Origin of the sequence: Staphylococcus simiae, from assembly GCF_017357005.1 — a bacterium.
In the GTDB taxonomy this organism is placed as follows: Bacteria; Bacillota; Bacilli; order Staphylococcales; family Staphylococcaceae; genus Staphylococcus; species Staphylococcus simiae_A.
On sequence record NZ_CP071589.1, the window covers coordinates 2,076,173 to 2,133,843 of the forward strand.

Here is a 57,671-nt window from a genome sequence, read left to right on the forward strand (position 1 = left end):
TAATGTATACGCTTACATAATTCAAGCACTTATTTCTAGATGGTTTACTTTTATCTAACTGTAATTGAGTATCACAATTTTTTTACTTATCTTACCAACCGAATTTATTATAGAGCCATAAAGATACTTGATGAGAGCTTTAATACGTTACACTTCAAACTCAAGAACCATTATAATTTTCAGATTAAAAAAAACACTTTCCAAAAGGAAAGTGTTAGCAGTGAGCCATAGAGGATTCGAACCTCTGACCCTCTGATTAAAAGTCAGATGCTCTACCAACTGAGCTAATGGCTCTAATGGCTGGGCTAGCTGGATTCGAACCAACGAGTGACGGAGTCAAAGTCCGTTGCCTTACCGCTTGGCTATAGCCCAATTATAGATGGTGGAGGGGGGCAGATTCGAACTGCCGAACCCGAAGGAGCGGATTTACAGTCCGCCGCGTTTAGCCACTTCGCTACCCCTCCGACATATTAAATTAATCAAAATGGTGGAGAATGACGGGTTCGAACCGCCGACCCTCTGCTTGTAAGGCAGATGCTCTCCCAGCTGAGCTAATTCTCCAAAATAATGACTCCTACGGGACTCGAACCCGTGTTACCGCCGTGAAAGGGCGGTGTCTTAACCGCTTGACCAAGGAGCCATGGCTCCACAGGTAGGACTCGAACCTACGACCGATCGGTTAACAGCCGATAGCTCTACCACTGAGCTACTGTGGAATAATAATAAATATTTGCCTGGCAACGTCCTACTCTAGCGGAACGTAAGTCCGACTACCATCGGCGCTAAGGAGCTTAACTTCTGTGTTCGGCATGGGAACAGGTGTGACCTCCTTGCCATAGTCACCAGACAAATAAGAATGTAAGTTATACACTCAAAACTAGATAGTAAGTAAAAATGATTGTGCTTCGCAAAACATTTAATTGATTAAGTCTTCGATCGATTAGTATTCGTCAGCTCCACATGTCACCATGCTTCCACCTCGAACCTATTAACCTCATCATCTTTGAGGGATCTTATAACCGAAGTTGGGAAATCTCATCTTGAGGGGGGCTTCATGCTTAGATGCTTTCAGCACTTATCCCGTCCATACATAGCTACCCAGCTATGCCGTTGGCACGACAACTGGTACACCAGAGGTATGTCCATCCCGGTCCTCTCGTACTAAGGACAGCTCCTCTCAAATTTCCTACGCCCACGACGGATAGGGACCGAACTGTCTCACGACGTTCTGAACCCAGCTCGCGTACCGCTTTAATGGGCGAACAGCCCAACCCTTGGGACCGACTACAGCCCCAGGATGCGATGAGCCGACATCGAGGTGCCAAACCTCCCCGTCGATGTGAACTCTTGGGGGAGATAAGCCTGTTATCCCCGGGGTAGCTTTTATCCGTTGAGCGATGGCCCTTCCATGCGGAACCACCGGATCACTAAGTCCGTCTTTCGACCCTGCTCGACTTGTAGGTCTCGCAGTCAAGCTCCCTTATGCCTTTACACTCTATGAATGATTTCCAACCATTCTGAGGGAACCTTTGAGCGCCTCCGTTACCTTTTAGGAGGCGACCGCCCCAGTCAAACTGCCCGCCTGACACTGTCTCCCACCACGATAAGTGGTGCGGGTTAGAAAGCCAACACAGCTAGGGTAGTATCCCACCAGCGCCTCCACGTAAGCTAGCGCTCACGTTTCAAAGGCTCCTACCTATCCTGTACAAGCTGTGCCGAATTTCAATATCAGGCTACAGTAAAGCTCCACGGGGTCTTTCCGTCCTGTCGCGGGTAACCTGCATCTTCACAGGTACTATGATTTCACCGAGTCTCTCGTTGAGACAGTGCCCAAATCGTTACGCCTTTCGTGCGGGTCGGAACTTACCCGACAAGGAATTTCGCTACCTTAGGACCGTTATAGTTACGGCCGCCGTTTACTGGGGCTTCGATTCGTAGCTTCGCAGAAGCTAACCACTCCTCTTAACCTTCCAGCACCGGGCAGGCGTCAGCCCCTATACATCACCTTACGGTTTAGCAGAGACCTGTGTTTTTGATAAACAGTCGCTTGGGCCTATTCACTGCGGCTCTTCTGGGCGTTAACCCTAAAGAGCACCCCTTCTCCCGAAGTTACGGGGTCATTTTGCCGAGTTCCTTAACGAGAGTTCGCTCGCTCACCTTAGAATTCTCATCTTGACTACCTGTGTCGGTTTGCGGTACGGGCACCTATTTTCTATCTAGAGGCTTTTCTCGGCAGTGTGAAATCAACGACTCGAAGACACAATGTCTTCTCCCCATCACAGCTCAGCCTTCACGAGTACCGGATTTGCCTAGTACTCAGCCTTACTGCTTAGACGTGCAATCCAATCGCACGCTTCGCCTATCCTACTGCGTCCCCCCATCGATTAAAACGATTATAGGTGGTACAGGAATATCAACCTGTTATCCATCGCCTACGCCTGTCGGCCTCAGCTTAGGACCCGACTAACCCAGAGCGGACGAGCCTTCCTCTGGAAACCTTAGTCAATCGGTGGACGGGATTCTCACCCGTCTTTCGCTACTCACACCGGCATTCTCACTTCTAAGCGCTCCACATGTCCTTGCGATCATGCTTCACCGCCCTTAGAACGCTCTCCTACCATTGTCCAAAGGACAATCCACAGCTTCGGTAATATGTTTAGCCCCGGTACATTTTCGGCGCAGTGTCACTCGACTAGTGAGCTATTACGCACTCTTTAAATGATGGCTGCTTCTAAGCCAACATCCTAGTTGTCTGGGCAACGCCACATCCTTTTCCACTTAACATATATTTTGGGACCTTAGCTGGTGGTCTGGGCTGTTTCCCTTTCGAACACGGACCTTATCACCCATGTTCTGACTCCCAAGTTAAATTAATTGGCATTCGGAGTTTGTCTGAATTCGGTAACCCGAGAAGGGCCCCTCGTCCAAACAGTGCTCTACCTCCAATAATCATCACTTGAGGCTAGCCCTAAAGCTATTTCGGAGAGAACCAGCTATCTCCAGGTTCGATTGGAATTTCTCCGCTACCCTCAGTTCATCCGCTCACTTTTCAACGTAAGTCGGTTCGGTCCTCCATTCAGTGTTACCTGAACTTCAACCTGACCAAGGGTAGATCACCTGGTTTCGGGTCTACGACCAAATACTAAACGCCCTATTCAGACTCGCTTTCGCTACGGCTCCACATTTACTGCTTAACCTTGCATCAAATCGTAACTCGCCGGTTCATTCTACAAAAGGCACGCCATCACCCATTAACGGGCTCTGACTACTTGTAAGCACACGGTTTCAGGTTCTATTTCACTCCCCTTCCGGGGTGCTTTTCACCTTTCCCTCACGGTACTGGTTCACTATCGGTCACTAGAGAGTATTTAGCCTTGGGAGATGGTCCTCCCAGATTCCGACGGAATTTCACGTGCTCCGTCGTACTCAGGATCCACTCAAGAGAGACAATATTTTCAACTACAGGATTGTTACCTTCTTTGATTCATCTTTCCAGATGATTCGTCTAATATCGTCCTTTGTAACTCCGTACAGAGTGTCCTACAACCCCAACAAGCAAGCTTGTTGGTTTGGGCTCTTCCCGTTTCGCTCGCCGCTACTCAGGGAATCGATTTTTCTTTCTCTTCCTCCGGGTACTAAGATGTTTCAGTTCTCCGGGTGTGCCTTCTGATATGCTATGTATTCACATATCGATAACATGACATAACTCATGCTGGGTTTCCCCATTCGGAAATCTCTGGATCAACGCTTACTTACAGCTACCCAAAGCATATCGTCGTTAGTAACGTCCTTCATCGGCTTCTAGTGCCAAGGCATCCACCGTGCGCCCTTAATAACTTAATCTATGTTTCCACCATTTTGCTAATCCAACGTTAAACATCTTCTTAAACAAAATAAAATTGAAACGCGTTATTAATCTTGTGAGTGTTCTTTCGAACACTAGCGATTATTTCTTATGAATTCAAGCTTATTTAAAACTCTTTATTCACTCGGTTTTGCTTGGTAAAATCTATTTTTACTTACTTATCTAGTTTTCAATGTACAAATGAATGTTAATAAACATTCAAAACTGAATACAATATGTCTACGTTATTCCGCATCTTCTAAAAAGATGTTCCGAATATATCCTTAGAAAGGAGGTGATCCAGCCGCACCTTCCGATACGGCTACCTTGTTACGACTTCACCCCAATCATTTGTCCCACCTTCGACGGCTAGCTCCTAAAAGGTTACTCCACCGGCTTCGGGTGTTACAAACTCTCGTGGTGTGACGGGCGGTGTGTACAAGACCCGGGAACGTATTCACCGTAGCATGCTGATCTACGATTACTAGCGATTCCAGCTTCATGTAGTCGAGTTGCAGACTACAATCCGAACTGAGAACAACTTTATGGGATTTGCTTGACCTCGCGGTTTCGCTGCCCTTTGTATTGTCCATTGTAGCACGTGTGTAGCCCAAATCATAAGGGGCATGATGATTTGACGTCATCCCCACCTTCCTCCGGTTTGTCACCGGCAGTCAACTTAGAGTGCCCAACTTAATGATGGCAACTAAGCTTAAGGGTTGCGCTCGTTGCGGGACTTAACCCAACATCTCACGACACGAGCTGACGACAACCATGCACCACCTGTCACTTTGTCCCCCGAAGGGGAAGGCTCTATCTCTAGAGTTGTCAAAGGATGTCAAGATTTGGTAAGGTTCTTCGCGTTGCTTCGAATTAAACCACATGCTCCACCGCTTGTGCGGGTCCCCGTCAATTCCTTTGAGTTTCAACCTTGCGGTCGTACTCCCCAGGCGGAGTGCTTAATGCGTTAGCTGCAGCACTAAGGGGCGGAAACCCCCTAACACTTAGCACTCATCGTTTACGGCGTGGACTACCAGGGTATCTAATCCTGTTTGATCCCCACGCTTTCGCACATCAGCGTCAGTTACAGACCAGAAAGTCGCCTTCGCCACTGGTGTTCCTCCATATCTCTGCGCATTTCACCGCTACACATGGAATTCCACTTTCCTCTTCTGCACTCAAGTTTTCCAGTTTCCAATGACCCTCCACGGTTGAGCCGTGGGCTTTCACATCAGACTTAAAAAACCGCCTACGCGCGCTTTACGCCCAATAATTCCGGATAACGCTTGCCACCTACGTATTACCGCGGCTGCTGGCACGTAGTTAGCCGTGGCTTTCTGATTAGGTACCGTCAAGATGTGCACAGTTACTTACACATATGTTCTTCCCTAATAACAGAGTTTTACGATCCGAAGACCTTCATCACTCACGCGGCGTTGCTCCGTCAGGCTTTCGCCCATTGCGGAAGATTCCCTACTGCTGCCTCCCGTAGGAGTCTGGACCGTGTCTCAGTTCCAGTGTGGCCGATCACCCTCTCAGGTCGGCTATGCATCGTTGCCTTGGTAAGCCGTTACCTTACCAACTAGCTAATGCAGCGCGGATCCATCTATAAGTGATAGCAAGACCATCTTTCACTATTGAACCATGCGGTTCAATATATTATCCGGTATTAGCTCCGGTTTCCCGAAGTTATCCCAGTCTTATAGGTAGGTTATCCACGTGTTACTCACCCGTCCGCCGCTAACATCAGAGAAGCCAGCTTCTCATCTGTTCGCTCGACTTGCATGTATTAGGCACGCCGCCAGCGTTCATCCTGAGCCAGGATCAAACTCTCCATAAAAATTTATGATGTTTGATTAGCTCATAATACTAAATAATGTTTGTAACTTAATGTTACGTTTTTGGAATTAACGTTGACATATTGTTATTCAGTTTTCAATGTTCATTATTTTTTCAATCTCTCATATTGTATAACTTTCATTTCCGAAAGTCAATAACTTTTTTCGAGATTACTTTTATTAGTTTATATTGTTTGTTGAAAGAATTCAATAGTAAGTTTTACACTTTTGATTTTCTTTCTTGTGAAACAACTTGTCGTTTTGACGACTTTTATATATTATCAACTTTAATTATTAAAGTCAATAACTTTTGTGAAAAGATTTAATTTGTTTCTAGTTACTTTCCTGTCACAAGAATATATTCTACCAGCTTTATAATTCATTACAATAGAAAAACGTACAAAAATAAAGTAATTTTTGTACGTTTAGTTTATATTATTACTATTTATTAGTAGCAGCAATAACTTTTTGCGCTATTGATTGATATATCTTACCTAAATTATCATCTGGTTGATAAATAGATGGTGAGAAGTCTTTAGGGTTCCATGATGGTTGCTCTAAAGGTAGTTCTCCTAAAAGTTGAGTTTGTAATTCATCTGCTAATTTAGTTCCCCCACCTTTACCAAATACATACTCTTTATTACCTGTTTCTTTACTTTCAAAATAACTCATATTTTCTATAACACCTAATATTGAGTGTTCAGTATGTTTAGCCATCGCTCCTGCTCTTGCAGCAACAAAAGCAGCAGTTGGATGAGGTGTTGTAACTATTATTTCTTTACTAGAAGGCAACATAGTATGTACATCCAATGCTACATCTCCTGTGCCTGGTGGTAAATCTAAAATAAGATAATCAATATCTCCCCATTTAACTTCAGTAAAGAAGTTCGTTAACATTTTACCTAGCATAGGGCCTCTCCATATTACTGGGGCATTTTCTTCAACAAAGAAGGCCATTGAAATCACTTTAACTCCGTGACGTTCAACAGGTATTACTTCTTTGCCTTTTATACCTGGTTTCTCATCTATTCCCATCATATCAGGAACACTAAATCCATAAATATCAGCATCAACTAATCCAACTTTCTTCCCTTCTCTAGCTAAAGAAACTGCTAAATTAACTGCAACTGTAGATTTACCTACGCCACCTTTACCTGATGCCACAGCAATAAATTCAACTGGATTATTTTGAGACAATATACCTTCGATTGTTTTAGGTTTATTTTCTTCTTTCGGCTTAAACTTATTCACTGTTTCTTCTGATAATTCCTCAAAACGTATGCCTACAGTTTTAGCACCGTTTTCTTTCAATTTCTCTACAACTGCCATTTGTAAATCGAGTTGTGGTGCTCCACCTAATTGGGCCATTGCTAATTTAACACTAACATGTTCTTTTTCTTCTTTAATTGAAACTTCAACTATTCCATTAGTTTCTTTTAAAGGAACATCTATAATAGGATCTTTTATCTCTCCTACTAATTCCTTAACTTGATCTACCGTTAACAAAGTAAATCCCCCTTAAATAATTTAATATATCTACATAACAACAAATGTCATAGCTTTACGTAGTCTTTCCTATAAATTATAAAGCTTTTCAATCAATAAAAAAAGAAGTTAGCCTATAAATCATTGACTAACTTCTTTCTATTATACTTTTCGTCTATTTTTTGCTAGTTCTCTCGGTTCTTTTATAAATAATGCGAAACCAAAAGCAATGATAACAAGTACTGACACGAAAGCAAATGAAATATCTACACCTATAGCTACAGATTGTTGTTTGATCGCACTTGCACTTAAATGCTCATTTGTTGTTGGTGCGAACATTTTTGCTCCAAAACTCATAAGTGTAACCATTAACGCTGTACCTAAAGATCCAGCCATAACTCGAGCAAAGTTCATAATTGCTGTTCCGTGAGATATATCATCATTTTTCAGTGAATTTATGCCAGTCGTATTTATAGGCATCATTAATAATGAGACTGAAAACATTCTTATAGCATAAACAATAATTAAATATGTGTACGACGTATCTGTATGCAAAAAGCTCAACATGATAGTTGTAGTGATTAACAACGTGAAACCAGTATAAATTAGTGGTCTAGGTCCATAAGTATCATAAAATTTACCAGTATAGATTGACATAATACCATTAATAATAGCACCAGGCATAATTACTAACCCAGATAACATAGCTGATAATCCTAAGCCATTTTGGACATATAATGGAATCAGCAATGCCGGTCCAACCATTGACATCATAATAATCATTGAACTTATAGTACAAAAACTAAATGTTTTATCTTTAAAAACACGCAAATTCAATAATGCATTACTTATATTAAACTGTCTTTTTACAAATATTAATATAATAATCAAACTAATGATTAATGACACAATGACAAATGGACTTGTAAAGCCTAAATCACCAGCAGTACTAAATGCATATAGCATTATACCAAAACCAAATGTTGAATAAACCACTGATCTTTTATCTAACTTAGTATATTTAATTTCATTGTAACTAGAGATAAATATCCAACCAAAAATAAATGCAATTAATGCAATACCAACAATTATAATAAATGGTACTCTCCAACTTGCATGATCAATAATTAATCCAGTTACAGTAGGTCCTAATGCTGGAGCAAATTGTATCACTAGTCCAGCTAAGCCCATTGCAAAACCACGTTGTTCCTTACTAAATAATGTAAATAATGTAAATTGCATTAAAGGCATTAATACTCCTGCCCCAATAGCTTGAATCACTCTCGCTAACATTAATATTGCAAAATTTGGCGCTAAAGCTGCAACTATGGAACCAATTAAAAATGTCCCCATCGCTGCTAAATATAAAGGTCTAGTTCTTATTCTATCCATAAAATATGCAGTTAACGGAATCATTACACCATTAACTAACATAAAACCTGTAATTAACCATTGGGAAGTATTTTCACTAATATTCAATTCTCTAATAATACTCGGCAATGCAGTATTTAATAATGTTTGGTTTAATATAGCAACAAAGGCACTTATCAACATAACAGCTACTATAAAGTTACGTCTTCTTATAGATATTTCAATATTATTCATTTGCAACCTCCTTTTAGAAATATAAATAATTTCTTCACCACTATTACTTACCCTAAAATTGTTAATAAAAAGAAGTCAGAATCTAGAATGATTCAAACTTCTTTCTCTATTCTTTATTATTTAAATTTTTACTATCAGGATAAAATTGTAATTTACATACATATAGGAAACCGATAATGACCATAATTACCCAAAAATCTATGTTAATGTATACGTAGTTTAAATGTATGATGAAGTAAAATAAAGTGGTAATTACTGCATATGATATTAAATGAAACGTTGCACCATTAAAATAAGGATTAGAAGGTAACATTGTCCTGAAATAATCCATCAAATGCTCTACAGCAACAATAATAAAATAACCAAAAAGAATATAACTGCCATAATATATTAAGTTATCATAGCCACTTTTATTATAAGAAAATCTTCCTAAATCATAATAGATCAATATTCTACTCAAACCATACAAACCGAATCCTAAAAACATTAAAAATATAGCACCTGATATAATAAAAATAAAGAGGACAATCAGTGTAGTTAACAAATTATAAAACCTATGTTTTAAAGAATTCATAACTATTGTCCTCCTTTTATTACTTATACATATTTATGCTATCTACTTTGTTAGCCATTAAATACTTTCTACTTTAACAACATTACATCAAATTTTATTTAATTTCTATCTATTTGATTCGACTGTTTGATTTTTATAAATAGTAAGCCAAACAATCATTAAAATTATAAATATAACTGACGCGGCACCTAATACATTATGAAGATTCGCTCCAAACCAACCTACTTTCAATGCATATAAATAACCCATTATTGTTGATCCTATCGATGAGCCTAAGTTTTTAGTTAAAGCATAAAAAGACATCATCTTTTTCATTTGAATCGGGCTAGTTTCTTCTTGAACAATAACACTATCTTTAGTATAGATAAATCCAAAACTACAACCTGCTAATATTACCGCAAATGCAATAATGATTGGTGATTTCAAACCTATTGCTATGATAATGCTTGTGATAAGTATCAATGAAAACGCACTTAAGTATAGTGTTTTTCTTGAAAACACCTTTTCTAAGCGATACAAATTAAAGTTTAAAATTATCCAAGATAACGATAACGGAAAGATAACTAATCCACTTTGTAAAGGAGATAGCTTTAAATGTTCTTGTAAATAAACAGGAATATATAAATTGAATCCCATTAAAGCCAATGCAGTTAACATATCTGTAACAAAAACAAGTGAAATGGTTCTGTTAAATTCTACTACTGGTAAAAATGGTTGTGTTATTTTTTTCTCTACCTTAAATAATGTAACTGCTACCATGACAGCTAATACAAATGATATTACATTTAAATATAAATGTTGTTGGTTTAACAAACTAAACATAATTAATGCTATAAAAATATAAAATAATGTTAAACCTTTACTGTCAAACTTAACTTTATCTGCAGTTTTTTCATTTGGAAAATGGAAAGTGAAAATCACTAATATAATTGCAATCACTGCAATAGGTATATTTATAAAGAATAACCAATGCCATGTAGCAAATTCTAAAATTCCTCCACCTAATAATGGTCCAACTATACTCGAAATCCCCCATACACTTCCAACTATTCCCATAATTTTATAACGTAATGGTATTTCAAACGCTAATTTCGGAACGATTTGTGATAATGACATCATCACACCAGCACCAAAACCTTGTATTACTCTTGCAATAACTAACATATGGAAATTAATACTTAAACCTGACATTAAACTACCTATACTGAATAATAGTATCCCAATAATTGCGATATATATTATTTTAAAGCGGTTTAATAACTCACCTACTATAGGATTAGCTATGACTAATGCTATAAAATAAGCTGTAAATATTAATGATATCAATTTCCCAGCATGCAAATCTTGTTTAATAGTAGGCATGGCTAGTGAAATAATTGATGTTTCAATAGCAGCCATAAACATAATTAAAATTAATGCAAATACTGTGATGATAGATTTTAATTTCATTTAATTCCTCCTTATTGTTCACAAATTAAGATTATTAAGATTTCAGAATAAAAGGCACCCTATATTTAATATTGTGCATTTCTCAGCAACTGCTTAGACTATACACAGTGTTAGCAACTCAACATTTTATAATCCTAGTTAGTCTTACCCGGATGCATAGCGACCGTTATAGAAAAATTTAAAAAGATAATCCTAGGACCAAAAAAAGCATTTTACACTTAAAATTAAGCATTTAGCATTAACTGTCTGGTTTTAAAATGTTGATAAAACAACGTTTTATCATCCTAGTCAGTCTTGTCGAGGTGGGATTACGACATAAACTTTATAAAACATATGTTTCTCACCTATCTCTATACTTTTATAACTTTTTCATTTTATGCCTTTAACTTTTGATTTACAATAATCCATTAGAATGATATTCAATTAAAAAAAGCGGGGTTTATTCCCCACTCTTAGTAGTATTACATAAAATATAAAATTCCAATTAGGTGTAGTAATGAAGCTATAACTATAAAAACATGCCATATCATATGAAAATATCTTCTATTTTTTTGAGCATAAAACCAAGCACCAATTGTGTAAGATAAGCCACCTAAAAATATAAATAAAATAAATATCCAAGACGTTCTAATAAATATAATAGGAAGTAAAATCACTCCAACCCATCCCATTACTAAATAAACAATTAAACTTAGTTTGTGATTGACATTTACAGCTATGGATTTATATAAAATGCCCCAAATAGTTGTTGCCCATAATAATATAAACACTGTCCAACCTATCCAACCACCTACAACAATTAATAATATTGGCGTATAAGTTCCAGAGATGGCAACATAAATCATACTATGATCTATAATTCTCAAAATATATTTATGAGGTGTGTCATTTTGCATGGAATGGTAGACAGTAGACGATATGAACATCAAAAATATAGCGATAATATAAATAGACATACTAACCGAACCTAATGTACCAAATTCCAAATAACTATGTACAGCTGCATATGGCAGAATCAATAACGTTGCGAATGCAGCTAAACCATGTGATGCAGCATTACCAATTTCTTCTCCAAAAGATAACGGAATGATATCCTTAAATGATTCTGTGAAAGTTTTATTGTTATTTTGTGACACTTTGGACATCATAACCACCGCCTATACTATATTAGTTTCATTCGTTTCAAATCTTCAGTAGCAGTTTCTACACTGTCTTTACCTTCTTTATTTTTCAATGGAGAAAACTCTTCAGTTCTTGGAACTTGTAACGTTACAAAACTAGTCGCATATTTGAAAATATCGAAATAGAATAATTCAAATTTTAAAGTTGGTTGTTTAACTACACCAAAATTTTCATCTAGTTGATTTAATTGTTTAATTGCTAAATGATATGGTAATTGACGTTCTACAGCATTTTTTATGAAACCAACTTTAAATGCATGAATACCAATATTAGCGTTATTAAATTGATTAGCGACCTCAGTATCCAATTCAGAATACTCTAGTACAGTATCTTTACTATCGACATTTACCAAGCGACCAACACTTTCTCCTGGCTTAGGTTGAATCGTTTTAGACGTGATATCTCTATCATATTCAACAGTAAATCCTGCGAATAATGGATCTAATACTTTAACTAGCACATTATCAATATTATTTAAGAAAATATATTTAATGTTTTTATCGATGATTAAATCTAAGTTTCCAGATTTCTGTAATGATTTAAACACACCACCATTACCATTTGGCGTTTCCATGATACGGCCTTGTTCATTTAATACAAGTTGTCCTTGTTCACTCAAAGCAACAATATTATCCTGCATAAAGAAATGGATAGCTTCTTTGTCATAACCAAAATAATTATGGTCTTTGAAATATGCTAACGTTTCTTCATGGTTGATATCACTAGTCATAATAAACCATTCTATAGTATGACCAGTTTGTTGTTGTAATGTAATCAGTTGTCTTGCTTGTAATTCAAACAGACTTGTTCCTTCTATTTCAAATGAACCTTTAGGACCTTTATAACCTAAACGTGTTCCTTGTCCACCAGCCATTAATAACACTGCAAATTGCCCATTTTTAATAGCATCTAAGCCCATTTGTTCTAGTCGTGTAATTTCTTCAGCGCTAAATTGATCTTTAATATCATATTTAACTTCTGTTACTGACGACACGTCATCAATTGTTTTCTTATTAACATACAAATCTTGATAAAGTTCATTAATAAATTCTAAATCTAATGTAGCTAATTTTTCTTCCAATGCTTCTTTTTCATTTGTACTCATTAATTTTTCATATTCGTATAAATGGTCTTGATTATATTTAGCTAATTGATTTTTGTTTAGCATAATTTGCCTCCTACATAGCCCGAAATCCATTTTTATTTCTTTTTAAAATAATTTAATATTCCAGTAGTTCATTATATCATCTATATATGTCTGAAATAAAACATAAACTGCACCTATAGTTAAAGCAGTAGCCAATGACAAATCTACTAATCCACCTGTCTTGAAGGTTATTGGCGATTTAATATCGAATGGTAAAGGATAAAATAACTTCACACCCTTAGGAGTAAGCATATCCAGTATGATGTGTGAGGCTAATCCTGCAATAACCGCAACCATGTAATAAATAGGTGTATGTATAAGATGAAGTAAACATGCGATTAATATAATGAACAGAATCGAGTGGGTAAATGTCCGATGTCCGATAAATAAGCGGATAAAAAAACTAATCACTTTAAAGCGACGTCCAATCTTACTTTGAGTATGACAAATGTCCGGCAGCAAGCTTGCTATCGTTGCAATAATGATTATAGTAACTGAAGAAAATAAATCAGTATGAAAATATTGTGTCGTAAGTGCCCCTACTAATACACCACAAGATGCATGTGTTTTACCTGTCATCATCATTCTCCTTTATTAATGTTATTATTTTAGCACAATCCACATAAAAATACGAACATATTTTCGGTTCAGTTCATTAGTATGACACATTTTAAAAAAGTATCACATAAATACTTGAAAACGATTACATTTTAGTTTATGATGAATTTACAAAATATTTAAAGGATGTGTTTGAATAATGGCAATGACAGTAAAAAAAGATAATAATGAAGTGCGTATTCAATGGAGAGTTGCTGATATCAAAATTCCTACAAGTGACATCAAAAAAATTTCACAAGATCAAGATATTCATGCAGTACCTGAATTAGATAGCAAAGATGTTTCTCGAATTGGTTCGACATTTGGTAAAACAAATCGCGTTATTATCGATACTGATAACCACGAATACATTATTTATACTCAAAATGATCAAAAAGTTTACAATGAATTAACAAAATAAATTGTATTAAAAAAAATCAGTCATGGTTGAGGGCTCCATGACTGATTTTTTTATGTTTTTCATTGTATATGCTGAATCAACAACTCTATTTAAAGCGTTAATCTTAAATTTTATAATAATAAATGAGCAATTAATGAAATAATAGGTAAAGTAATGATTGTTCTAATTAAGAAAATCATAAATAACTTACCAATGCTAACAGGTATTTTAGAACCTAGTATTACACCGCCTACTTCTGATAAATAAATAAGTTGAGAAATACTTAGTGCGCCAATTATAAACCTTGTTAACTCATTATGCACACTTTCAATTAAAATAGATGGTAAGAACATATCTGCAAAACCGATAAGAATCGTTTGTGATGCTTCCACCGCTTCTGGAACTTGCATTAGTTCAAGTATCGGTACAAATGGTTTACCTAATATAACAAAAAATGGTGTATAGTTTGCAATAATTGTAGCAATTGTTCCAATACTCATTACTACCGGTAAAATAACAAACCACATATCTATAACTGTCTTAAATCCAGCTTTAAAGAAGTCAACAAAACCTGGCGCTTTAATACCCACTTCAGTTGCCATATCAAATCCGTGACTAATTGCTGTTTTTCCTTCAGGTAAACTTTCAGTTCTAGCATGTTCTGGAACATCTTTGGCGTATTCATCAGGTATTTTATTTAATGGCCAAATTCTAGGCATAATCACCGCTGCAACTAAACAGGACACAATGACCGAGAGATAAAATGCAAAAAATTGATTTTGCATACGTACAGTTTCTGCCACAACAATTGCAAAAGTGATTGATACAACACTAAATGTTGTTGAAATTACTGTAGCTTCACGTTTTGAATAAAAACCTTCCTCATATTGTCTACTCGTAATCAACACGCCAACTGTTCCATCTCCAATAAAGGAAGCTAAATTATCAACTGTTGAACGTCCAGGTAATGTAAATAGTGGTCTCATAATAGGCCTGAAAATAGGTCCTAACATTTCTAACAACCCATATTCCATTAATAGCGGTAAGAATAGCGCCGCAAAAAAGAATACTGCTAGTAATGTCGGAAGCAAACTCGTAAATAATAATCCACCCGTATCTTCAGAATATATTAATTTAGGTCCAATCTGTAGATAAGTCATCCATACAAAAATAACTGCTAAGATACGTAAAATTAACCAACCAATTCTAACGTTAAAAGCGTTATTTAATAAACTTTGTGGTTTTAATTTATTTCTATATATTGTGGAGCAAAAAATTGTTAGAATTCCAGATAATGTAATAATAATAACAATTAAAATTGGCATTACATCTCCAAGGGCATCTTTTAATAAACTTGCTAAAAACGCCACAGGTAATGTAGTTTGTTTCTGTCCATCTTCAGTAACAGTGATAGGTACTAGGAATAAAATAATACCTATTAAAGACATAATGATAAATTTTAGTCTGCCCTTCACTATCTCTTTCTTAGAATAGCTTTCCATATTATCAATCCATTTCTATTTATTTCGATATCGCTTAATGTTCTTCTATTAAAATTCATATATGATTAGAGTTAAACCTAAAATGATTATCTATGCATAATTATGAATAATTACAGTATATAAATATACGCTAAAATATAGGTATTTTCAATACAATAACTGGAAAAAGAACAATACGTACGACAGAATTAACTTTCGAAAGATTTATGTCCTAGTACTACTTTGGTAAGACTGATTAGTATAATTAAATATTAATTCAGCAATATTTTAATCTAGACAGATTCTGCCAATAACAACATATTCAGTTTAGAACTCTTCTTGTTAAAGATTAAAATTTTAAATGTATCATTAGTCAAATGTATATACCGCGTGATAGTTTCATGATTGAACAACAAACGAGTTACATTAATTATTAAACTGTAGCAGCTACATCAGCATTTTGATATCCAAACCTTATTTCATTCTTTTTAATAAAATTAAGAAGTATGGTGCACCAATGATCGCAATAACAACACCAACTGGTATATCTAATGGTGGATGTATACCTCTTGCCAAACCATCACTAAAAGTCAATAATAGTGCCCCTATTAAACCTGACATTATAATAACGTGTAAACTTTTATGACCAATAATTTGACGAGCAATATGTGGCGCAATTAAACCTAGAAATGTGATACCACCAACTACTGCAATAGAAGCTCCTGCTAACATAACAGATAATACTAAAAGTATCATTTTGGTCATTTTCACCTTTGCTCCAACAGCTGTTGCAATATCATTACCTAAATTCAATACATCTAATTGATGACTTAACAACATAATTAATGGTATCGTAACCCCAAACCACGGTAAAACCGTATAGACACTTGTCATGTCACGACCATATAAACTACCAGTCAACCATATTAATGCTACATTAGCTTGTAAAGGATTTCTGATTAATAAAAATTGAACAATGGCTGTACATATTGCGCCTACTGCTAAACCAATTAATGCTAGTTTCGACCCTTTAATATTAAATTTGGCAATAAGCATCGCTAAAAAAATACTAATACATAGCGCACCAACAAATGATCCTAAAGGTAGTAAATATAAAGGTGCTCCTGGAAATAGCATAATGATAATTACCGCTGCTAAACTTGCACCTTTAGTAATACCAATAACATCCGGAGAGGCTAAATCATTACGTATGACTGACTGAATAATTGCACCCGCGATTGCTAAACTACTCCCAATAATTAATCCAAGCAAAGTTCTTGGGACTCTAATTTGATTTAAAATAAAATTATTCTGTGCTATGAATCCATTTACAATTTCTGATGGTTTTATGATAACTGCACCAATACAGAGACTAAAAAATATACTACCTATTAATAAGATTATTACGATTCCATAGCGTTTAGTTAACTGAGGTATCGTCATAGCTGTTTCACCCCTCTAATTGTTAGGATTAAGAAATACATCGCTCCAACAAATGATGTTACAATCCCTACTGGTGATTCATATGGATATGTGATCAAGCGACTTAAAACATCAGAAATGAGTAATAAATTAGCTCCTAAAATAAAAGTGAGAGGGACCATAATAGCGTAGTTATGACTAACATATCCTTTAACAATGTGAGGAATAATTAATCCAATGAAACCAATTGGACCAGCTATTGCTACGGACGATCCTGTTAACATAATGACTATTAGTCCTATCAATAATCTAATTCGATTTGTATGTTGTCCCAGGCTACGAGCAATATCATCACCTAATTCTAAAATAGATAATTGGCGACCTATGATTAAAGCCAATATCGTAGCAATCATGATGACTGGTAGTACTTGCAAAACTTGATTCCATTGCATACTTGCTAAAGAGCCTACTAGCCAAAACATCACTTCTTGGTTTGAATTTTCGTTTAAAATAATAATCCCTTCAGTCATACTCATATAAAATAAATGTACTGACATACCAGCTAAGGCAATTTTAACTGGTGTTATACCTTTCGTAGAGCCTGATAAAATGTAAACTGTTAATCCGCCTAAAAATGCGCCAATCATCGCCAATAATGTTGAGAAATAACTTAATGAAGGAAGCAAGACAGTGATTAATACAATAACAAATGACGCTCCTGAAGTGACACCGAATATTTTTGGTGATGCTAATGGATTTCTAGTCATCGCTTGCATTAATAAACCAGATACTGCAAATGCGCCTCCAATAACTATGGCAGCCACCATTCTAGGTAATCGTACATCTCTTAATAATAAAATCGTGTCTGAATCAACATGACCTGATAAAAAATGTGTAATATCTTTAAATTTAATCGCTGAACCCACCACTGTATTTAAATACATAAAAACAACAAGAAGACACACGCTCACAATAAATATAAGTGACGTGTGTTTTCTTGTTTGTTCTTTATCAGTGGTATGGCCAATACATGTTTTGTTAGCCATTATGTCCCACCTTACTTATCGTCGTGTTTTTCACGTGCTTTTTTAGAAATTTCAACTAATTGTTTAGCAACTTCTTCAGATGAAATTAAACCTCTTGCTCTTGACCATAAATCGCGGCTAACAACATATACACGATTTTCTTTAACAGCGTCTAATTTTTTCCATACTGGATTTCCTTTAATTTTCTTGAATGCTGGTTCTGTGCTGGCAGTGTTATCAGTCATAATAAACATACGTCCTGGATTTATTTCTGCTAAACGTTCAGTGTCTAATTGTACATAAGGTCCTTTTAAGTATTTACTTAACCCTTTTGTCACTTTGTCATTCAAAGCATTTTTCATACCTAAATCAGATAATAATTGTCCTAAATAAGAATCATTAGGGTGTGCCAATAGTCCTGAAGGCGATACTACAGCCGCTAAGAAATCAATATTTTTATCAAATTTGATTTCTTTTTTATATTTTTCCATTATCTTTTTATGTTCAGCTAAGCGTTCTTCGCCTAATTTTTCTTTACCTAATGCTTTGGCAATAATTTTAAAAGATTCTAAGTTTTGATTATAATCACCATCAAAACTTCTTAAGACGATTGTCGGTGCAATTTTACTTAATTCTTTATATTGTCCTTTAGTTCTGTTACTATCAGCAATAATTAAATCAGGCTTTAATTCTGCAATTTTTTCTAAACTTGGTTGTTTACGCATACCTACAGAAGTATAGTTACCTACTTTTTCACGTAATGGTTTAATCATGCGATCTTTAATATTGTCATCTGCGATACCTATTGGTTTAACACCTAATGCTACTAATGCATCAACAAAAGAATATTCCAATGCCACAATACGTTTTGGATCTTTAGGTACCATTGTTGTACCACTTACGTGTTTAATTTCAATGCCATCTTTACTATCTTTGTTATCCGCTTTTTTACTTGAGTCACTATTATTACCACAAGCAGCAGTGAGCAATAACACCATCACTAATCCTAAAACACTTAAAAACTTCAAGCTTTTCATTATTCCACTCCTTATTACGTATAAACTTACACTATTATTTTATATTTAAATTTTTATACGTCAATACAATATTATATATTTTTTATTTAATTTCATAAAATATTAACAATTAGTGTGGAGAGGTTAATATGATTTCAGTAATGTTACTTACTCGCAAATCTGTAATTCGGCATTAAAAAAACCCAAGTTGAACGAATTCAACTTGAGCTTATGATTAAATATTTATCTTATACTATTGTCCTGATGCATCGTCTTAATCTGACATCCATGTTTAGTTAAAAATTTCTTACCGTTATATTTAAAATAAAGAATGATGTTTGTGTCCTATCATTTCATTCTACGTAACAAGATTAAGAAGTATGGTGCGCCAATAACAGCAATAACAACGCCAACTGGTATATCTAATGGCGGATGTATGCCACGTGCCAAACCGTCACTAAATGTTAATAATATGGCTCCAATTAGACCAGACATCACAATAACATGTATTGTTTTATTACCAATGAGTTGTCTTGCGATATGAGGCGCAATAAGCCCTAAGAAACTAATACCACCTACAACTGAAATTGAAGCACCTGCTAAGATAACTGCTAAAATTAATAGCACCATTTTAAGGATTTTAACTTTAGCGCCTAAAGCTGTTGCAACTGCATCTCCTAAATTTAATACGTCAAGTTGATAGCTAAACAACATAATTGCAGGAACAGTAACTAAGAACCATGGCAATATCGTGATAACGTTAGATATATCATGTCCATATAAGCTACCTGTTAACCATACTAATGCCTTATTAGCATCAAGAGGATTTCTAATTAATAGAAATTGAACAATAGCTGTACAAATGGCCCCAATAGCTAAACCTATCAGCGCTAATTTCGAACCTTTAACATTAAATTTTGAAATTAAAAATGATAAAAACACACTCACAGCTAGTGCGCCAATAAATGAGCCAATTGGTAATACATACAATGGTGCTGCTGGAAAAACCATGATTATAATAACTGCTGCTAAACTTGCACCTTTTGAAATACCAATCACATCAGGTGACGCTAGTGGATTTCTAATAACGCCTTGAATAATTGCTCCGGAAATAGCGAGACTGCTCCCAATTATAAGACCTAATAATGTTCTTGGTATACGATATTCATTTAAAATAAAATCATCTTGTGAAAATATACCTTGTAAAGCATCAAGAGGATTAATAAAGACAGAACCCACACATAAACTAATAAAAATACTTACTATTAAAAGGACAACAACGATACTATAACGACGTGCGACTTTCATGGTCATCATATTCGTTTCACCCCTCTAATCGTAATGTATAAGAAATAAAGCGCACCGACAAATGAAGTTACAATTCCAACCGGCGACTCATATGGATAAGTAATTAAACGACTCAATACGTCAGATAATAATAATAAATCTGCACCAATTATAAAAGTAAGTGGAATCATTACTAGATAATTATTATTTACATAGCGTTTAACAATATGTGGAACAATCAGTCCAACAAAGCCAATAGGTCCTGCTATTGATACAGACATACCTGTTAAAATAATAACTAAGATACCTATAATAATTCGTACTGAATTAATATTTTGACCTAATCCTTTAGCAATGTCATCTCCTAATTCCATGATTGTTAATTGTCTTCCAATAGCAATTGCTACAATCATCGCAATGATGATCCAGGGTAGTATCATTAATATTTCATTCCATTTCATGCTAGCTAGTGATCCAACTAGCCAAAACATGACTTGTTCGTTTGAATTTTCATTTAAAATGATAATCCCTTCCGTCATACTACTAAAGAATAAATGAATTGCCATACCTGCGAGTGCTAACTTTATTGGTGTCATACCTTGTGTAGCACCTGATAAGGTATATACTGTTAAGCCCCCTACAAAAGCCCCAATAACACCAAATAATAGCGAATAATATTCTAATGAGGGTATCAGTACTGTCACTAATACGATGACAAACGAAGCACCGGAACTCACACCAAATATTTTTGGTGATGCAAGAGGATTTCTTGTCATAGCTTGCATTAACAGACCTGAAACTGCTAATGCGCCTCCAATAACGATACCTGCTATCATTCTTGGCATACGCACGTTATGAAGTAAAAATGTTGGCTTATTATCTATATGTCCTGCTGCATAATGTAATATATCGTCAAAAGTTATTTTAGATGAACCAATCGCTATATTAAAATATATACAAATAAAAAGAAGGCACATACTCACAACGTATGTGAGTATTGTGCGCTTTCTCCTTTTTTGTCCTATAACGGATTGGCTATTAATGTCATTAGTAGCCATTAAGTTCCACCTTACTATTATTTATTGTTAGATAATTGTGCAAGTTCTTTTGCCATTTGTTCTGAAGAAATTAAACCACGAGATCTTGCCCAAACATCACGATCTACAACATCAACATCGTTATGTTTAACAGCATTTAATTTTTTCCAAGTTGCATCTTTTTCTAATTTCTTAAATTCTGGAACATTTTTGCTTGCACCATCTGTCATGATAATGATACGTCCTGGATCTACATCAGCTAATCGTTCAGGGTCTAATTGTAAATAAGGTCCTTTCAAGTATTTACTTAAACCTTTAGTTACATCATCTGTTAAAGCATTTTTAAATCCTAATTCTTCTTTTAAGAATTGACCTACATATGAATTATCAGGATGTGCTAATACACCAGATTTAGCTACAACTGCTGGTAATACTGTTTTACTTCTATCAAATTTAATTTCATCTTTATATTTCTTAATTAGTTTATCGTGTTCTGCTAGACGTTTGTCACCTTGTTTTTCTTTACCTAATGCTTTAGCAATTGTTTTGAAAGAATCAATGTTTTGATTATAGTCGCCATCAAAGCTCTTAAGTGAAATTGTTGGTGCTATTTTATTTAAATCTTTATTGATACCTTTATGTCTACCGCTATCAGCAATAATCAAATCTGGTTTCAACTTACTAATTTCTTCTAAGTTTGGTTGTTTACGTGTACCAACAGAAGTATAGTCACCAATTTTTTCTCTTACTGGTTTAATGATACGTTTTTTCTTACCATCATCTGCGATACCAACTGGTTTAACATCTAACGCTGCTAATGCATCTGCAAATGAATACTCTAATACTACGATACGTTTAGCATTTTTTGGAACTTTAGTTGTTCCATTTTGATCTTTTATTTCTATAGTATCTTTACCCTTTGTATCAGCTTGCTTATTTGAGTTGTCTGATTTACCACATGCTGCTACTAAAAATAAAGCGACTATTAATCCCAATATACTTAATGTTTTTAGGCTTCTCATCGTCCCACTCCTTATTATGTATAACTTGTAATTTTTATTCTATTGATAATAATTATCATTGTCAAGTAGCGTTCTATATTTTTTTGATTAAATATATTAAATTTATTTTCTTTATATGTATGGTTTTGTAATAGTAATAAATATGTTTAACATTAATCATTCTGTCGAATTTAGTTTGTATCTACTTTTAACTACAAAAAAACTATATAACAAAATTTAAACCTCAGTTAATAAAGTTTATCTATTTTGTCATATAGCTTATATTTTAACTACGTTATTTAGTTGCTTATCTGCATTATCATTTACTATGTTATAACACATCAACATTGTTTATTGTTTCATTCTCACCATCTAAATTTCAGTACTTTAAAACTGCTCAACTTTACTAGGTATTTGTGCATCAAAATAGTCAACGATAGTCTCAATGTTATCATCTATTTCATAAACCTTTTGATTATGTTGCATATGCATTGCGTGTGACAATGCTTCGTAATTTAAACGAAATTGTAAAACATCTCCAACACGATATTGCGCTTGGCCATTTAAATTAATCATTAAATGATCACTAGAAGCCCCTAATATTTCTAAATTATCTTGTACTGGATGTATATGTTCTATTTTCGTATCTAAGTAACCAACATCAACAATTGCTTGTAATATAGCCTCGTTGTTGGTGGTATTGATTCTTGGCTTAATTTCTAAAATTTCCGCTTCTAATGTTATTGCATCTTGATATAGCATCGCAATAGCTTTATCTGATGTAGTATCGACACCTCTAAATAGTGTTTCTCCTATTCTTAAATCATTGATTTTACCTAAATCATTATATAGTAATTGAGGGATCATACTAGAGTTGCCACCAGAAATTATTTTCAAACGAAAACCTAATTGTCTTTCTACTGAAGTTACATATTGATTCATTAAAAATATGTCATCTTCAGTAGGCGCCTGTGATTTAAAACACATAAAATTAAATGCCAAACCAATAAAATGAATATGAGGTAATTGAATAATTTCTGTTATAAATTGAATAACATCATAAGTAAGTACACCTTCTCTATGATCTTTCCAATCTACCATTAATATGACTTTATGTTTTTTGCCTAAATCTCCAGCTAGATCATTAATGCTTTGGATTGTTGTCATTTCGGTTTGAATACTAGTGTCAACATAGTTCACCATCGTTTCAATATCTTGTTGTGATGGTGCTCGAAGCAATGTAAACGATAAGTCCGGGTCATTGATATGAACAATATTGTTGACTCTAGATTCTGCAAAGTGTGTGATTCCTAAGCTTTTCAAACTAGTGATAATATTTTTATCACCAGCAATACATTTAATTACTGGTGTAAATTGCATATTTTTATTTTCAAAAATTGCTTTTAGTACTCTGGCGTTATATTTAATTTTAGAAGTATTTATATTTAATTGTGCCATTCAGTACTACACCTCTTTTGCTATTGGATTATCTAATTCTATATTTAAATATATCTTTACTCTATTCTCCATACGCATATTTAATAATGCTTTTACTGTTATCGTCGGTCCAAATAAGACATCTTTTAATGCTTGTGCATGGTCTAATTGTGGATCAATCGCATGATTGACTTTAGTTCTTACGATATCAAATAATTCCGCTTCATTGACACCTTCATATTGGGTAAAGTGATGAATTAATTCAGCAAGTTGATTTTGTATTACTGCATGTTGAAATTTGGCTATAACTTCTTCTATAGACTGTGCTAATAAACTTTGATTTGTTATATCCATATTAGCTATTCGAGATTGTAAGGTGTCCAAATCTATACGTGAACCACCTAAATCACGTATTAAAAATGACATATCATAATTAGGTCCTAAATGAACTACAGTATTTTGCATATGTGCTTCGAGTGCAATACCATAACGTTGAATAAAAGCGATTAATGGTGTCACCAATATTTCTGTATAGTGCGCGATGAATGTTTTAATTCCATTGGCATCTATTTTATGATTTAACCATTCTAAATAGCTGTCTACTACAGTTTTATGATCTACAGGATTAATATTGACTAAACTTGCACTGACTACTGTCACACCAAATCCTTTTATTTCAGGTTTTTGTCTAATGATGCATGCCAGTTGTCTTGCTTTATCATCATCAATATCTGCATACTCTCCAAACGGTTCCATAGCAACTTGTAACTTAGGATATTGGTTTAACATATCTTGCAAGACATAACTTAATTTAGGTCCATCCACAGTTGTGACGGTTGATACTGTTCTAACCGCACTAGTAGCTTGAACATTTACTGGCAATTTTACATGAAATGGCTTATTGATTAATGACATCGTTCTAAACGATAATGTTGCTTTCGATTTCACAATAAATGGTGTCGGAATTAATATTTTTTGTTCAATCCAATGATTAAATGCCTCATTAATTGTATAGTCATATTGCCATGGATGTACCAATATGGCTTTATAATTTTTGTAATTTAATCCTAAACTTTTCATGAATATACGAATTTGATTATCAAATTCTGGTAACACTAGATGCATGATAAAATCATCATCATGATTCATAGCAGTAGTGACGATGTGATGTTGTTCAATCATCATAATATGTAGTGGTATCGTCTTTTCAAATTCAGGCGCATACAATGACAATTCATTCATAGTTAAAGGTAGTTTCGTCTTAGTTAATGGATGAGTTGGATGGCCTTCTGTCACTATACTTTCCGAATACATTAAATCATCTACACCATCATAATGAGACGTATGTTGTAACCATGTAATAAAATTGATATCTTGTGGTAAACGTGAGAATTTCAGACTTTGTTTAATAAGTGACTGCCTATGTGTCAGTTGTTTATAAGACTCAATTAAACCATCACGACTATGTATCAACTCTTCCCACAGTTGTTCAGAAATAGTAATGTCAAAATATCTATTTAATATGTCAAGTAGTGATTCTAATGATGTAATATTGATAACTTTATTACCACAACTATAAATAACCTCTCCTGTGAATACATATCGCTGTAGTGCGCTCTTTCTCGCTACACTAACTGTTAAAATGTGACAATGATATTGTATTTGCAGTTGGTCATCGTAATGATGAATCAAAGTTTGATCGTTGTATATTTGCTCCTTAACAATTGCATTTAGTACTCTATATTGAATATTTTTATCTGCATGTTCCCACTCATGATTAACCATGATTTTCTGCCTCCAACTTTAACTTTCTATTTATAATGAAAAATATAACGACAATAGTTATCGTACTTATTCCCATAATTGTGAATGTTTCAACTATACCAAAGATATCGGCACAAAAGCTCATTAATAAACTTCCTAAAGGTATCATACCCCTATCCATCATGATAATACTTAGTATTTTCCCTCTATCATGTTCATCTACATTATTTTGAAAATAAATTCTATTTGTCGTTCTCGCCCACTGACTAAACAAGCCTATTAAAGTAATACAAATAAACATAATTATTAAGTTATTTACGACTACACCTAATAAAACGACGCCAAATAATAAAGAACTTAAATAATACATATTAACCATTTCTATGTAATGTAGAATTTTCGGTAAAATAAGTGTCGCTAAAATTCCTCCAATTGCACACATGGTCATAGCAATACCAAATATTTCTGATTGGCCTGGAAACACTTTGTTAGTTAATACCGGTAATAATGTTGTATATGAAAACCCGGTTGCCATGATTAATAATGACGTAATAAAAATTTGTCTACCAATTAAATGTGATTTGAAATATTGCATAATCACTTTAAATGATGAGCATTGTGGTTTATCCTTAGTTACTGGTAACACTTTAAAGTGTAATGGTAAGCATAACAGTGCCGCTACTAAGTAACAACACGACTGTGCTAAAAATGTTGTCGGTGCATGATAGACAGCTAATATCACACCCGCAATTGCCGGTCCAATCGACCGACATATATTGATAATAAATGAATGATAGGATACTGCTTCTGTTGTTGATAATTTATCAGATAAATCTGGTAAAATAGCTTGTCTTAAAGGTGTTTCTACAGCACTTAAGACTCCTCTTAATGTTGCATAAACAATGATAACGATAATAGGTATAACCGAAAAACTATAAGTTAAAACACATAATATCGACGTAACTATAAAAGAAGATGTTATCGTCAGTCTCAACAGCTTCCCTTTATCGTATTGATCAGCTATCTTACCTGCCCAAACACTTAATAACAAAATTGGTACAAGCCGGCAAAAATTGACTATTCCTAGATAAACTGCGTTATGATATGTAGTAAGTACAAACCAATTTAGCCCTATTTGTCCAATCCAATTTCCCAAAAATAGTAGAAAAGAACTGAGAAAGAAATACTTTGTCATAAAATTTCCACCTATTTTAAATTTATTGATAATAATTATCATTATCATTAATATGGATTATACAAATCAATTTTATTTTTGTAAAATATTTTATGAGGTGAATTATGAAATCAAATTTAATGTATAAAGAAAGACAATTAAAATTAAATCAAAATGAAGTTGAAACTTATCATTTTTTACAACAATATGATAATGATTGGGCTAGCATTTTTAAAGCATATATTTTGCAAGGAAGGGATAAAATCACTCAGCGTCTCGTCACTTCACTACATAGAGAAAATTTAGTACATGCTGCTGAACACAGTCGCATTATTGATAAGACCGCTATCGCATCTTTAGATATCCCTAGTGAACAAGTACTAGAAATTTCATTTCCGCAATCTCAACAAATATTGTATGCTCCCATTTTAGGACAACATGCCTTCAATCGTATCGACGTCATTGGACCGTTTTATTTACGTCACACGAGTCATCATGACGTGTATCGCGTACAACACCCTAATGAATTATTAGATATTATATTAAATGAGCAACCTGAGTACCAAAATGCTGCGAGTGAACAATTTCGTCAAGATTTGATTAATAGTGCGAATAATATGTCGTTTGCACTTAGTTATCAATACTATACAATGCAACAGCATCATGCGCCATTATATGATTTAATCACTCAAAATGAAGACAGTTATTTACGTTCTGAACAAGCAGTCATCGAAGGACATCCTTTACATCCTGGTGCTAAATTACGTAAAGGACTCAATGCTGCTGAAACGTTTAAATATTCTTCAGAATTTGCACAAGTGATAGATTTAAATGTCATTTTAATACATCATACAGTGAGTCGTACAATGTCTTTAAACACTGACTATAACTTAACGATTCGCGAACAATTTCCACAATTAGTTCAGCAACTACAAACTGAGTTTATAGATATCAATATTGATGATTATCATGTCATGATTATTCATCCTTGGCAACTAGCTGATGTGTTACATCGTGACTATCAATTAGAACTTGATCAACAACTGATTAGAGTGAGTAATCATACGTTGCCTTATTATGCTGGCCTATCGTTTAGAACATTAGTTCCTAAATACCCTAGTCAACTGCCACATATAAAATTGTCTACCAACGTGCATATTACCGGGGAAATACGTACATTATCTGAACAAACAACACATAATGGACCTATAATGACAGAAATATTAAACGATATATTGGCTAATGATACATTATTCAATCGTGATCATGCAGAAGTCATTGCTGAAATTGCTGGCATTCATTTTTATAATAAGAATGATACTGGTGACTATCAAACAGAACGTAGCGAACAATTAGGTACATTATTTAGACAAAACATTTATGATCTTATTCCAAGTGATGTTACACCTATTATTCCATCAAGTTTAGTTGCTAACTACCCTTATAATGATGAGACACCAGTTATTACTTTAATTAAACAATATCAACAAACAATGCCAGACTGCTCGTTTGAACAAGCAGCACATTTATGGATTACTATGTATAGTAAAGCTTTACTAGGATTAGTTGTACCTTTAGTTACGAAATACGGCATTGCTTTAGAAGCGCATTTACAAAATACTATTGCTACTTTTAAAGATAATGGTCTTATCGATAAAATGTACATCAGAGACTTTGAAGGATTGCGTATCGATGAAACACAACTTAATAAGATGGGTTATCATACAGACCATTTCCATGAAAAATCACGTATCTTGACTGATTCTAAAACATCAGTGTTTAATAAAGCGTTCTATTCAACTGTACAAAATCATCTTGGTGAAATTATCCTTACTATTGCTCAATATTCTAAAGCACACACATTAGAGCATGACCTATGGCAAAATGTACAGCACATTTTGATTGAGTTATTTGAGCAAATTGAACACAGTTTTGTTACTGTTAGCGATAATAATCAGCAAGTAAGTTATCGTAAACGCATTAATGAATTTAAAGATACGATGTTTGCATCTATGATTGACTATAAATGTGTGACGACAATGCGCTTAGAAGATGAAGCACATCATTATACTTACATTAAAGTCAACAATCCATTGAAGCTATAGTTTGATTATAGTAAAACGTTGTCACTGTGGTTCTCTATTCTTTAAGACTGATAAATAGAAAATAGAGAACCCAAAATTGTCACTGAATGTAGCACAACTTTATATGGTTTTTCAACGCAAAAAACCGCTTAGCTTTTCGCTAAGCGATTTTTTTATTTAATGACTTATTGTAAACCTTGTCTATCTTGGTTATTGTTGTCATTATTTTTTTCGTGTTTTTGTTTCCATTCTTTTTGAGTCATTACATCGTCAACTTGCATGTTAACTTCAACAACATCTAAACCAGTGATATATTTCACTTGTTCTTTAACTAAATCTGTTACTTTACGGAAGATTTTTGGAGCTGATTCGCCATATTCTAAGATGACTTTTAAGTCTACAGCAGCTTGTTTTTCACCAACTTCAACTGATACACCTTGTGTTACATTGTTACCACTTGTAAATGCATTAGTGAATGAATCAGTTAATCCGCCTTTCATATCTAAGATACCTTTAACTTCACGCGCAGCGATTCCAGCGATTTTTTCTACTACTTCATCAGAGAAAGTTAATTTGTTTTGGAATTGAGGTTCTTGATTTTGTTCTTGTTGTTTTTGACGTTCTTCTCTTTCTTTTTCATTAACTCCAGTTTGGTTATCATATGCTTGTTTTGCTTTATTGTTATCTACAGCCATAATAAATTCTCCTTTTCATTTATCTTTTTAATTTTTTGTGTTACTACTTTATTTTAAATTGATGAATTAACTCCATCTATTTAAAAAATTCATAAAATCTTGTCTACGGTCTTTCATATACCCAATTGCTACACCTATTAAACATAAGACAACGATTAATATCGTTTTCCAAAATCCTAATGTTAGGAATAATATAGCTAGGAGTAAAAATGCTAAGAATCCGATGATTCTCCATTTATATACTTTCAAAAAGTCGATAACTTGTTGTGTAGAGTCTTGTCCATTTTGGTTATTATTATCAGCCATGATATCCCTCCCTTACAACACTCGAGGACCAGAAGTTTTCTGATCTCTTACATTAACTTCTAACTTGCGTACCGGTAATTCTGTAAAATGTTCAACATTATTTTTTACATCTTCACGAATCGTTTCTGTTAATGATTGAACTTGTACATCATTTGGCACGAAGAAATCAGCTTTAATGTCGATATAAGATTTGTCTTTCTTGTTATAAAGTTTTGCGACAACATTCGGTTGTCTAACTTGATCATATTTAGTAATTGTGTCATAAGCAGACTTTTCAACTGCTTTACGTGATACATAAATATGACCATCGTCATATTCTTTATAAAGTCCAGGTTTTCGATGTGTAGGTTTGAAGATACTAAATACCAGTATTAGACCTATTAAAATTAGCAATGCTGCTAACGTAATAAGTAATGGTTGGAACCAGTTGAATTGCAAGAAATAGTCTTGATACTCTGTAATACGACTATCTTGAATATACATAAATAATAGGAAACCAACGATAACTACGATTAATAAGCCAAGGATAAAGTTTTTAAGTCGTTTCACCCCTTACGACACCTCCTTAGTTATATATATTTTTGAATTTCATATAAAATATGTACCCATCTGATTTTTTTCTAAACCTTTTAAATTTAACATTTTAAAAATTTCTTAATTAATCGAATGTCGTACTATATTTCTTAATTTATATTCCCTAAATACATTGAATGAAACTTTAAATGTTATTATTCTTTGTTAATTTCTTGTGATGTTTTGTATTGTAAAATATCGGCATCACGATGTTTAATTAATACTTTTTGACTTGAGCGTGGCTTTTCTTCACTTAATGACTTGAGTAACGACCAAATCATGACGATAATAACTAAGGAGAATGGCAGTGCTGCTATAATTAATAAATTTTGTATTGCTTGCGTACCACCTGTATAAATCATAATTATAGCAAATAGCGCCATTATGACACCCCAACTTACTTTAACGAATGAAGCTGGATTGATATCACCCTTAGAACTTAACATTCCTAAAACATAAGTCGCAGAATCCGCAGAAGTGACAAAGAAAATCATAATAACTACTAAAGTTAAAAGACTAAGTATAAAGCCTAATGGATAATGTTCTAATACTGCGAACGTTGCCGTTTCAGTCGCTTCTTTAGCAATATTAGCAATATGATGATCTTGTAAGTATATTGCTGATGCACCAAATACTGCGAAAAAGATAAAACATACGACGGCTGGTACAAATAACACGCCAAGGATAAATTCTTTTATGGTTCTACCTTTTGAAACACGAGCAATAAAAATACCAACAAATGGTGCCCATGATATCCACCATGCCCAGTAGAAAATGGTCCAATTTTGTAGCCATTGGAACTTTTCACCGCCAGAAGGAATTCTTAAACTCATACTAAAGAAATTAGCAATATAATTCCCTAAACCATTCGTAAAGGTATTTAATATATACAATGTTGGACCAACGATAAATAGACCCAATAACACAACAAAAGCTAAAGCCATATTAATGTTACTTAATATTTTGATACCTTTATCAATACCCGACCATGCTGACCAAGTAAAAAGAATCGTTGCTACTACAATTAAGATGACTTGCATTGTAAAATTACTAGGCACATTAAATAAGAAATGTAATCCTTCATTGATTTGTAACGCACCAAATCCAAGTGTAGCTGCAACACCAGTGACTGTTGCAATGACAGCTAAGACGTCAATGGCTCCGCCGATAGGTCCACGCATTGCTTTTTCACCAAAAATAGGCACTAAGGTAGCACTAACGAGTCCTGGATAGCCTTTATGGAAACTAAAATAAGCAAACACTAATGCCACAATGCCGTAGACAGCCCAAGCGTGTATGCCCCAATGGAAGAATGAAAACTGCATCGCATCGTTAATTGCTGATTGTGTACCAGCTTTATGTATCGGTGTCATTTTAAAAGCATGACTAATTGGCTCGGCTGTAGTCCAAAATACAAGCCCTATGCCCATTCCAGCACTAAATAGCATCGCAAACCATGATGGTAATGAAAATTCCGGATCTTCTCCTTCTTCTCCTAAAGTTATTGAGGCATATCTAGAAAATAAGATATAGACACATACAATAAGTATGGCTAAAACAAGTAATAGATAATACCATGAAAAATGTAAAGCAATAAATGACGTAATCTGTTGCGTCACTGTTTCAAGTTGTTTCGGTAATACAGCCCCATAAACAACAAATAAGGTACAAATAGCTAACGCTACCCAAAATACTTTACTTACTGAATTTGATTTCATCATATAAAATCCTTTCCCCTTTAATGCTAGGCACATACCCTAAACAACATAATCTTAATCATTTTTAATTTTTTAATTATACTAATCCATTACATTTTTAATTATTGTAGTACTAGAAAGGTTAAAATATTTGCAGAATAGGAAGACGTTGGAACTCTTACGCTTGGTTGTTTAACAAGCATATATTCATTTTTTAGAAACATCACTTTAATATTGTTTAAAGATTATCTTGAACATAAAAAACTTTATATAATTTGGGATGCTATAGCCTTTGGCTAAAAATTTTTATAGCACAGCAAAAAAGCAGTTGATGTTGTGCTATCAACTGCTTTTTATTACTATTATTCCATTATCATACCTTAATTTAGAGTGTCTTAATCAATGATTACTATTTGTTGACATTAATAACTAACTTACCAATCATACTTTGATTTTCTAAGATTTGATGAGCACGATAAATATTATCTGTAGTTAATCCATCAATGACTTGTGTGGTTGTAGGCTGATAATTACCTTCGTCTATATTAGTGGCTATATCTTGTAAATAGTCATGAAGTTTTATCATATCAGTTGTTTGATATAAAGGTCTTGTAAACATAAATTCATGACTAAACGTAATGCTTTTACCTTTCAATGCGTTTAAATCTTGATTATTTTCAAATGCTACAATCGTTGTAATATGACCTCGTGGTTTCACTAAGTCTATCATCGTGTCGTAATACATATCACTATTAAACGTACAGAAAATGTAGTCAGGTGAATCGATATGGCGCTCCTTAAATTGTACTTTTAAGTCTTCTTTATGATTTAACACAAAATCCGCACCCATTTGTTTAGACCACTCCATTGATTCAGTTCTTGAAGCTGTTGTAACGACAGTTAAACCATACCTTTTAGCAATTTGTGTCGCAATGCTACCAACGCCACCTGCACCATTAATGATTAAAAGCGTCTTCCCATTATTGTCCATTGGATTTGTAGAAATACCAAATGTATCAAATAACGTTTCATATGCTGTTAGACCTGTTAAAGGTAAACTTGCACTTTGTTCATCAGATAATGTTGTTGGTGCTTTAGCTACTAATACTTCTGGCATAATTTGATACGTTGCATTCGATCCATTAAGATTAGAAACTCCAGAATAGAAAACTTTATCTCCAACTTTAAACATTGTTACTTCTGGACCAATAGCTTCAATGATACCTACTGCATCAAAACCTAACACTCTAGGCTTTTGTGAAACTGGTACTAAGCGTTGCTTGGTATCTACTGGGTTAACACTGATACTGTGTACCTTTATAAGCAATTCATTATGTTGTGGCATAGGTTTATCTTGTTTATACGTTTTAAACAAATTTCCTTCATTCAACTTAAATGGTTGTTCAAACCCAATCATTGTCATTGACATCATCCATCACCTCTCATTAATTCCTCTTAGTTCTTATTATAAGTAAAACCACTACCTCATGTCATATCATCATTTTAGACAATTAGAAAGATTTAACTAATGGTCTAACATTTTCAATATAATTATGTGTAGTGGTTGAATGAAATTTATAATTATTCCGTTACTTTTATAACTTGTTTACCAAAATTATCACCAGTAAATAAATTTCTAAATGCTTGTGGCGCATGATCAAAGCCTTCTTCTACAGTGACTTGTGATTTGATTTTCCCTTGTTGTACCCACTGTGCTAATTGTTCACTCGCAGCTTTAAAATCACTTGCGAATTCAGCAACTAAGAATCCTCGCATCATAGCTTGTTTTTTAATTAAAGTCCCTTGAATACGTGGTCCAATGTCTTCTTCTGGATGATTATATGAAGAAATAGCACCACATACTGGTATACGGGCAAAGCGATTTAAATGTTTAAAGACTTCATCACCTACGACGCCCCCAACATTTTCAAAATAAACATCAACACCATCTGGTAATGCTTCAGCTAATTTTTCTGCAAAGTCAGCTTTTTTATAATCGACACCAGCATCAAAACCTAATGTTTCAGTTAAGTAATTCACTTTTTCATCTCCACCAGCGATACCAACGACACGACAGCCTTTAATCTTAGCGATTTGTCCAACTACTGATCCTACTGCCCCTGATGCCGCTGAAACTACTACTGTTTCGCCTGCTTTAGGTTGACCAATATCTAATAAACCATGGTATGCAGTTTGTCCTGGCATACCTAAGACACTTAAATATAAGTCTAATGGTACATCTGTTGATGGTACTTTGTTAATTTGTTGTGCTGTTACGTTATTAACAATTCGCCATGGTAACATACCTACAACAATATCACCTTTATTAAAGCTACTATCATTTGATTGTGTTACTTTACCTACGATATGACTAACAATAGGTGCGTTTAATTCAAATGGTTGCACATATGAATCAGCTTTTGTCATGCGACCTCTCATATAAGGATCTACTGAAATATATAAAGTTTGTACTTGAATTTCATTATCTCCTAATTCTGGAGTAGTTGTTTCTTCTATTTTAAATGTATCATCTTGTGGCATACCTTGAGGTATTTGGTTAAATAAAATTTGTTTATTTTGCATGACGGTAATCACCTTTCTCTTTGTCTATTTTAAAATGATTTTTCACATACTATGTTATGTGCTTTAGAATTATTGATTAATATAGCAATTTCACTTGATACTAATACTAGTATAGAACTCAAAGGATTCTATAATAACCATTGCTTATTTAATACAACTAAGTTATGTGTTACAGTGTGTTATTTTTTCCATAAAAAATCAATTAATTCGTTTGCTACATCCTTATTTTCATGTAATTGGCTATGTTGTGCTTTGTTACCAGTATATTTTGACTCATGATATGTTGCTGGACTATTTCCCAGTAAATATTTTAATGATTTAGATGAACTATTCGATACACGTCCGTCAGAATGTGTCCCATCTTGTATGTCACCGTAAATATTTAATACTTTGATATTTTTACCTTTATAAATAGCTTTAAGCGCCATTAAATCTTCATACGGTTCATTCATACGACTTGGTTTGCCATTGTCGTCAACTGAAATTTCATTTACTTTTTCATTCATATTTAGTACACCGTTAAACGTACCCGCAATATTCACTTGCTTATTTAATTGTGGCAATGATTTATCATCACCATACGTTTTCATATATTGTGCAAATGTTAAATTACCCATTGAATGACCTACAAAATTAAATTTTTTAATATGATATTGTTGCTGTAATTTTGTCAGTACATTTTTGAACCATTTGGCATTTTGATCTAAATAGCCATGTTTATTATTTTCTAATTCAACTTTTACAATTGGATTTACTGCGTCTTTTGGCAATTTACCTTTAAATGACACCTCACCCTCTTTTGATACCTTTGCCGTAATGATATCTTTAGTCACACCTCTTTGCTCTGCTTGTTTTACCATGAATTTTTCGGAATTAGCACTACCACCATATCCATGTAAAAATAGCGTTGGTATGTCTTGATTAATAAATTCTTCATGCTGTTTTCGTTTAAACGTTTCATTTTTTTGACTGTTTACAACAGTGACGATAATACCTACTATAATTGCAATTGCTAATAAAGTTGTACCTATAACCCATATTTTTTTCACTTCATTAACTCCCATTCATCTACTTTGTTTATTTAGTATAAATGAAGATACATCAAATTTCCTTTTAATTGTTTTGAAATTTATCCAAAATTTGTCGAAAATTCTAATCGTATGTGGTTTAATCGTGTATACTTTCTCAACTTCTTTTATCTTAAAACTGTATAAAACAGCAAAAAGCCTGCCAGTAAAGTACTGACAGACGCTTTGCGATTCATTAACTATTTAACTTCTTTACTTTGTGCAAGTTCTTTATACCAATAGGCACTTTTCTTCGGATAACGTTCTTGTGTATCGAAATCGACATAGAATAATCCGTAACGTTTTTCATAACCGTTTGACCATGAGAATACATCCATTAGTGACCATAAGAAATATCCTTTAACATTGGCACCATCATGGATAGCATCTGCAATAGCATTTAAATGTTGTTTAATATAATCAATTCTAGCATCATCATAAACGGTTTTCTCAGATTCGATAAACTCGTCTTTATAGCCTAAGCCATTTTCAGTAATGTAAATTTTATGATAATTTGGATAGTCCTTAACAACGCGCATAATTTGATCATATAAACCTTGAGGATAAATCATCCAATCCCAATCTGTACGTGGGACATCAACATCAAATTCACGTTGACCTACACCTTTTAGTTGATATTTAGAACCACCTTTATCACCTTTTGAATTATGCGTAATTTCACTTTCACCATCGAAACCTCTCATCCAATCACTCATATAGTAATTAATACCTAAGAAGTCATTTAAATCTTTGGCAGCATCTAAAATGGCATAATCTTCATCAGTGATATTTAACTTACCACCGTTAACAGAAAGTATATGTTGTACACCTTCCATCGTTTCACGAGAATATTTACCTAAATACGTAGCATCTAGAATAAACTTATTATGAATAATATCTTCTAATTCTGCTGCTTTTACGTCTTCTGGATTTGAAGGATCATATGGATATTTAGTTGGTAAAGCATGAACAACGCCAATTTCTCCGTCATAATTTCCATTTTTAAATAACTTGACTGCTCTAGCATGTGCAACCATCATATTATGATGAGACTGGAATACTTTTTCGAAATCATACTTGATACCTGGTGGGAATTTACCTACTAAATATTGTCCATCGCCAATTGGACCAATTTCATTAAATGTCGTCCAATATTTCACTTCTGGAAATTCTTTAAAACAAAATTCAGCGTAATCAACAAAATAATCAATCGTTTGACGATTTAAGAAATCACCGTCTGAGTGTAATACTTCTGGTGTATCAAAGTGATGTAAAGTAACAAAAGGTTCGACATGGCGTTTATGACATTCTGCAAATAAGTTGTGATAATATTCAACACCTTTTGGATTTACTTCACCATAACCATTTGGAAAAATACGTGACCAAGCTATTGAAATACGAATACCATTAACACCGAATTTTTCACTTAGTTCTAAATCAACTGGATATTTATGATAGAAATCACTTGCTGGTTCTGCTGTATACCAATAATTTTCTTCCAAATATGTGTCCCATGCAACGCGTCCTTTACCGTCAGTATGAGTAGCTCCTTCAGCTTGATATGCTGCTGTTGCTCCACCAAAAATAAAATCTTCAGGTAATTTTTTAGTCATATGAAAAACTCCTATCTTTAATTTTCGAATTGTTGTTGCACAAAATCAAGCGCTGCTTGACCATCACGAGTTAATTTAATATATTCTGCACCTTGTGTTTTAGCTAATTTAATACCTAATTTATCTGTATCAATCTTAATATCTTCATAGTTTGATGCAACTTGTGGTGCTAAAATAACTAAATGGTAATCTTTCATAATATCCATATGCGCACCGTAGCCACCAGCTGCTGCTTTAACTGGTACACCATAATCAGTTGCAGCTTTATTTAGTGCATTAGCTAGAAGACCACTTGTACCTCCACCTGCACATAATACTAAGACATTCGTTTGTTCTGTAATATTAGACGTTTTTGTCGCTTCAGATGTTGTATTACCATCACTATTTGTTTGTGTAGCAGAATTTGATGCTAAGATTGCATCAGCTTTTTTAGTATCAAAATTAGCTGCTACTTTGTCTTGTAAATCTTTATTTCCTTCTACACGACCTTCTTCTTCATCTAAAATTTCACTATCATATACTTTTAGGAATGGATAATAAATAATGACGTCAACAACGATTAATGTAATGGCTAAGACGAATGACCATAAGCCAAATCCAGTACCCATAACGATACCTAGAGGACCTGGAGTTGTCCAAGGTAAGTTAACACTGAAACTATTCATTCCTAGTACTTCAACAAATATTTTGAAAATCCAAACGTTAACAATCGGTGCTAAGACAAACGGAATAAAGAACACTGGATTTAAGACAATCGGTGCACCAAAAAGAATTGGTTCATTGACACCAAAGAATGTTGGAACAACCGCTGCACGACCAATCGCTTTATTACGTTTAGATTTCGTCATCCACATAAACATGAATGGGACGACTAATGTCGCACCAGTACCACCCATTGTGACGATGAACATTTGTGTACCAGATGTTAAAATTTTATCTGCATGCTCACCTGCTTGAAGTAACTTAAAGTTTGCTTCAACGTTGGCATAGGTAATTGCAGCAATTGCTGGTTCAACAATAGATGGCCCATGAATACCTACGAACCAGAACAATGCAAAGGCTCCGAAAATAATTGTGATACCAATCCAACCATCTGCTGCTGTGAACAATGGTTCAAATAACTTAACAATACCTTCTGCAACATTTGATTGGAATAATCCTCTAATTAATAAATCTAAGCCATATAAAATTAAAATAACAATGGCAAATGGAATTAAGTCTTTAAATACTTGAGAAATATTTGGTGGTACTTCTTTAGGCATTTTAATTGTTAAATTACGTTTAACACAGAAGTTATAAACAATAACTGTAACAAATGCTGATAGGAAAGCTGTTAATAACCCTTTTGTTCCCATAAAAGCACTTAAGAATCCGCCATCTTTTGCTGGATCTGATGCTAAAAATAGGAATCCACAAATCGCAGCTAACATTGTTGATATAAAGTTTATTTGATTAGTGCTTTCTAGCTTTCTGTTGTACGAATCTGTTAACGACTTAGCTGTTGTACCTGCTACTAATAATGCTACAAGCCCCATAGTATAGTTATATGGTTTCATTAAAATAGCTTCCATACCTTTATCCCATTTAAAACCGAAAATATTAGGAACATAAGCTATTAATAAGAATATACTTGAAAATAAGATAACTGGCATTGCTGAAATAAAGCCATCACGAATCGCTCTCAAATAAATATTACGCGATAATTTTTCAAAAAAAGGTTTACCTTTTTCTATTTGTGCAATTAATTTATGCATCAATGCCATCACCCTCTTTTATAAAATTCTAATAAATGTTTCATTAAATCTTTTAATAAAATAGTCGTCATTAAGTGGTCTTGACCATGCATCATTGTGACACTATAAGCAATATCATCACCTTGTGCTTCTTTGGCTAATAGACTTGTTTGCGCTCTATGTGCATCTGCAATACATTGATTACCTTCTTCAATTAGCGCTTCTGCTTGTGCAAAATCTCCTGCTTGTGCTGCAGTTAATGCTTCTAAAAATTTAGAACGTGCATCCCCTGCGTATGCTACAATTTCAAACCCTAATAATTGGACTTCTTCTCTATTCATCGTATTAACCCCTTTATACTTAGTTTCTTAATTTCCAAGAAGTGGCAGTATCTTTTAATACTTTGTTTAAGTCGTCAATATTTTTGAATCCAGTTGTACGTAACCATTCACGTGCTGCTTGTTCACCTTGTTCAATGTATACTTGTACAGCACCTGACCATGTTGCACGTCCACATAGTACACCGTTAAATTTAGCGCCTGCTTCGTGTGCAAATTTTAATGTTTCTTGGAATAATTCTGCTGATACACCTGCACTTAAATAGATATAAGGTAAGTTAGTAGCTGCATCTTGCGCTTTGAAATGTTGTGCCGCTTCTTCTTTGCTATAAACCACTTCACCTTCAGCAAATCCTTCAACATATTTCATATTTACTGGTACTTCGACTTTTAAGACATCAACATTAAAACGTGGTTCTGAGAATAATTTCATCGCTTCGTTTACTTTTCTAGGTTTAACTTTAGCAAATTCAACACTGCCATTATCCGGAATATTGTCATCATAAGTTAACACTTCTAAGAAAAATGGAATATCTTCTGCTACACATTCTGAACCAATTCTCTCAATATATGCTTTCTTTTGAATATTGATTTCTTCACTATCATCTACATCGTAATAAAGTAGGAATTTAACAGCATTTGCACCTTGCTCTTTTAAACGTTTCGCTGACCAGTCTACTAAACAGTCTGGTAAACGTCCTTTAGCATTTACGTCATAACCAGTTTTTTCATATGCTAATAGTAGACCGCAATCTTTATTACGTGCTTCTGAAGCTGGTAAACCATATTCTGGATCCAATAAAATTGAAGAAGCATATTGTGTTAATTCTTCTGCGACTAAGACTTTTAATTGTTCAATTTGTTCGACAGTTGGTTCTTCAGTTTGATGCTTAGCCATCATACGTTTTAATGCACCACGTTGGTCAAAAGCTAATGCTGAAATGACACCTTCGTGATTACTTAATTGTTCAATTGATTGAATTTTTTGACTAGATTTTGCCATTATTTACACCTCTAAAACTTCTATTTGATCAAATAGATTTTGATAATTAGATAAATTTACATATCCTGTTTGTGCTTCTTGCGCATTCAACATGCCCAATGTATTTGCTTTTTTAAGTAATGTTTGATCATTGTCATGATTAACAACTGCTGCAGTAATACCTGCTACTGTAGAATCACCAGATCCAACTGGATTTAAGACGTTAATCTTTGGAATGGAAACGCGATAATATTGCTTATTATGTTTAGCAAAAGCACCATTGGCTCCTAACGAGACAATGATCCATTCAATGCCATCGAATAATGGATTTGCTAATGCCGTTTTCAAACTTTCAACATCTTCACGCACTTGCTGTCCTAATAATTGCGATAATTCTGAAATATTAGGTTTGATTACTGTTGGTTTATATTGTTGTTGTAACACTGCAAGTAATGCTGTGCCTGAACAATCTAGCACTACAGGAATTTGACGTTGTTGACATAATTGAATGATTTGAGCATAGTAATCCTTGCTTAGTCCTTTAGGTAAACTACCTGAAATGGCTACCGCCTGTACCTTTGTTAATAATTCATCAACATGGTGAATGAATCCTCTTGCTTCGTCACTATCAATTGCTGGACCTTGCTCTAAAATCTCAGTTTGTTGTCCTTCATGAAGTATTGCTATACAATTTCTTGTTTCACCTTTGATATTATAAAAAGCGTGATACACTTCTGCGTCATCTAATTTCCTAGCGATAAGTTGTCCTAATTCTCCACCAATAAAACCACTAGCTAGTACTGGTTCTTTAAGTTGAGATAATACTCTAGTAACATTTAAACCTTTACCACCAGCAGTTTTACTAACTTGTTCAACTCGATTAACATCGTCTAATGTCAGAGTTTCTAGTGGATAAGATATATCGACTGATGGATTTAAAGTTAAAGTTAAAATCATAAACGTCGTCCCTTAATCGTGATATTCGCCTCTGTCCCATTTTTCTAAAAATTCATCAAAGAAATGTGGGTCAGCTTGATCTTTATTACTAGTTTCTAAATGTTCAATTTTAGCAATTAATTTTTTATTTTCTTCAGTCGGTTTATAGTCAGCATTGATAAACGCATCAATAATATCGCACATCAATAGTTCACCAGTAACACGTCCTCCAAAACCGATAACATTAGCATTGAGTTCTTCTTTAGCATATAATGCTGATGTCATATCACGTACAAGTGCTGAACGAATACCAGGCACTTTGTTCACTGCGTTATTAATACCTACGCCAGTACCACAAATGCAAATACCTAATTCAGCATTGCCATTGACAACTTGTTCCCCAACTTTTTTACCAAATATTGGATAATGTGTTCTTGTGAAATCGTAAGTTCCTACATCAATGACTTCATGTCCTTTTGATTTTAAATGTTCTGAAACTCGCATTTTTGTATCTGTAACAATATGATCGCAACCTAAAGCTATTTTCATTATTTCTTCCTCCTTAGCACATTTTATTAAGCATATCTACACGGATTTGGTGTCTACCACCATCATATTTACCTTCAACGAAGCCTTTTACGATATTTTTAGCTAACGTATCACCAACAATTTCTGAACCTAATGTAATGATTCTTGAATTATTATGACCGCGAGTCATGTAAGCTGAACGTTCGTCTGATACTTCAGCAGCTATCATACCTTTTATTTTGGTAGCAACCATAAAACTACCTGCACCATAAGCATCAATGGCAATTCCTAAATTACCTTCTTGTTGTTGTACTTCTTTTGCAATTGCAAGTGTTGAATCAACAAAATCTACTTGTTGTCCTTCTGTTACATCAACTACTTCGTAATGATTGTCTGTTAAATATGTTTTGATGACTTCTTTTAAGCGTTTGCCTGCTTCATCTGAACCGATAATAATAGCCATATTAAGTCTCCTTTATACTTTGATTTTGAAATACCTCTTATTTATAGCGGTTGATAGTACGTTTAAAGAAAAGGCTTTCAATAGATTACGTTTAAATTATAAACATAAAACAATAATAAACCAACATTATTAGTTGTTATTATGTTGATATTTTAGTTTGTTTAAACAAAAATGTTAGAAAGATGTTAAATTTTTTATTCGTTTAAAGTATTAATGTTGGAATATTGTTTGTTTACAGAGCAATATATGAAATGAAGTGAATTGGATATTGCGACAATACGTTAGGTTAATTAGATTATTGTTGTTATTAGTAAATGAATTGCAAATTATCAAAAAAAATAAGCAATACTCCGCAGATGTGAGTATTGCTCATACACTTTATTAATATTGTTAAATTTTGTTAGGCTATTAAATCAACATATTTTTTTATTTCTTCAATTTTATCATCATTATTATTATCCATAATTACCGCTGTTAAATCTGATAAATGACAAAACGTAGTAAAATCTCCTTTACCTACTTTTGTAGAATCCATCAATAAAAATGTTTCAAGTGAGTGATTTAATGCAAGTTGTTGCGTATATGCTTCATCTATTGAGGATGTCATGACCTCTCCATTCTGAACACCATTGCAACTGAAAAACATTTTAGTAAATCTTAAATTTTCTAGTGATGAATTAGTCATTTCACCAACAAAAGATTCTGTTATATCTCTCATTTCTCCACCCAGTAAATATACTCTAAAATTCAAACTTTGCTTTTCAAACAAAATTTTAAATACAGGGTAACAATTGGTAATTATAGTCAATGTTCGATGTTGAATTTCTTCTGCCAGTAATTCTACTGTTGTCCCAGGACCAAGAAATAATGTATCTCCATCTTCAATTAATTGTGCTGCTTTTTTAGCAATATATCTTTTTTCTTCAATATTTTTAGCATGTTTTTCTTTATGTGACATTTCTTTAAACTGGAATACAGAATTACTACGTGCCCCACCGTGTACCTTTTTTAAAATACCTTGTTCTTCTAATTCAGCTAAATCACGTCTGACAGTCATATCTGATACATTTAAACCTTCTACAATCTCATTTGTCCGCACAGTACCTTTTTTATTCACTAGTTTAGCGATTTCTTCTAAACGTTCATGCTTTCTCAATGAACTATCCTCCCCAATGATGCTATATCATCATATTAATTTGTTTATTCAAACATAATTTATGTTTATTCTATATCAAGACTATCATAAAAACTAACATTTTAAGTGATAATTGGAGATATTTTGTATGGTTATTACACATTTATGACTATTATCGCAACTTTAAATTAGTTATATTGTTATATTTATTAACATATTCATTATGTGTTATGTTGATATTAAAGGAAATAAAAATATTAGTGTCAAAAATTTGTGGAGTGATAACTATGAATAATAAAATAGAATATTTAGCAAAAATTATAGCTGATTCAAATAATATTATCTTTTTTACGGGAGCTGGTGTTTCTGTAGCAAGTGGTATTCCTGATTTTAGATCAGTTGGAGGTTTGTATGATGACATTTCAGAACAAGGCTTTTCTCCTGAATATATGTTAAGTCATGACTATTTAGAAACAGATCCTTTAGGCTTTATGGCATTCTGTCATAGTCGCCTATTATTTGCTGATAAAAAGCCCAACGTCGTTCATCAATGGATTGCCAAATTAGAGCAACAAGGTAAATCTTTAGGAGTTATAACTCAAAATATTGATGGCTTGCATTCAGATGCTGGTAGTCAACATGTAGATGAATTACATGGTACACTCAATCGTTTTTATTGTTTGTCTTGTGATCAAACATATACAAAAGAAGAAGTTATTAACCAAAATTTATATCATTGTGAGCAATGTTGTCATGCAATAAGACCTGATATTGTACTGTATGGAGAAATGTTGAATGAACAAACGATTTACAAAGCACTTAGTAAAATTAACAAAGCTGATACATTAGTTGTGTTAGGCTCTTCACTAGTCGTACAACCTGCTGCAGGTTTGATTTCTAACTTTAACGGCCAGCATTTAGTCATTATTAATCGTGATATTACACCTTATGATAATGATGCTACACTCGTTATTAATGATGATATGCTTAATGTTGTTAACCGATTAGAAACATAATGTGTGTCAGTTAATAATCGTGATGCTTTATAACGCTACCAATTTAATTTTTTTATCTAATTGAAAAGACGTCCAATTTACTATCCATTGAGTAAGTTGGACTTTTTTGATTGATACTTAATATAATAGGTATTATTTAATTGTTAACATAATAAAATGACTTTTTGTATTCCAATAAAGTTGTACCATATTTATAAAATTTTGCATAGGTGCATTATCTCCTTAGATTATTTGTTTAGTCACTTTTAATAATAGAGATAATTGCGCTTTTTTCATATTCAAAATACAAAAATCGGACTAATAGAAAATAACTTAAAATTCTCTATCAGTCCGATTTATTATAGAGCCAAAAAAGAAAACCTTTATTACAGAACCTTATAAAACTAAAAAAACACCTCGATGCAATATCGAGGTGTTTGGTATATATTGTTCGACAATTAACGTTTTGAGAATTGTGGTGAACGACGAGCTGCTTTAAGACCTGGTTTTTTACGTTCTTTCATACGTGGGTCACGAGTAAGTAATCCAGCGCGTTTTAAAGAACCTCTATATTCAGGATCTGCTTCTAATAATGCACGAGCGATTCCGTGACGGATAGCTTGAGCTTGTCCAGTGAAACCACCACCATTAACGTTTACTAAAACGTCATAGTTACCTTTTGTTTCAGTAACATCAAATGGTTGGTTTAAGTCTAAAATTAATGATTCGAATGGTAAGTATTCGCGTACGTCACGGTTATTAACTGTAATGTTACCTTCACCTGGTACTAAACGTACACGTGCTACTGAGTTTTTACGACGGCCTGTGCCTCTATATTCAACTTGTGCCAAAGTCATTTCCTCCTTCTAATTAACCACGTAATTCGTAGTTTTCTGGTTGTTGTGCAGCGTGTGGATGTTCAGCGCCACCATATACAAATAATTTTTTACCTTGTTTTTCGCCTAAACGAGTGCTTGGTAACATACCTTTAATTGAGTTTTCAATTAAACGTTCTGGGTTAGTTCTTTTTAATTCACCAGCAGTGATTGATTTAATACCACCTGGGTGATTTGAGTGACGATAGTAAATTTTGTCAGTTTCTTTGTTACCAGTGAAATGGATTTTTGATGCATTAATAACGATGACATAGTCACCAGTATCAACATGTGGTGTGTATGTTGGTTTATTTTTACCGCGTAAGATAGATGCTACTTCTGATGAAAGACGACCTAAAGTTTGTCCTTCAGCATCAATAACATACCATTTGCGCTCAATGTTTGATTCATTTGCCATAAATGTTTGACGCATAATAATTGTCCTCCTATAAATAAATGCTTCTATTCAAGCTATAAACAAGTCCATAACTCAATAGATGATTTCATTAGTTTCATTGTTAAAACGATAAATTTCATTTATTTTGTTAACTGTTGTTCATTTCTGCTTATATATCTTGTAACACAATAAGTTTCCGGGGCTTATCGTGGGGTGGATATAAAACAATACCGTTAATAATCTTATAATTTCATAAGCCTTTTGTCAATGGCAATCAGTCATTTTGCAATGATTTTTTACGATGAATTTTTATATTATTTCCAAAGTCAGTCGTTAAATCATTATCTTCAAAATAAATATGTTCTAAGTAAAGTCCTTCTGCAGGAGCTGTAAAAGGCACATTGTTGCGATTCCTACTTTCTAATAATTTAGGAACGTCTTCTACATGTTTCTTCCCTTTCCCCACTTCTATTAAGAAAGCTACGAGAACACGTACCATATTATACAGGAATCCTGAGCCCGTCACAATATAATCAAAACCATCTTCTGTTTGAATAATTTCGCTTTGATATAACGTTCTTACCTTGCTTTCAACTTCAGTTTTTTGAGAACAAAATCCTGTAAAATCATGTGTCCCAATAAATTGTTTAGCAGCTTCGTTCATCTTATCAAGATCCAAAGTATGTGATATATAGGTCTTTAAACCATTTTGAAACGGATCACGATGTGCCGCTTGATAAACTTTGTAGCGATAACGTTTGCCTAAACAATCATAACGACAATGAAATTGATCATCTATAACACTGACTTTTGTTACAAAAATATCATTAGGCAATGCACTATTCATAGCATATTGCCATTGACTCGTAGGAATATTAAGTTCTGTATCAAAATGAAAGTATTGTTGCACAGCATGCACACCCCTATCAGTCCTACTTGATGGATGAATTCTAACATGTCGTTTATGCATACGTTGTAAAATTTTTTCAAATTGTTGTTGTACTGTACGTCCTTGTTGCTGAATTTGAAATCCTAAAAAATTACTACCATTATATGTGATTTCTACTAATATGCGCACATTTCTACACCCCTGAATATTTAATAACAAATAAGATGATAGCAATTGGAATTAATAGCACTAATGCTATCGTGTCTCTCAGTTGCCATTTAAGCAGTCTGTAACTAGTTCTTTTTACATTAGCATCATAACCCCTAACTTCCATAGCAATAGCTAACTCTTCTGCTCTTTGGAAAGCTGAGATGAATAGTGGAACTAGTAATGGTATAAACGCTTTAATTCTAGTTGTTATATTTCCTGAACTAATTTCTGACCCTCGTGATTTTTGAGCTAAAATAATTTTGTCCAACTCATCCATTAAAGTAGGTATAAACCTCAATGCTATAGACATAATCATACTAAGCTGATGCACAGGTATTTTTATCCATTTTAAAGGTGTTAGTAATTTATCAAAGGCGTCTGTTAAATCAATAGGACTTGTCGACAATGTCATAAGTGTTGCAACCATCACAATTGCAATTAATCTTAGTGAAATATAAATACCTTCTACTATACCTGCTGTTTCAATAGTAAAAGAATGCCATTGTACTAAAACTTGTCCGCCTTTAGTAAAGAAGACATGCATTAAGAAGGTAAATATTAAAAAAACAAATATTGGTGTTAATCCCTTTATTAAAAACCAAAACTGAATTTTTGCTAATTTCATAAACAATAATATAAGCGCAAATAGCCATAAATATGTTATTGGTGAATGACAGAAAAAGATTAATATTATAAACAAGAAAACAAATATTAATTTTGCACGTGGATCTAAATTATGAATTATTGAATTGTTAGGAAGGTAGCGACCAATGATAAGTTTATTCTTCATATTGCCACTCCCTATACAATGCAACGAATTCTTCCTCAGTTAGCGCAATGTCTTTAAGTGTCGTATTATATTTTTGCTCAAAGTCATTTTGTAACTTAACAACATCTGGTAATGCAATATGCCATTCCTCAAAGCACTTTCTATTTTTAAACAGTGATTTAGGCGAACATTGCTCAACAATAATACCATTCTTCATAACAACGACTTCATCTGCATAACGTGCTACTTCATTCATATCATGTGAAATTAAAATAATTGTTTTATGTTCTTCAAGTTGTAAATATTTAAATAATTCCATTACTTGCCTTTTACTTTTTGGATCTAACCCTGCAGTTGGTTCATCGACTATAATAATGTCTGGATTCATTGCTAATACAGATACTATAGCAATTTTACGCATCTGGCCACCCGACATTTGAAATGGTGATTGAGATAAAATATCTCTTTGAAATCCAAGTTCCATAAGCAGTTTATGAGCATAATTTTTCGCTTCTTCAATATCCATATGGAAATTATTTGGTCCAAATACCATTTCTCTTTCTACAGTATCTTCAAATAACTGTGATTCCGGAAATTGAAACACCATTCCTACTTTTTTACGTATAGGTCTAATCACTTTATCTTTAGTCTTATGAGTTATTACTGTATCGTCAACTGATACAGTACCGCTTGTAGGCTTTAATAACCCATTAATATGCTGAATCAGCGTAGATTTACCACTACCAGTCTGACCGATAATTGCATAATACTTACCTTGCTCAAATTGAGCGTCTATTTGTTTTAACGCTTCATATTGATACGGCGTACCTTGTTGATAAACATAACTAACTTGTTTGAATTTTATTGTCATAATTGATTAACCAACCCTTCGTAAGTCATAAAAGTTGTCTCATTAGTTAAAAGTTGATTAATTTTCATTGAAAATGGTAAATCTAATCCAATTGCAGTTAAGTCTTGCGCATTATTAAATATTTCTGTTGGTGTTCCATTGTTGAACACTTGTCCTTGATTCATAACGATGACATGATCAGCTTGCATAGTTTCAGACAAATCATGTGTAATTGAAATAATTGTAATATCCTTTTGTTCTTTAACATCTCTAACAAGGTTAATTAAGTATTTTCTGGCTTCGGGATCTAACATTGATGTTGCCTCATCTAAAATAATCACTTTAGGATTTAATGCTAAAACGCCTGCAATTGCCACACGTTGTTTTTGACCGCCTGATAAAGCACTTGGTTCATTATCAGCTCTTGTTAACATATCTACTTCCTCAAGTGCCTCTTGTACTCTATGGTACATTTCATCATGAGGTACAGCACGATTTTCTAACCCAAATGCGACATCATATTTAACAATTGCTCCCACAAACTGATTATCAGGATTCTGAAATACTATGCCAATATCTCTTCTCGTTTGTTCTAAATTATCTTCACACAAGGTTTTATTTTGATAAATAATATCTCCTTCATTGGGTTGCTCAATTCCTACTATTAATTTTGCTATTGTTGATTTACCTGAGCCATTATGACCTACAATTGAAGTCCATTTCCCTTGTGGAATCGTAAATGAGACGTCATTCAATGTGAAGGAGGCATCACCTTGGTATTGAAACGTTACATGTTTAAATGATAATATGCTTTCTTTATCCTCCACTAGAATCACTCCTTTACGATTGGTTTACTTTTAATATTCTACAATATTTATATAATGCTGTATACGCTATATATGCTTAATTCATACTATTAGTTGTTCATTAAATTTGCAAATTAAAATATTTATATCATCTTTTAGACGTTCATTTTTTCCATTTTAAGAAGATGTAACTTCAACTTATGTATATGCGTGAAGTAACTATAAATATAGTAATTATTGTATTAAATCTAAAATTTGCAGATTATTTTAAACAAATGTGTTTTGTAGAAAGTGGAATTTGTAGTTCCGTTGCTAAAGCTAAAAAAAGGATTTGCAGACAATAAAGTCTACAAATCCGTTATCTTGTACAATAAAAAAGCGCGCACCCCATCATAAGTTTGTTGAGTTCACGCTTTAAATCTTTATTAAGTTGATGGGGTACTCTGAGCTAGACAATATTTGTATGTGGCAAACATTATCGTTGCACTCATTTGCTTTATATAAAAGTAGTTAGTGTATTTATATAAATTCTTATACTAATTCGATAATTACTGATTCAGCACCGTCACCACGACGAGGGCCTACTTTAAGGATGCGAGTGTATCCACCTTGACGTTCTGTATAACGCTCAGCGATTTCGCCAAATAATTTTTGAAGAGCAGTTTGAGTAGTTTCATCTTCATTTAAGATTTCAACATTACGTAATGTTTTTGCTGCATTACGACGAGAAGCTAAATCTCCTTTTTTACCTAAAGTGATTAATTTCTCAACAACACTGCGAACTTCTTTTGCACGAGCTTCTGTAGTTTCAATACGCTCACTAATAATAAGTGAAGTAGCTAAGTCACGTAACATAGCTTTACGTTGATCAGAAGTACGACCTAATTTTCTGTAACCCATGAGTTAACCTCCTTTATCAATCTTCTTTTCTTAAACCTAAACCTAAATCTTCTAATTTATATTTAACTTCTTCTAAAGATTTACGTCCTAAATTACGCACTTTCATCATATCAGCTTCAGATTTATCAGCTAATTCTTGAACAGAGTTGATTCCTGCGCGTTTTAAGCAGTTATATGAACGTACAGATAAGTCTAATTCTTCAATAGACATTTCTAATACTTTTTCTTTTTGATCTTCTTCTTTTTCAATCATGATTTCAGCATTTTGTGCTTCATCAGTTAGACCTACAAAGATGTTCAAGTGTTCAGTCATTATTTTTGCTGCTAATGATACTGATTCTTGTGGTGTGATTGAACCATTAGTCCAAACATCCAATGTTAATTTATCAAAATCACTGCTTTGACCAACACGTGTGTTTTCAACTGTATAGTTTACACGTTCAACAGGTGAATATAATGAATCAACTGGAATGACACCAATAGGTAAATCACTAGTGTTATTTTGTTCTGCTAATGCGTAACCTCTACCTTTGTTAGCTATAAGACGAACTTTTAAGTGACCACCTTTAGATACGGTTGCGATTTTAAGTTCTGGGTTTAAAATCTCTACATCACTATCATGTGTAATGTCGCTTGCAGTTACTTCGCCTTCATCACGCACATCAATTTCTAAAGTTTTATCTTCTTCAGAGTAGATTTTTAATGCTAATTTTTTGATGTTCATAATAATTGTAGAAACATCTTCAACTACATTATCTACTGCTGAAAATTCATGTAGAACTCCTTCAATTTCGATGTACTTAACGGCTGCACCTGGTAATGAAGATAGTAGGATACGACGTAAGGAGTTTCCTAGTGTAGTACCGTAGCCACGTTCTAGTGGTTCAACAACGAACTTACCGAATTTAGCATCTTCACTAATTTCAATTGTCTCAATTCTAGGTTTTTCGATTTCTATCATTTAAATATCCTCCTTAAATACGTCGACTAATTTTAAAATGTTTGCTCAGTGACCTGTAACAATTTCATCAAAAATTATACGCGACGACGTTTTGGTGGACGACAACCATTATGAGGTACTGGAGTAACGTCTCTAATTGCAGTTACTTCTAAACCTGCTGATTGTAATGCACGAATAGCTGATTCACGGCCTGGACCAGGTCCTTTAACTGTTACTTCAACTGATTTTAAACCATGCTCCATAGCTGATTTAGATGCAGTTTCAGATGCCATTTGTGCTGCGAATGGTGTTGATTTTTTAGATCCTTTAAATCCTAATGCACCAGCTGATGACCATGATAATGCGTTACCGAACTCATCAGTAATAGTTACAATAGTATTGTTGAATGTTGAACGGATGTGTGCCACACCATTTTCAATATTCTTTTTCACTCTACGTTTACGAGATACTTGTTTACGTGCCATTTAATATTTGCCTCCTTTACCTATTATTTTTTCTTGTTAGCTACCGTTTTAACTGGTCCTTTACGAGTACGAGCATTGTTCTTCGTTTTTTGACCACGAACTGGTAAGCCACGACGGTGACGGATACCACGGTATGATGAAATTTCCATTAAACGTTTAATGTTTAAGTTTTGCTCACGACGTAAGTCACCTTCAACTTTGTAGCTATCTACAACTTCACGGATACGACCTAATTCATCGTCAGTTAAATCTTTTACACGAGTATCAGCTGAAATATTAGCTTCCTCAACGATTTTTTGTGCTGTTGAAGTACCGATACCGTATATATAAGTTAATGAGATAACAACGCGTTTTTCACGTGGAATATCTACTCCTGCAATACGTGCCATATTAATTTACACCTCTCTTTTATTAACCTTGTCTTTGTTTGTGTTTAGGATTTTCACAAATTACCATTACTTTACCTTTACGTTTAATGACTTTACATTTTTCGCAAATTGGTTTTACTGATGGTCTTACTTTCATTTTTATACCTCCCTATATTATGGAGTGACGATTATTTATAACGATAAGTAATTCTTCCGCGTGTTAAGTCATACGGAGACATCTCAACTGTTACTTTGTCGCCAGGTAGAATTCGAATGTAATTCATTCTGATTTTACCACTTACGTGAGCTAAAATCTCATGACCATTTTCTAATTCTACTTTAAACATTGCATTTGGTAAAGTATCAAGTACAGTACCTTCTAATTCAATTACATCTTGTTTAGCCATTGATTAACTTCCCCCTTTTTGCAATAGTAAGGTAATCGTCAATAGACAACTTTATGGTTACGAATCTATCAGTGATTAATTTTATAAGTTAAACAAAAATTACGGGAATTAATTATCGTTAATTGCCACTCTCTGCTAATAAATACAATCAAATCATACTTCACTTAACAATAGACCGCCAAAAGTTGATCTATTACAAATGATCTAAGATATCAATGACATCTTTAGTAACTTCGCTAATATCTTTTGAGCCATCAATATTTTTTAATACACCTTTTTCATTATAAAACTCAAGAATAGGTTTTGATTGTTTAATATTAACACTCAAACGATTAGAGACAGTCTCAGGATTGTCATCTTCACGTTGATATAACTTGCCACCATCAATATCACAAATACCATCGACCTTTGGAGGATTAAATACAAGATGATATGTTGTACCACACTCTTCACAGATACGACGACCTGTAAGTCTGTTCATTAATTCTTCTTCAGGAACTTCAATATTGATAACTGCATCAATATTTCTGTCAAGCTCAGACATAATATTATTTAATGCCTCAGCTTGTTCGATTGTTCTTGGAAAGCCATCTAATAAGAAACCTTTTTTAGCATCATCTTCAGAAATTCTTTCTTTAACGATACCAACTGTTACTTCATCAGGTACAAGTTCGCCACGATCCATATAAGATTTAGCTTCTTTTCCTAATTCAGTTTCATCTTTAATAGCTTTTCTAAACATGTCACCAGTTGAAATGTGGGGTATTGGGAATTTCTTAACAATTTCACTTGCTTGAGTTCCTTTACCTGCGCCAGGTAAACCCATCAAAATGATATTCATAAGTGCCCTCCTACAAATTATCTATTGCCAAAGCCTTTATATTCTTTTTGAGTTACTTGTGCTTCTAATGATTTCATAGTTTCAATAGCTACACCAATTACGATAAGTAAACTTGTACCACCAATCTGTATAGATTGTGGTAATCCCATAAACTTAGTCGCTAATATAGGTAATATTGAAATAACCGCTAAGAAGATAGAACCAACAAAAGTTAAACGATAAAGTACTTTAGTAATATATTTTTTGGTTTGTTCACCAGGTCTTATACCTGGAACGTAACTACCTTGTTTCTTAAGATTGTCAGCCATTTTTTCCGGGTTAACTTGTACAAATGCATAAAAGTATGTGAATAAAATGATTAATACAATGTATATAACCATTCCAATGTTACTTGAAGGATTTGCAGTATTTGCAATGTTTTGTGCCCAATCTGCATCAGGGAAGAACAATGTTAATGTTCTTGGTAATAAGAAGAACGCCATTGCAAAAATAACAGGAATAACTCCGGCTGAGTTAACTTTTAAAGGTAGATATGTTGCTTGTGAACCTAATCTTTGAGCAGTTTGTTTCTTAGCATATTGGATTGGAATTTTACGTTTAGCTTCAAGTACATAAATTGCACCAATAGTTAAAAGAATAAGAGAAACAATTAATCCTAATACTTTTAACCAAGCTAATGACGTATCCTCTTGACCAACAAATGCAGACTGTCCAAACTGAATAAGACTTGCAGGTAGCGTTGATAAAATACCAGCAAAAATGATAATTGAAATACCATTACCAACACCGAACTGAGTGATTTGATCACCAAGCCAAATTAAGAATGCAGTTCCTGCTGTTAAAACTACTGCAATTAATAAATAACTCATAATTGACTGATTTATAATCAGTGCACCTTTAAGATAATTATTAAATTGGAATGCCATACCTATAGATTGGATAAATGCCAAAATAATCGCTAAATAACGTGTAACGTTAGTTAACTTTCTTCTTCCTACTTCACCTTGTTTTGCCCATTCTGAAAACTTAGGAACAATATCCATTTGTAATAATTGCATTACGATAGATGCGGTAATGTAGGGCATAATACCCATTGCAAATATAGAAAACCGTTTCAAGGCTCCGCCACCAAAAGTATTTAATAACTCAGTGGCACCTTGAGAACCTTGGGGATTATCAAAAGCTGCAGGATTTACTCCTGGAGCTGGTATATAAGTCCCTATTTTAAATATAACTAACATTGCTAGAGTGAAGAAAATCTTGTTACGAACTTCTTTTGTTTTAAAGAAGCTCACAAGGGTTTGAAACATTAGATCACCTCGTGTGCTCCACCTTTAGCATCAATAGCTTCTGCTGCTGAAGCTGAGAATTTATGAGCTTTCACTGTCAATTTTTTATCAAGTGAACCATTTCCTAGTACTTTAATACCAGATTTTTCATTCTTAACAACACCAGATTCTACTAATAAAGCTGGAGTTACTTCAGTACCATCTTCAAATTTATTAAGTTGGTCTAAGTTAACAATAGCATATTCCTTACGATTAATGTTAGTAAAACCACGTTTTGGTAAACGACGGAATAATGGTAATTGACCACCTTCGAATCCTGGTCTTACACCACCGCCTGAACGAGCTTTTTGACCTTTTTGACCGCGACCACTTGTTTTACCGTTACCAGTCGCTGCACCACGTCCTACGCGATTGCGTACTTTACGTGAACCTTCTGCCGGTTTCAACTCATGTAATTTCATATCGGCACCTCCTTAATTATTTTTCTTCTACTGTTAATAAATGTTTAACTTTGTTGATTTGCCCACGAATAGCAGGGTTATCTTCAACTACTACTGAACTATTAGTCTTTTTAAGACCTAAAGCTTCAACAGTTTTACGTTGTGTTTCCGGACGACCAATAACACTACGAGTGAGGGTAATTTGTAATTTAGCCATAACTAGTTTTCCCTCCTTAATTATATAATTCTTCTACTGTTTTGCCGCGTAATTTTGCAACATCTTCAGCATTTTTAAGGTTTTGTAAACCATTGATTGTCGCACGAACCATATTAATTGGTGTGTTAGATCCTAATGATTTACTTAAGATATCAGTGATACCTGCTAACTCAAGTACGGCACGAACTGGTCCACCAGCGATTACTCCTGTACCAGGTGCTGCTGGTTTCATAAATACGCTTCCTGAACCATAACGACCAGTGATTGTGTGTGGAGTTGTACCTTCTACACGTGGAACAACTACTAAATCTTTTTTAGCTGCTTCAACAGCTTTTTTGATTGCTTCTGGTACTTCTTGAGCTTTACCAGTACCGAAACCTACACGACCATTTTTGTCTCCAACTACAACTAATGCAGTGAAACGGAAACGACGACCACCTTTTACAACTTTTGCTACACGGTTAATGGTAACAACGCGTTCTTCAAATTCTTTCGTCTCTTCTTCTCTACGAGCCATGTATTTGTCCCTCCTTTAAATTAAAATTCTAATCCGCTTTCTCTTGCAGCTTCAGCTAATGCTTTAACACGTCCGTGATATAAATATCCTCCACGGTCAAATACAATTGCTTTAATACCTTTATCAGTAGCTTTTTTAGCGATTGCTTCGCCAACTTTAGTCGCTAATTCAACTTTAGTTGCATCAGTAGCTACATCGCTGTCTTTAGAAGAAGCTTGAGCTAATGTTACGCCTTTATTATCATCAATAAGTTGAGCGTAAATGTGCTTGTTTGAACGATATACGTTTAAACGTGGCTTTTCAGCTGTACCTGATAATTTAGTACGAACACGTGAATGTCTTTTTAAACGCACTTTATTTTTATCAATTTTACTGATCATTTCAATACTCCTTTCTGTAGAGTTTTATCTATTATTTACCAGTTTTACCTTCTTTACGGCGAACATATTCACCTTGGTAACGAATACCTTTACCTTTGTAAGGTTCTGGAGGTCTTACTGAACGAATGTTAGAAGCTAATGCTCCAACTTGTTCTTTTGAAATTCCTTCAACTTTAACGATTGTGTTTTTCTCTACTGAGAATGTAATATCATCTTCAGCTTTAATTTCAACTGGGTGAGAATAACCAACGTTAAGGATTAAGTCTTTACCTTGCATTTGAGCACGGTAACCTACACCTACAAGTTCAAGTACTTTTTCGTAACCTTTAGAAACACCTTGTACCATATTATTTAATAAAGCACGAGTTGTACCATGATTTGTTCTATCATCTTTAGAATCTGATGGTCTTACAACTTCTATAGTGTTCTCGTCTTGTTTAAAAGTCATTCTTTCATTTAAAGTTCTTGATAATTCACCTTTAGGACCTTTTACAGTTACATGATTTCCATCAAAAGTTACTGTTACGTCACTAGGGATGTCAATAATTTTCTTACCAACACGACTCATGTTATGGCACCTCCTTATATTTTATTACCAAACGTATGCGATAATTTCTCCACCGACATTACGTTTTCTAGCTTCTTTATCAGTGATAACACCTTCTGAAGTTGATACTAATGCAATACCTAAGCCATTTAATACTTTAGGCATTTCTGATGCTTTAGCATAAACACGTAAACCTGGTTTTGAAATACGTTTTAATCCTGTGATAACACGCTCATCGTTTTGACCATATTTTAAGAATAAACGAAGTACACCTTGTTTATCATCTTCTATATATTCAACGTTTTTAATGAAACCTTCACTTTTTAAGATTTCAGCAATTTCTTTTTTGATATTTGATGCAGGTAACTCTAATTTCTCGTGACGCACCATGTTAGCGTTTCTAACACGAGTAAGCATATCTGCGATTGGATCTGTCATTGTCATTGATTGTTGCCTCCTTTCATACTTTTTTATTACCAGCTAGCTTTACGAACGCCAGGGATTTGGCCTTTGTAAGCTAATTCACGGAAACAAATACGGCATAATTTAAATTTACGATATACAGAATGTGGACGGCCACAACGTTCACAACGAGTGTATTCACGTACTGCATATTTTTGTTTTTTTTGTTGCTTAGCAACCATTGAAGTTTTAGCCACTTAATTAGCCTCCTTTAAATAATTATTTACGGAATGGCATACCGAAGTTAGCTAACAATTCACGAGCTTCTTCATCAGTGTTAGCAGTCGTTACGATAACAATATCCATTCCTCTAACTTTACTTACTTTATCATAGTCGATTTCTGGGAAAATTAATTGTTCTTTAACACCTAATGTGTAGTTACCGCGTCCGTCAAATGCTTTTTTAGAAACACCTTGGAAGTCACGTACACGAGGTAGTGATACTGAAATTAATTTGTCTAAGAATTCATACATTCTTTCGCCGCGAAGTGTTACTTTGGCACCAATAGGCATACCTTCACGTAAACGGAATGTTGCTACTGATTTTTTCGCTTTTGTTACTAATGGTTTTTGACCAGTAATTAATTCT

57 protein-coding genes, 6 tRNA genes and 3 rRNA genes (1 of these 66 cut by a window edge) are annotated in these 57,671 nt (G+C 33.8%); 3 read left to right on the forward strand and 63 right to left on the reverse strand.

The features are described from left to right. Positions 1-221: 221 nt before the first annotated feature. From J3R86_RS09545 to J3R86_RS09620, 16 genes are all read right to left on the reverse strand, one after another. Positions 222-294 (reverse strand) — tRNA-Lys (locus J3R86_RS09545). 3 nt (positions 295-297) lie between these two features. Next, a tRNA-Gln gene (locus J3R86_RS09550) sits at positions 298-372 on the reverse strand. Positions 373-380: 8 nt separating this feature from the next. Continuing rightward, positions 381-464 (reverse strand) — tRNA-Tyr (locus tag J3R86_RS09555). Between the two features lie 21 nt (positions 465-485). Continuing rightward, positions 486-561 (reverse strand) — tRNA-Val (locus tag J3R86_RS09560). A gap of 7 nt (positions 562-568) precedes the next feature. Then, positions 569-640, reverse strand: a tRNA-Glu gene (locus J3R86_RS09565). Between the two features lies 1 nt (position 641). Beyond that, positions 642-716 (reverse strand) — tRNA-Asn (locus J3R86_RS09570). 16 nt (positions 717-732) lie between these two features. Next, positions 733-847 (reverse strand): 5S ribosomal RNA (gene rrf, locus J3R86_RS09575). Positions 848-920: 73 nt separating this feature from the next. Beyond that, positions 921-3,843: ribosomal RNA gene (locus tag J3R86_RS09580) — 23S ribosomal RNA — on the reverse strand. Positions 3,844-4,132: 289 nt separating this feature from the next. Continuing rightward, positions 4,133-5,684: ribosomal RNA gene (locus J3R86_RS09585) — 16S ribosomal RNA — on the reverse strand. The 16S, 23S and 5S rRNA genes sit together here with 6 tRNA genes alongside, the layout of an rRNA operon. Before the next feature lie 439 nt (positions 5,685-6,123). Next, complete coding sequence (locus J3R86_RS09590) at positions 6,124-7,188, reverse strand: Mrp/NBP35 family ATP-binding protein (RefSeq protein ID WP_207517101.1); 1,065 nt, start codon at positions 7,186-7,188, stop codon at positions 6,124-6,126. Positions 7,189-7,329: 141 nt separating this feature from the next. Next, entirely contained in the window at positions 7,330-8,772 is a 1,443-nt protein-coding gene (locus tag J3R86_RS09595; protein WP_207517102.1) for an MDR family MFS transporter, read from the reverse strand. A gap of 106 nt (positions 8,773-8,878) precedes the next feature. Beyond that, complete coding sequence (locus J3R86_RS09600) at positions 8,879-9,352, reverse strand: SepA family multidrug efflux transporter (RefSeq protein WP_207518546.1); 474 nt, start codon at positions 9,350-9,352, stop codon at positions 8,879-8,881. A 99-nt stretch (positions 9,353-9,451) separates the two neighbouring features. After that, positions 9,452-10,795, reverse strand: a complete 1,344-nt coding sequence (gene sdrM, locus J3R86_RS09605; protein ID WP_207517103.1) for a multidrug efflux MFS transporter SdrM — start codon at positions 10,793-10,795, stop codon at positions 9,452-9,454. Positions 10,796-11,256: 461 nt separating this feature from the next. Then, a complete protein-coding gene (gene trhA, locus J3R86_RS09610) occupies positions 11,257-11,940 on the reverse strand; it encodes a PAQR family membrane homeostasis protein TrhA (RefSeq protein ID WP_207517104.1) in 684 nt (227 codons plus the stop codon). 17 nt (positions 11,941-11,957) lie between these two features. Further along, positions 11,958-13,145: a UTP--glucose-1-phosphate uridylyltransferase gene (locus J3R86_RS09615; RefSeq protein ID WP_207517105.1), complete on the reverse strand. Its 1,188-nt coding sequence runs from the start codon at positions 13,143-13,145 to the stop codon at positions 11,958-11,960. 42 nt (positions 13,146-13,187) lie between these two features. After that, positions 13,188-13,703: a metal-dependent hydrolase gene (locus J3R86_RS09620; RefSeq protein ID WP_207517106.1), complete on the reverse strand. Its 516-nt coding sequence runs from the start codon at positions 13,701-13,703 to the stop codon at positions 13,188-13,190. Between the two features lie 178 nt (positions 13,704-13,881). Here J3R86_RS09620 and J3R86_RS09625 point away from each other — a divergent pair, with 178 nt between their 5' ends. Next, positions 13,882-14,142: a SunI/YnzG family protein gene (locus J3R86_RS09625; protein WP_002461516.1), complete on the forward strand. Its 261-nt coding sequence runs from the start codon at positions 13,882-13,884 to the stop codon at positions 14,140-14,142. A gap of 110 nt (positions 14,143-14,252) precedes the next feature. On the opposite strand, the gene J3R86_RS09630 is transcribed toward J3R86_RS09625, so the two are convergent. The 10 genes from J3R86_RS09630 to J3R86_RS09675 form a co-directional block, all read right to left on the reverse strand. Continuing rightward, positions 14,253-15,623 (reverse strand): YjiH family protein, encoded by a 1,371-nt coding sequence (locus J3R86_RS09630; protein WP_207517107.1) that lies wholly within the window; start codon positions 15,621-15,623, stop codon positions 14,253-14,255. Between the two features lie 453 nt (positions 15,624-16,076). After that, positions 16,077-17,045: a FecCD family ABC transporter permease gene (locus J3R86_RS09635; protein WP_207517108.1), complete on the reverse strand. Its 969-nt coding sequence runs from the start codon at positions 17,043-17,045 to the stop codon at positions 16,077-16,079. Further along, a complete protein-coding gene (locus J3R86_RS09640; RefSeq protein ID WP_207517109.1) occupies positions 17,042-18,070 on the reverse strand; it encodes a FecCD family ABC transporter permease in 1,029 nt (342 codons plus the stop codon). The genes J3R86_RS09635 and J3R86_RS09640 overlap by 4 nt, the downstream gene beginning before the upstream one ends. Before the next feature lie 11 nt (positions 18,071-18,081). After that, entirely contained in the window at positions 18,082-19,086 is a 1,005-nt protein-coding gene (locus J3R86_RS09645) for an ABC transporter substrate-binding protein (protein WP_207517110.1), read from the reverse strand. A gap of 327 nt (positions 19,087-19,413) precedes the next feature. Continuing rightward, complete coding sequence (locus J3R86_RS09650) at positions 19,414-20,382, reverse strand: FecCD family ABC transporter permease (RefSeq protein ID WP_207517111.1); 969 nt, start codon at positions 20,380-20,382, stop codon at positions 19,414-19,416. After that, complete coding sequence (locus J3R86_RS09655; RefSeq protein WP_207517112.1) at positions 20,379-21,410, reverse strand: FecCD family ABC transporter permease; 1,032 nt, start codon at positions 21,408-21,410, stop codon at positions 20,379-20,381. The genes J3R86_RS09650 and J3R86_RS09655 overlap by 4 nt, the downstream gene beginning before the upstream one ends. A 17-nt stretch (positions 21,411-21,427) precedes the next feature. Then, complete coding sequence (locus J3R86_RS09660) at positions 21,428-22,411, reverse strand: ABC transporter substrate-binding protein (protein ID WP_207517113.1); 984 nt, start codon at positions 22,409-22,411, stop codon at positions 21,428-21,430. A 366-nt stretch (positions 22,412-22,777) separates the two neighbouring features. After that, positions 22,778-23,848, reverse strand: coding sequence for an alanine/ornithine racemase family PLP-dependent enzyme (locus J3R86_RS09665; RefSeq protein WP_207517114.1), 1,071 nt, complete (start codon positions 23,846-23,848; stop codon positions 22,778-22,780). Between the two features lie 6 nt (positions 23,849-23,854). Further along, positions 23,855-25,612: an IucA/IucC family protein gene (locus J3R86_RS09670; RefSeq protein ID WP_207517115.1), complete on the reverse strand. Its 1,758-nt coding sequence runs from the start codon at positions 25,610-25,612 to the stop codon at positions 23,855-23,857. Beyond that, on the reverse strand, positions 25,605-26,786 hold the full coding sequence (locus tag J3R86_RS09675; protein WP_207517116.1) for an MFS transporter: 1,182 nt from the start codon (positions 26,784-26,786) through the stop codon (positions 25,605-25,607). The genes J3R86_RS09670 and J3R86_RS09675 overlap by 8 nt, the downstream gene beginning before the upstream one ends. A gap of 104 nt (positions 26,787-26,890) precedes the next feature. Here J3R86_RS09675 and J3R86_RS09680 point away from each other — a divergent pair, with 104 nt between their 5' ends. Further along, entirely contained in the window at positions 26,891-28,870 is a 1,980-nt protein-coding gene (locus J3R86_RS09680; protein ID WP_207517117.1) for an IucA/IucC family protein, read from the forward strand. Between the two features lie 164 nt (positions 28,871-29,034). On the opposite strand, the gene J3R86_RS09685 is transcribed toward J3R86_RS09680, so the two are convergent. The 15 genes from J3R86_RS09685 to J3R86_RS09755 form a co-directional block, all read right to left on the reverse strand. Beyond that, positions 29,035-29,544 (reverse strand): Asp23/Gls24 family envelope stress response protein, encoded by a 510-nt coding sequence (locus J3R86_RS09685; protein ID WP_002464378.1) that lies wholly within the window; start codon positions 29,542-29,544, stop codon positions 29,035-29,037. A gap of 66 nt (positions 29,545-29,610) precedes the next feature. Next, positions 29,611-29,850 carry a DUF2273 domain-containing protein gene (locus tag J3R86_RS09690; protein ID WP_002464379.1) on the reverse strand — a complete coding sequence of 80 codons (240 nt, stop codon included), beginning with the start codon at positions 29,848-29,850 and terminating at the stop codon, positions 29,611-29,613. A 12-nt stretch (positions 29,851-29,862) separates the two neighbouring features. Continuing rightward, positions 29,863-30,399: an alkaline shock response membrane anchor protein AmaP gene (gene amaP / locus J3R86_RS09695; protein WP_002464380.1), complete on the reverse strand. Its 537-nt coding sequence runs from the start codon at positions 30,397-30,399 to the stop codon at positions 29,863-29,865. A gap of 179 nt (positions 30,400-30,578) precedes the next feature. Next, positions 30,579-32,141: a BCCT family transporter gene (locus J3R86_RS09700; RefSeq protein WP_207518547.1), complete on the reverse strand. Its 1,563-nt coding sequence runs from the start codon at positions 32,139-32,141 to the stop codon at positions 30,579-30,581. A gap of 388 nt (positions 32,142-32,529) precedes the next feature. After that, entirely contained in the window at positions 32,530-33,543 is a 1,014-nt protein-coding gene (locus J3R86_RS09705) for a zinc-binding alcohol dehydrogenase family protein (RefSeq protein WP_207518548.1), read from the reverse strand. Between the two features lie 158 nt (positions 33,544-33,701). Continuing rightward, positions 33,702-34,703, reverse strand: coding sequence for an NADP-dependent oxidoreductase (locus J3R86_RS09710; RefSeq protein WP_207517118.1), 1,002 nt, complete (start codon positions 34,701-34,703; stop codon positions 33,702-33,704). Positions 34,704-34,882: 179 nt separating this feature from the next. Next, entirely contained in the window at positions 34,883-35,752 is an 870-nt protein-coding gene (locus J3R86_RS09715) for an alpha/beta hydrolase (RefSeq protein WP_207517119.1), read from the reverse strand. A gap of 218 nt (positions 35,753-35,970) precedes the next feature. Next, positions 35,971-37,383, reverse strand: a complete 1,413-nt coding sequence (lacG, locus tag J3R86_RS09720; protein ID WP_207517120.1) for a 6-phospho-beta-galactosidase — start codon at positions 37,381-37,383, stop codon at positions 35,971-35,973. A gap of 17 nt (positions 37,384-37,400) precedes the next feature. Beyond that, positions 37,401-39,140, reverse strand: coding sequence for a lactose-specific PTS transporter subunit EIIC (locus J3R86_RS09725; RefSeq protein WP_207517121.1), 1,740 nt, complete (start codon positions 39,138-39,140; stop codon positions 37,401-37,403). Positions 39,141-39,145: 5 nt separating this feature from the next. Then, the gene (locus tag J3R86_RS09730; RefSeq protein WP_002462555.1) at positions 39,146-39,457 is read right to left on the reverse strand and encodes a PTS lactose/cellobiose transporter subunit IIA; all 312 of its coding nucleotides are present in this window, start codon (positions 39,455-39,457) and stop codon (positions 39,146-39,148) included. 19 nt (positions 39,458-39,476) lie between these two features. After that, positions 39,477-40,457 (reverse strand): tagatose-bisphosphate aldolase, encoded by a 981-nt coding sequence (gene lacD / locus J3R86_RS09735; protein ID WP_207517122.1) that lies wholly within the window; start codon positions 40,455-40,457, stop codon positions 39,477-39,479. A 3-nt stretch (positions 40,458-40,460) separates the two neighbouring features. After that, positions 40,461-41,393 (reverse strand): tagatose-6-phosphate kinase, encoded by a 933-nt coding sequence (gene lacC, locus J3R86_RS09740; protein WP_207517123.1) that lies wholly within the window; start codon positions 41,391-41,393, stop codon positions 40,461-40,463. A 12-nt stretch (positions 41,394-41,405) separates the two neighbouring features. Beyond that, entirely contained in the window at positions 41,406-41,921 is a 516-nt protein-coding gene (gene lacB / locus J3R86_RS09745; protein WP_002462558.1) for a galactose-6-phosphate isomerase subunit LacB, read from the reverse strand. Between the two features lie 13 nt (positions 41,922-41,934). Further along, positions 41,935-42,363: a galactose-6-phosphate isomerase subunit LacA gene (gene lacA, locus J3R86_RS09750; protein WP_207517124.1), complete on the reverse strand. Its 429-nt coding sequence runs from the start codon at positions 42,361-42,363 to the stop codon at positions 41,935-41,937. A gap of 400 nt (positions 42,364-42,763) precedes the next feature. Then, a complete protein-coding gene (locus J3R86_RS09755; RefSeq protein ID WP_207517125.1) occupies positions 42,764-43,519 on the reverse strand; it encodes a DeoR/GlpR family DNA-binding transcription regulator in 756 nt (251 codons plus the stop codon). 266 nt (positions 43,520-43,785) lie between these two features. On the opposite strand from J3R86_RS09755, the gene J3R86_RS09760 reads away from it, so the two are divergent. Next, the gene (locus J3R86_RS09760; protein WP_207517126.1) at positions 43,786-44,514 is read left to right on the forward strand and encodes an NAD-dependent protein deacylase; all 729 of its coding nucleotides are present in this window, start codon (positions 43,786-43,788) and stop codon (positions 44,512-44,514) included. Positions 44,515-44,951: 437 nt separating this feature from the next. Here J3R86_RS09760 and rpsI read toward each other — a convergent pair whose 3' ends face one another. The 22 genes from rpsI to rplE form a co-directional block, all read right to left on the reverse strand. After that, the gene (rpsI, locus tag J3R86_RS09765) at positions 44,952-45,344 is read right to left on the reverse strand and encodes a 30S ribosomal protein S9 (RefSeq protein ID WP_002464436.1); all 393 of its coding nucleotides are present in this window, start codon (positions 45,342-45,344) and stop codon (positions 44,952-44,954) included. A gap of 19 nt (positions 45,345-45,363) precedes the next feature. Continuing rightward, the gene (gene rplM / locus J3R86_RS09770; protein WP_002464437.1) at positions 45,364-45,801 is read right to left on the reverse strand and encodes a 50S ribosomal protein L13; all 438 of its coding nucleotides are present in this window, start codon (positions 45,799-45,801) and stop codon (positions 45,364-45,366) included. A 238-nt stretch (positions 45,802-46,039) separates the two neighbouring features. Next, a complete protein-coding gene (gene truA, locus J3R86_RS09775; RefSeq protein ID WP_207517127.1) occupies positions 46,040-46,843 on the reverse strand; it encodes a tRNA pseudouridine(38-40) synthase TruA in 804 nt (267 codons plus the stop codon). A gap of 4 nt (positions 46,844-46,847) precedes the next feature. After that, a complete protein-coding gene (locus J3R86_RS09780; RefSeq protein ID WP_207517128.1) occupies positions 46,848-47,654 on the reverse strand; it encodes an energy-coupling factor transporter transmembrane component T family protein in 807 nt (268 codons plus the stop codon). Next, positions 47,644-48,504 carry an energy-coupling factor transporter ATPase gene (locus tag J3R86_RS09785; protein WP_207517129.1) on the reverse strand — a complete coding sequence of 287 codons (861 nt, stop codon included), beginning with the start codon at positions 48,502-48,504 and terminating at the stop codon, positions 47,644-47,646. Before J3R86_RS09785 ends, J3R86_RS09780 begins: the two co-directional genes overlap by 11 nt. Next, positions 48,501-49,310 carry an energy-coupling factor transporter ATPase gene (locus J3R86_RS09790; protein WP_207517130.1) on the reverse strand — a complete coding sequence of 270 codons (810 nt, stop codon included), beginning with the start codon at positions 49,308-49,310 and terminating at the stop codon, positions 48,501-48,503. Before J3R86_RS09790 ends, J3R86_RS09785 begins: the two co-directional genes overlap by 4 nt. 510 nt (positions 49,311-49,820) lie before the next feature. Then, positions 49,821-50,189, reverse strand: coding sequence for a 50S ribosomal protein L17 (rplQ, locus tag J3R86_RS09795; RefSeq protein WP_002461761.1), 369 nt, complete (start codon positions 50,187-50,189; stop codon positions 49,821-49,823). Between the two features lie 16 nt (positions 50,190-50,205). Beyond that, positions 50,206-51,150 (reverse strand): DNA-directed RNA polymerase subunit alpha, encoded by a 945-nt coding sequence (locus tag J3R86_RS09800; protein WP_207517131.1) that lies wholly within the window; start codon positions 51,148-51,150, stop codon positions 50,206-50,208. Positions 51,151-51,224: 74 nt separating this feature from the next. After that, on the reverse strand, positions 51,225-51,614 hold the full coding sequence (gene rpsK / locus J3R86_RS09805) for a 30S ribosomal protein S11 (RefSeq protein WP_002461763.1): 390 nt from the start codon (positions 51,612-51,614) through the stop codon (positions 51,225-51,227). A gap of 23 nt (positions 51,615-51,637) precedes the next feature. Further along, positions 51,638-52,003: a 30S ribosomal protein S13 gene (gene rpsM, locus J3R86_RS09810; protein ID WP_207517132.1), complete on the reverse strand. Its 366-nt coding sequence runs from the start codon at positions 52,001-52,003 to the stop codon at positions 51,638-51,640. A 22-nt stretch (positions 52,004-52,025) separates the two neighbouring features. Beyond that, complete coding sequence (gene rpmJ / locus J3R86_RS09815; protein ID WP_000868342.1) at positions 52,026-52,139, reverse strand: 50S ribosomal protein L36; 114 nt, start codon at positions 52,137-52,139, stop codon at positions 52,026-52,028. Positions 52,140-52,170: 31 nt separating this feature from the next. Further along, on the reverse strand, positions 52,171-52,389 hold the full coding sequence (gene infA / locus J3R86_RS09820) for a translation initiation factor IF-1 (RefSeq protein ID WP_001118443.1): 219 nt from the start codon (positions 52,387-52,389) through the stop codon (positions 52,171-52,173). A gap of 193 nt (positions 52,390-52,582) precedes the next feature. After that, positions 52,583-53,230 carry an adenylate kinase gene (locus tag J3R86_RS09825; RefSeq protein ID WP_002461773.1) on the reverse strand — a complete coding sequence of 216 codons (648 nt, stop codon included), beginning with the start codon at positions 53,228-53,230 and terminating at the stop codon, positions 52,583-52,585. 17 nt (positions 53,231-53,247) lie between these two features. After that, positions 53,248-54,540: a preprotein translocase subunit SecY gene (gene secY / locus J3R86_RS09830; protein ID WP_207517133.1), complete on the reverse strand. Its 1,293-nt coding sequence runs from the start codon at positions 54,538-54,540 to the stop codon at positions 53,248-53,250. Further along, positions 54,540-54,980, reverse strand: coding sequence for a 50S ribosomal protein L15 (rplO, locus tag J3R86_RS09835; RefSeq protein ID WP_002461776.1), 441 nt, complete (start codon positions 54,978-54,980; stop codon positions 54,540-54,542). The genes secY and rplO overlap by 1 nt, the downstream gene beginning before the upstream one ends. 16 nt (positions 54,981-54,996) lie before the next feature. Further along, positions 54,997-55,176 (reverse strand): 50S ribosomal protein L30, encoded by a 180-nt coding sequence (rpmD, locus tag J3R86_RS09840; RefSeq protein ID WP_001096576.1) that lies wholly within the window; start codon positions 55,174-55,176, stop codon positions 54,997-54,999. Between the two features lie 16 nt (positions 55,177-55,192). After that, on the reverse strand, positions 55,193-55,693 hold the full coding sequence (gene rpsE / locus J3R86_RS09845; RefSeq protein WP_000113852.1) for a 30S ribosomal protein S5: 501 nt from the start codon (positions 55,691-55,693) through the stop codon (positions 55,193-55,195). 20 nt (positions 55,694-55,713) lie between these two features. Further along, complete coding sequence (rplR, locus tag J3R86_RS09850) at positions 55,714-56,073, reverse strand: 50S ribosomal protein L18 (protein WP_002461779.1); 360 nt, start codon at positions 56,071-56,073, stop codon at positions 55,714-55,716. A gap of 31 nt (positions 56,074-56,104) precedes the next feature. Beyond that, entirely contained in the window at positions 56,105-56,641 is a 537-nt protein-coding gene (gene rplF, locus J3R86_RS09855) for a 50S ribosomal protein L6 (RefSeq protein ID WP_207517134.1), read from the reverse strand. A gap of 24 nt (positions 56,642-56,665) precedes the next feature. Beyond that, positions 56,666-57,064, reverse strand: a complete 399-nt coding sequence (rpsH, locus tag J3R86_RS09860; RefSeq protein ID WP_002461781.1) for a 30S ribosomal protein S8 — start codon at positions 57,062-57,064, stop codon at positions 56,666-56,668. A 29-nt stretch (positions 57,065-57,093) separates the two neighbouring features. Further along, positions 57,094-57,279 carry a type Z 30S ribosomal protein S14 gene (locus tag J3R86_RS09865; RefSeq protein ID WP_001140799.1) on the reverse strand — a complete coding sequence of 62 codons (186 nt, stop codon included), beginning with the start codon at positions 57,277-57,279 and terminating at the stop codon, positions 57,094-57,096. A 22-nt stretch (positions 57,280-57,301) separates the two neighbouring features. Continuing rightward, positions 57,302-57,671: the 3' portion of a 50S ribosomal protein L5 gene (gene rplE, locus J3R86_RS09870; RefSeq protein ID WP_002461783.1), read on the reverse strand. It continues 170 nt past the right edge of the window; the window shows 370 of its 540 coding nt (coding positions 171-540); its start codon lies off the right edge, out of view; it ends in the stop codon at positions 57,302-57,304.

Excerpts from the sequence above, each read along its gene's own strand:
- J3R86_RS09655 (WP_207517112.1), bottom strand. The coding sequence starts at position 21,410 with ATGGCTACTAATGACATTAATAGCCAATCCGTTATAGGACAAAAAAGG.
- lacB (WP_002462558.1), bottom strand. The coding sequence starts at position 41,921 with ATGAAAATAGCTTTAGGTTGCGATCATATTGTTACAGATACAAAAATG.
- J3R86_RS09645 (WP_207517110.1), bottom strand. The coding sequence starts at position 19,086 with ATGAAAAGCTTGAAGTTTTTAAGTGTTTTAGGATTAGTGATGGTGTTA.
- J3R86_RS09700 (WP_207518547.1), bottom strand. The coding sequence starts at position 32,141 with ATGAAATCAAATTCAGTAAGTAAAGTATTTTGGGTAGCGTTAGCTATT.
- J3R86_RS09690 (WP_002464379.1), bottom strand. The coding sequence starts at position 29,850 with ATGGCTGATAATAATAACCAAAATGGACAAGACTCTACACAACAAGTT.
- rplF (WP_207517134.1), bottom strand. The coding sequence starts at position 56,641 with ATGAGTCGTGTTGGTAAGAAAATTATTGACATCCCTAGTGACGTAACA.
- J3R86_RS09680 (WP_207517117.1), top strand. The coding sequence starts at position 26,891 with ATGAAATCAAATTTAATGTATAAAGAAAGACAATTAAAATTAAATCAA.
- J3R86_RS09825 (WP_002461773.1), bottom strand. The coding sequence starts at position 53,230 with ATGAATATCATTTTGATGGGTTTACCTGGCGCAGGTAAAGGAACTCAA.
- J3R86_RS09705 (WP_207518548.1), bottom strand. The coding sequence starts at position 33,543 with ATGACAATGATTGGGTTTGAACAACCATTTAAGTTGAATGAAGGAAAT.
- secY (WP_207517133.1), bottom strand. The coding sequence starts at position 54,540 with ATGTTTCAAACCCTTGTGAGCTTCTTTAAAACAAAAGAAGTTCGTAAC.
- rpsK (WP_002461763.1), bottom strand. The coding sequence starts at position 51,614 with ATGGCACGTAAACAAGTATCTCGTAAACGTAGAGTGAAAAAGAATATT.
- J3R86_RS09630 (WP_207517107.1), bottom strand. The coding sequence starts at position 15,623 with ATGGAAAGCTATTCTAAGAAAGAGATAGTGAAGGGCAGACTAAAATTT.
- lacD (WP_207517122.1), bottom strand. The coding sequence starts at position 40,457 with ATGGCAAAATCTAGTCAAAAAATTCAATCAATTGAACAATTAAGTAAT.
- J3R86_RS09780 (WP_207517128.1), bottom strand. The coding sequence starts at position 47,654 with ATGAAGAATAAACTTATCATTGGTCGCTACCTTCCTAACAATTCAATA.
- J3R86_RS09760 (WP_207517126.1), top strand. The coding sequence starts at position 43,786 with ATGAATAATAAAATAGAATATTTAGCAAAAATTATAGCTGATTCAAAT.
- rpsH (WP_002461781.1), bottom strand. The coding sequence starts at position 57,064 with ATGACAATGACAGATCCAATCGCAGATATGCTTACTCGTGTTAGAAAC.
- rplQ (WP_002461761.1), bottom strand. The coding sequence starts at position 50,189 with ATGGGTTACAGAAAATTAGGTCGTACTTCTGATCAACGTAAAGCTATG.
- J3R86_RS09710 (WP_207517118.1), bottom strand. The coding sequence starts at position 34,703 with ATGCAAAATAAACAAATTTTATTTAACCAAATACCTCAAGGTATGCCA.
- rpmJ (WP_000868342.1), bottom strand. The coding sequence starts at position 52,139 with ATGAAAGTAAGACCATCAGTAAAACCAATTTGCGAAAAATGTAAAGTC.
- J3R86_RS09670 (WP_207517115.1), bottom strand. The coding sequence starts at position 25,612 with ATGGTTAATCATGAGTGGGAACATGCAGATAAAAATATTCAATATAGA.
- lacC (WP_207517123.1), bottom strand. The coding sequence starts at position 41,393 with ATGATTTTAACTTTAACTTTAAATCCATCAGTCGATATATCTTATCCA.
- J3R86_RS09685 (WP_002464378.1), bottom strand. The coding sequence starts at position 29,544 with ATGGCTGTAGATAACAATAAAGCAAAACAAGCATATGATAACCAAACT.
- J3R86_RS09620 (WP_207517106.1), bottom strand. The coding sequence starts at position 13,703 with ATGACAGGTAAAACACATGCATCTTGTGGTGTATTAGTAGGGGCACTT.
- sdrM (WP_207517103.1), bottom strand. The coding sequence starts at position 10,795 with ATGAAATTAAAATCTATCATCACAGTATTTGCATTAATTTTAATTATG.
- J3R86_RS09660 (WP_207517113.1), bottom strand. The coding sequence starts at position 22,411 with ATGAGAAGCCTAAAAACATTAAGTATATTGGGATTAATAGTCGCTTTA.
- lacA (WP_207517124.1), bottom strand. The coding sequence starts at position 42,363 with ATGGCTATTATTATCGGTTCAGATGAAGCAGGCAAACGCTTAAAAGAA.
- lacG (WP_207517120.1), bottom strand. The coding sequence starts at position 37,383 with ATGACTAAAAAATTACCTGAAGATTTTATTTTTGGTGGAGCAACAGCA.
- infA (WP_001118443.1), bottom strand. The coding sequence starts at position 52,389 with ATGGCTAAACAAGATGTAATTGAATTAGAAGGTACTGTACTTGATACT.
- J3R86_RS09595 (WP_207517102.1), bottom strand. The coding sequence starts at position 8,772 with ATGAATAATATTGAAATATCTATAAGAAGACGTAACTTTATAGTAGCT.
- J3R86_RS09615 (WP_207517105.1), bottom strand. The coding sequence starts at position 13,145 with ATGCTAAACAAAAATCAATTAGCTAAATATAATCAAGACCATTTATAC.
- J3R86_RS09640 (WP_207517109.1), bottom strand. The coding sequence starts at position 18,070 with ATGGCTAACAAAACATGTATTGGCCATACCACTGATAAAGAACAAACA.
- J3R86_RS09800 (WP_207517131.1), bottom strand. The coding sequence starts at position 51,150 with ATGATAGAAATCGAAAAACCTAGAATTGAGACAATTGAAATTAGTGAA.
- rpsM (WP_207517132.1), bottom strand. The coding sequence starts at position 52,003 with ATGGCACGTATTGCAGGAGTAGATATTCCACGTGAAAAACGCGTTGTT.
- J3R86_RS09625 (WP_002461516.1), top strand. The coding sequence starts at position 13,882 with ATGGCAATGACAGTAAAAAAAGATAATAATGAAGTGCGTATTCAATGG.
- J3R86_RS09785 (WP_207517129.1), bottom strand. The coding sequence starts at position 48,504 with ATGACAATAAAATTCAAACAAGTTAGTTATGTTTATCAACAAGGTACG.
- J3R86_RS09730 (WP_002462555.1), bottom strand. The coding sequence starts at position 39,457 with ATGAATAGAGAAGAAGTCCAATTATTAGGGTTTGAAATTGTAGCATAC.
- trhA (WP_207517104.1), bottom strand. The coding sequence starts at position 11,940 with ATGTCCAAAGTGTCACAAAATAACAATAAAACTTTCACAGAATCATTT.
- J3R86_RS09665 (WP_207517114.1), bottom strand. The coding sequence starts at position 23,848 with ATGGCACAATTAAATATAAATACTTCTAAAATTAAATATAACGCCAGA.
- J3R86_RS09635 (WP_207517108.1), bottom strand. The coding sequence starts at position 17,045 with ATGACGATACCTCAGTTAACTAAACGCTATGGAATCGTAATAATCTTA.
- rplM (WP_002464437.1), bottom strand. The coding sequence starts at position 45,801 with ATGCGTCAAACATTTATGGCAAATGAATCAAACATTGAGCGCAAATGG.
- rplR (WP_002461779.1), bottom strand. The coding sequence starts at position 56,073 with ATGATCAGTAAAATTGATAAAAATAAAGTGCGTTTAAAAAGACATTCA.
- J3R86_RS09675 (WP_207517116.1), bottom strand. The coding sequence starts at position 26,786 with ATGACAAAGTATTTCTTTCTCAGTTCTTTTCTACTATTTTTGGGAAAT.
- rpmD (WP_001096576.1), bottom strand. The coding sequence starts at position 55,176 with ATGGCTAAATTACAAATTACCCTCACTCGTAGTGTTATTGGTCGTCCG.
- J3R86_RS09650 (WP_207517111.1), bottom strand. The coding sequence starts at position 20,382 with ATGATGACCATGAAAGTCGCACGTCGTTATAGTATCGTTGTTGTCCTT.
- rplO (WP_002461776.1), bottom strand. The coding sequence starts at position 54,980 with ATGAAATTACATGAGTTGAAACCGGCAGAAGGTTCACGTAAAGTACGC.
- rpsE (WP_000113852.1), bottom strand. The coding sequence starts at position 55,693 with ATGGCTCGTAGAGAAGAAGAGACGAAAGAATTTGAAGAACGCGTTGTT.